Origin of the sequence: Rhodococcus gannanensis (genome assembly GCF_042681175.1) — a bacterium.
GTDB lineage: Bacteria > Actinomycetota > Actinomycetes > Mycobacteriales > Mycobacteriaceae > Rhodococcus_G > Rhodococcus_G gannanensis.
In genome coordinates, this window is sequence record NZ_JBHUFB010000022.1 from 230,807 (window position 1) to 287,167 (window position 56,361).

At 69.1% G+C, this 56,361-nt stretch carries 57 protein-coding genes, 1 pseudogene and 1 riboswitch (2 of these 59 only partly in view); of the genes and pseudogenes, 23 read left to right on the forward strand and 35 right to left on the reverse strand.

Features of this window, described 5'->3' with window-relative positions:
- On the reverse strand, positions 1–481 hold the beginning of the coding sequence (locus ACFSJG_RS26485) for an MFS transporter (protein WP_378488232.1). Its footprint begins 1,109 nt before the window's first position; 481 of the gene's 1,590 nt are visible here — the first part of the coding sequence; it begins with the start codon at positions 479–481; its stop codon lies off the left edge, out of view.
- A 59-nt stretch (positions 482–540) separates the two neighbouring features.
- On the opposite strand from ACFSJG_RS26485, the pseudogene ACFSJG_RS26490 reads away from it, so the two are divergent.
- Positions 541–2,183: pseudogene (locus tag ACFSJG_RS26490) on the forward strand (flavin-containing monooxygenase).
- Between the two features lie 132 nt (positions 2,184–2,315).
- On the opposite strand, the gene ACFSJG_RS26495 reads toward ACFSJG_RS26490, so the two are convergent.
- Positions 2,316–4,865 (reverse strand): ATP-dependent Clp protease ATP-binding subunit, encoded by a 2,550-nt coding sequence (locus ACFSJG_RS26495; RefSeq protein WP_007528478.1) that lies wholly within the window; start codon positions 4,863–4,865, stop codon positions 2,316–2,318.
- 305 nt (positions 4,866–5,170) lie between these two features.
- Between ACFSJG_RS26495 and ACFSJG_RS26500 the strand changes: the two genes are divergently transcribed.
- The 5 genes from ACFSJG_RS26500 to ACFSJG_RS26520 all read left to right on the forward strand — a co-directional run bounded on the left by ACFSJG_RS26500 (position 5,171) and on the right by ACFSJG_RS26520 (position 9,235).
- Positions 5,171–5,947, forward strand: a complete 777-nt coding sequence (locus tag ACFSJG_RS26500; RefSeq protein WP_378488233.1) for a DUF8017 domain-containing protein — start codon at positions 5,171–5,173, stop codon at positions 5,945–5,947.
- Between the two features lie 15 nt (positions 5,948–5,962).
- Positions 5,963–7,186 carry a hypothetical protein gene (locus tag ACFSJG_RS26505; protein ID WP_378488234.1) on the forward strand — a complete coding sequence of 408 codons (1,224 nt, stop codon included), beginning with the start codon at positions 5,963–5,965 and terminating at the stop codon, positions 7,184–7,186.
- A complete protein-coding gene (locus ACFSJG_RS26510) occupies positions 7,183–7,563 on the forward strand; it encodes a hypothetical protein (RefSeq protein ID WP_378488235.1) in 381 nt (126 codons plus the stop codon). The genes ACFSJG_RS26505 and ACFSJG_RS26510 overlap by 4 nt, the downstream gene beginning before the upstream one ends.
- Positions 7,564–7,585: 22 nt before the next feature.
- Complete coding sequence (locus tag ACFSJG_RS26515; protein WP_378488236.1) at positions 7,586–8,164, forward strand: DUF3558 family protein; 579 nt, start codon at positions 7,586–7,588, stop codon at positions 8,162–8,164.
- A gap of 96 nt (positions 8,165–8,260) precedes the next feature.
- Positions 8,261–9,235 carry an Acg family FMN-binding oxidoreductase gene (locus ACFSJG_RS26520; RefSeq protein ID WP_378488237.1) on the forward strand — a complete coding sequence of 325 codons (975 nt, stop codon included), beginning with the start codon at positions 8,261–8,263 and terminating at the stop codon, positions 9,233–9,235.
- A 3-nt stretch (positions 9,236–9,238) separates the two neighbouring features.
- On the opposite strand, the gene ACFSJG_RS26525 is transcribed toward ACFSJG_RS26520, so the two are convergent.
- The 17 genes from ACFSJG_RS26525 to ftsH form a co-directional block, all read right to left on the reverse strand.
- On the reverse strand, positions 9,239–10,177 hold the full coding sequence (locus ACFSJG_RS26525; RefSeq protein ID WP_378488238.1) for an esterase/lipase family protein: 939 nt from the start codon (positions 10,175–10,177) through the stop codon (positions 9,239–9,241).
- Between the two features lie 92 nt (positions 10,178–10,269).
- On the reverse strand, positions 10,270–10,614 hold the full coding sequence (locus ACFSJG_RS26530) for a histone-like nucleoid-structuring protein Lsr2 (RefSeq protein ID WP_378488239.1): 345 nt from the start codon (positions 10,612–10,614) through the stop codon (positions 10,270–10,272).
- Positions 10,615–10,738: 124 nt separating this feature from the next.
- Complete coding sequence (lysS, locus tag ACFSJG_RS26535; RefSeq protein WP_378488240.1) at positions 10,739–12,250, reverse strand: lysine--tRNA ligase; 1,512 nt, start codon at positions 12,248–12,250, stop codon at positions 10,739–10,741.
- Positions 12,251–12,330: 80 nt separating this feature from the next.
- The gene (locus ACFSJG_RS26540) at positions 12,331–13,560 is read right to left on the reverse strand and encodes an acid phosphatase (protein WP_378488241.1); all 1,230 of its coding nucleotides are present in this window, start codon (positions 13,558–13,560) and stop codon (positions 12,331–12,333) included.
- A 335-nt stretch (positions 13,561–13,895) separates the two neighbouring features.
- A complete protein-coding gene (locus ACFSJG_RS26545; RefSeq protein ID WP_007528497.1) occupies positions 13,896–14,318 on the reverse strand; it encodes a rhodanese-like domain-containing protein in 423 nt (140 codons plus the stop codon).
- On the reverse strand, positions 14,315–14,875 hold the full coding sequence (locus ACFSJG_RS26550; RefSeq protein WP_378488242.1) for a cysteine dioxygenase: 561 nt from the start codon (positions 14,873–14,875) through the stop codon (positions 14,315–14,317). The genes ACFSJG_RS26545 and ACFSJG_RS26550 overlap by 4 nt, the downstream gene beginning before the upstream one ends.
- 158 nt (positions 14,876–15,033) lie before the next feature.
- Positions 15,034–15,849 (reverse strand): type III pantothenate kinase, encoded by an 816-nt coding sequence (locus ACFSJG_RS26555; protein ID WP_378488243.1) that lies wholly within the window; start codon positions 15,847–15,849, stop codon positions 15,034–15,036.
- Between the two features lie 2 nt (positions 15,850–15,851).
- On the reverse strand, positions 15,852–16,292 hold the full coding sequence (gene panD / locus ACFSJG_RS26560) for an aspartate 1-decarboxylase (protein ID WP_378488244.1): 441 nt from the start codon (positions 16,290–16,292) through the stop codon (positions 15,852–15,854).
- An 18-nt stretch (positions 16,293–16,310) separates the two neighbouring features.
- Complete coding sequence (panC, locus tag ACFSJG_RS26565; RefSeq protein WP_378488245.1) at positions 16,311–17,237, reverse strand: pantoate--beta-alanine ligase; 927 nt, start codon at positions 17,235–17,237, stop codon at positions 16,311–16,313.
- Positions 17,234–18,175: a Rossmann-like and DUF2520 domain-containing protein gene (locus ACFSJG_RS26570; protein WP_378488246.1), complete on the reverse strand. Its 942-nt coding sequence runs from the start codon at positions 18,173–18,175 to the stop codon at positions 17,234–17,236. Before ACFSJG_RS26570 ends, panC begins: the two co-directional genes overlap by 4 nt.
- A gap of 110 nt (positions 18,176–18,285) precedes the next feature.
- Entirely contained in the window at positions 18,286–19,257 is a 972-nt protein-coding gene (locus tag ACFSJG_RS26575; RefSeq protein WP_378488247.1) for a DUF6779 domain-containing protein, read from the reverse strand.
- Between the two features lie 132 nt (positions 19,258–19,389).
- Positions 19,390–19,857, reverse strand: a complete 468-nt coding sequence (locus tag ACFSJG_RS26580) for a DUF3180 domain-containing protein (protein WP_378488248.1) — start codon at positions 19,855–19,857, stop codon at positions 19,390–19,392.
- On the reverse strand, positions 19,857–20,363 hold the full coding sequence (folK, locus tag ACFSJG_RS26585; protein ID WP_378488249.1) for a 2-amino-4-hydroxy-6-hydroxymethyldihydropteridine diphosphokinase: 507 nt from the start codon (positions 20,361–20,363) through the stop codon (positions 19,857–19,859). Before folK ends, ACFSJG_RS26580 begins: the two co-directional genes overlap by 1 nt.
- Positions 20,363–20,731, reverse strand: coding sequence for a dihydroneopterin aldolase (folB, locus tag ACFSJG_RS26590; protein ID WP_378488250.1), 369 nt, complete (start codon positions 20,729–20,731; stop codon positions 20,363–20,365). The genes folK and folB overlap by 1 nt, the downstream gene beginning before the upstream one ends.
- The gene (folP, locus tag ACFSJG_RS26595) at positions 20,724–21,539 is read right to left on the reverse strand and encodes a dihydropteroate synthase (RefSeq protein ID WP_378488355.1); all 816 of its coding nucleotides are present in this window, start codon (positions 21,537–21,539) and stop codon (positions 20,724–20,726) included. The genes folB and folP overlap by 8 nt, the downstream gene beginning before the upstream one ends.
- Positions 21,540–21,571: 32 nt before the next feature.
- Positions 21,572–22,213, reverse strand: a complete 642-nt coding sequence (gene folE / locus ACFSJG_RS26600; protein ID WP_378488251.1) for a GTP cyclohydrolase I FolE — start codon at positions 22,211–22,213, stop codon at positions 21,572–21,574.
- A gap of 76 nt (positions 22,214–22,289) precedes the next feature.
- Positions 22,290–24,629 (reverse strand): ATP-dependent zinc metalloprotease FtsH, encoded by a 2,340-nt coding sequence (gene ftsH, locus ACFSJG_RS26605; protein ID WP_378488252.1) that lies wholly within the window; start codon positions 24,627–24,629, stop codon positions 22,290–22,292.
- A gap of 285 nt (positions 24,630–24,914) precedes the next feature.
- Between ftsH and ACFSJG_RS26610 the strand changes: the two genes are divergently transcribed.
- The gene (locus ACFSJG_RS26610) at positions 24,915–25,547 is read left to right on the forward strand and encodes a maleylpyruvate isomerase N-terminal domain-containing protein (protein WP_378488253.1); all 633 of its coding nucleotides are present in this window, start codon (positions 24,915–24,917) and stop codon (positions 25,545–25,547) included.
- A gap of 81 nt (positions 25,548–25,628) precedes the next feature.
- Entirely contained in the window at positions 25,629–27,608 is a 1,980-nt protein-coding gene (locus ACFSJG_RS26615; RefSeq protein WP_378488254.1) for a serine/threonine-protein kinase, read from the forward strand.
- Here ACFSJG_RS26615 and ACFSJG_RS26620 read toward each other — a convergent pair.
- Entirely contained in the window at positions 27,593–28,162 is a 570-nt protein-coding gene (locus tag ACFSJG_RS26620; protein WP_378488255.1) for a dihydrofolate reductase family protein, read from the reverse strand. The two genes, ACFSJG_RS26615 and ACFSJG_RS26620, sit on opposite strands and share 16 nt — an antisense overlap.
- 76 nt (positions 28,163–28,238) lie before the next feature.
- Between ACFSJG_RS26620 and ACFSJG_RS26625 the strand changes: the two genes are divergently transcribed.
- Positions 28,239–28,817: a TetR/AcrR family transcriptional regulator gene (locus tag ACFSJG_RS26625; protein WP_378488256.1), complete on the forward strand. Its 579-nt coding sequence runs from the start codon at positions 28,239–28,241 to the stop codon at positions 28,815–28,817.
- Positions 28,818–28,824: 7 nt separating this feature from the next.
- Here the strand turns inward: ACFSJG_RS26625 and ACFSJG_RS26630 are convergent, their stop codons facing one another.
- The 5 genes from ACFSJG_RS26630 to dacB are packed head-to-tail and all read right to left on the reverse strand — an operon-like array spanning position 28,825 to position 34,212.
- Complete coding sequence (locus tag ACFSJG_RS26630) at positions 28,825–30,162, reverse strand: amidase (protein WP_378488257.1); 1,338 nt, start codon at positions 30,160–30,162, stop codon at positions 28,825–28,827.
- Between the two features lie 24 nt (positions 30,163–30,186).
- The gene (gene hpt, locus ACFSJG_RS26635; protein WP_378488258.1) at positions 30,187–30,741 is read right to left on the reverse strand and encodes a hypoxanthine phosphoribosyltransferase; all 555 of its coding nucleotides are present in this window, start codon (positions 30,739–30,741) and stop codon (positions 30,187–30,189) included.
- 17 nt (positions 30,742–30,758) lie between these two features.
- Positions 30,759–31,757 (reverse strand): tRNA lysidine(34) synthetase TilS, encoded by a 999-nt coding sequence (gene tilS / locus ACFSJG_RS26640; protein ID WP_378488259.1) that lies wholly within the window; start codon positions 31,755–31,757, stop codon positions 30,759–30,761.
- The gene (locus ACFSJG_RS26645; protein ID WP_378488260.1) at positions 31,754–32,806 is read right to left on the reverse strand and encodes a zinc-dependent metalloprotease; all 1,053 of its coding nucleotides are present in this window, start codon (positions 32,804–32,806) and stop codon (positions 31,754–31,756) included. Before ACFSJG_RS26645 ends, tilS begins: the two co-directional genes overlap by 4 nt.
- Entirely contained in the window at positions 32,803–34,212 is a 1,410-nt protein-coding gene (gene dacB / locus ACFSJG_RS26650) for a D-alanyl-D-alanine carboxypeptidase/D-alanyl-D-alanine endopeptidase (protein ID WP_378488261.1), read from the reverse strand. Before dacB ends, ACFSJG_RS26645 begins: the two co-directional genes overlap by 4 nt.
- A gap of 132 nt (positions 34,213–34,344) precedes the next feature.
- On the opposite strand from dacB, the gene ACFSJG_RS26655 reads away from it, so the two are divergent.
- The 4 genes from ACFSJG_RS26655 (at position 34,345) to ACFSJG_RS26670 (ending at position 37,601) form a co-directional block, all read left to right on the forward strand.
- Positions 34,345–34,836 carry an inorganic diphosphatase gene (locus ACFSJG_RS26655; protein ID WP_378488262.1) on the forward strand — a complete coding sequence of 164 codons (492 nt, stop codon included), beginning with the start codon at positions 34,345–34,347 and terminating at the stop codon, positions 34,834–34,836.
- A gap of 144 nt (positions 34,837–34,980) precedes the next feature.
- Positions 34,981–35,643, forward strand: coding sequence for a transcriptional repressor LexA (gene lexA / locus ACFSJG_RS26660; protein WP_378488263.1), 663 nt, complete (start codon positions 34,981–34,983; stop codon positions 35,641–35,643).
- Between the two features lie 93 nt (positions 35,644–35,736).
- Positions 35,737–36,429 carry a GntR family transcriptional regulator gene (locus tag ACFSJG_RS26665; protein ID WP_378488264.1) on the forward strand — a complete coding sequence of 231 codons (693 nt, stop codon included), beginning with the start codon at positions 35,737–35,739 and terminating at the stop codon, positions 36,427–36,429.
- A complete protein-coding gene (locus ACFSJG_RS26670) occupies positions 36,426–37,601 on the forward strand; it encodes an AbrB family transcriptional regulator (RefSeq protein WP_378488265.1) in 1,176 nt (391 codons plus the stop codon). The genes ACFSJG_RS26665 and ACFSJG_RS26670 overlap by 4 nt, the downstream gene beginning before the upstream one ends.
- Here ACFSJG_RS26670 and ACFSJG_RS26675 read toward each other — a convergent pair.
- Positions 37,553–38,059, reverse strand: coding sequence for a MarR family winged helix-turn-helix transcriptional regulator (locus ACFSJG_RS26675; protein ID WP_378488266.1), 507 nt, complete (start codon positions 38,057–38,059; stop codon positions 37,553–37,555). The two genes, ACFSJG_RS26670 and ACFSJG_RS26675, sit on opposite strands and share 49 nt — an antisense overlap.
- A 141-nt stretch (positions 38,060–38,200) precedes the next feature.
- The gene (locus ACFSJG_RS26680; protein ID WP_378488267.1) at positions 38,201–39,028 is read right to left on the reverse strand and encodes a crotonase/enoyl-CoA hydratase family protein; all 828 of its coding nucleotides are present in this window, start codon (positions 39,026–39,028) and stop codon (positions 38,201–38,203) included.
- Positions 39,029–39,144: 116 nt separating this feature from the next.
- Here ACFSJG_RS26680 and ACFSJG_RS26685 point away from each other — a divergent pair, with 116 nt between their 5' ends.
- Positions 39,145–39,669 carry a 2-oxo-4-hydroxy-4-carboxy-5-ureidoimidazoline decarboxylase gene (locus ACFSJG_RS26685; protein ID WP_378488268.1) on the forward strand — a complete coding sequence of 175 codons (525 nt, stop codon included), beginning with the start codon at positions 39,145–39,147 and terminating at the stop codon, positions 39,667–39,669.
- Positions 39,670–39,675: 6 nt separating this feature from the next.
- On the opposite strand, the gene ACFSJG_RS26690 is transcribed toward ACFSJG_RS26685, so the two are convergent.
- Positions 39,676–40,245, reverse strand: a complete 570-nt coding sequence (locus tag ACFSJG_RS26690; RefSeq protein WP_378488356.1) for a TetR/AcrR family transcriptional regulator — start codon at positions 40,243–40,245, stop codon at positions 39,676–39,678.
- Between the two features lie 188 nt (positions 40,246–40,433).
- On the opposite strand from ACFSJG_RS26690, the gene ACFSJG_RS26695 reads away from it, so the two are divergent.
- Genes ACFSJG_RS26695 through ACFSJG_RS26705 form a run of 3 tightly spaced genes read left to right on the forward strand, consistent with a single transcriptional unit; the run spans position 40,434 to position 43,818 of the window.
- The gene (locus ACFSJG_RS26695; protein WP_378488269.1) at positions 40,434–41,525 is read left to right on the forward strand and encodes a hypothetical protein; all 1,092 of its coding nucleotides are present in this window, start codon (positions 40,434–40,436) and stop codon (positions 41,523–41,525) included.
- A 47-nt stretch (positions 41,526–41,572) separates the two neighbouring features.
- Positions 41,573–42,046: a YbaK/EbsC family protein gene (locus ACFSJG_RS26700; protein WP_378488270.1), complete on the forward strand. Its 474-nt coding sequence runs from the start codon at positions 41,573–41,575 to the stop codon at positions 42,044–42,046.
- A 44-nt stretch (positions 42,047–42,090) separates the two neighbouring features.
- The gene (locus ACFSJG_RS26705) at positions 42,091–43,818 is read left to right on the forward strand and encodes an amidohydrolase (protein WP_378488271.1); all 1,728 of its coding nucleotides are present in this window, start codon (positions 42,091–42,093) and stop codon (positions 43,816–43,818) included.
- 64 nt (positions 43,819–43,882) lie between these two features.
- On the opposite strand, the gene ACFSJG_RS26710 is transcribed toward ACFSJG_RS26705, so the two are convergent.
- Both ACFSJG_RS26710 and ACFSJG_RS26715 read right to left on the reverse strand, forming a co-directional pair.
- A complete protein-coding gene (locus ACFSJG_RS26710) occupies positions 43,883–44,500 on the reverse strand; it encodes a hypothetical protein (protein WP_378488272.1) in 618 nt (205 codons plus the stop codon).
- A gap of 153 nt (positions 44,501–44,653) precedes the next feature.
- Positions 44,654–45,934, reverse strand: coding sequence for an aminotransferase class V-fold PLP-dependent enzyme (locus tag ACFSJG_RS26715; protein WP_378488273.1), 1,281 nt, complete (start codon positions 45,932–45,934; stop codon positions 44,654–44,656).
- A 51-nt stretch (positions 45,935–45,985) separates the two neighbouring features.
- Positions 45,986–46,102: riboswitch (SAM riboswitch) on the reverse strand.
- A 181-nt stretch (positions 46,103–46,283) separates the two neighbouring features.
- On the opposite strand from ACFSJG_RS26715, the gene ACFSJG_RS26720 reads away from it, so the two are divergent.
- Positions 46,284–47,507: a L,D-transpeptidase gene (locus ACFSJG_RS26720; RefSeq protein ID WP_378488274.1), complete on the forward strand. Its 1,224-nt coding sequence runs from the start codon at positions 46,284–46,286 to the stop codon at positions 47,505–47,507.
- A 129-nt stretch (positions 47,508–47,636) separates the two neighbouring features.
- Here the strand turns inward: ACFSJG_RS26720 and ACFSJG_RS26725 are convergent, their stop codons facing one another.
- Genes ACFSJG_RS26725 through ACFSJG_RS26745 form a run of 5 tightly spaced genes read right to left on the reverse strand, consistent with a single transcriptional unit; the run spans position 47,637 to position 51,462 of the window.
- Positions 47,637–48,500 carry a heme-dependent oxidative N-demethylase subunit alpha family protein gene (locus tag ACFSJG_RS26725; RefSeq protein ID WP_378488275.1) on the reverse strand — a complete coding sequence of 288 codons (864 nt, stop codon included), beginning with the start codon at positions 48,498–48,500 and terminating at the stop codon, positions 47,637–47,639.
- Positions 48,501–48,558: 58 nt separating this feature from the next.
- On the reverse strand, positions 48,559–49,554 hold the full coding sequence (locus tag ACFSJG_RS26730; RefSeq protein WP_378488276.1) for a heme-dependent oxidative N-demethylase family protein: 996 nt from the start codon (positions 49,552–49,554) through the stop codon (positions 48,559–48,561).
- Positions 49,551–50,540 (reverse strand): PDR/VanB family oxidoreductase, encoded by a 990-nt coding sequence (locus ACFSJG_RS26735; protein ID WP_378488277.1) that lies wholly within the window; start codon positions 50,538–50,540, stop codon positions 49,551–49,553. Before ACFSJG_RS26735 ends, ACFSJG_RS26730 begins: the two co-directional genes overlap by 4 nt.
- Positions 50,537–51,070 carry a dimethylamine monooxygenase subunit DmmA family protein gene (locus ACFSJG_RS26740; RefSeq protein ID WP_378488278.1) on the reverse strand — a complete coding sequence of 178 codons (534 nt, stop codon included), beginning with the start codon at positions 51,068–51,070 and terminating at the stop codon, positions 50,537–50,539. Before ACFSJG_RS26740 ends, ACFSJG_RS26735 begins: the two co-directional genes overlap by 4 nt.
- A gap of 11 nt (positions 51,071–51,081) precedes the next feature.
- Positions 51,082–51,462 carry an ethanolamine utilization protein gene (locus ACFSJG_RS26745; protein WP_378488279.1) on the reverse strand — a complete coding sequence of 127 codons (381 nt, stop codon included), beginning with the start codon at positions 51,460–51,462 and terminating at the stop codon, positions 51,082–51,084.
- 345 nt (positions 51,463–51,807) lie between these two features.
- On the opposite strand from ACFSJG_RS26745, the gene glnT reads away from it, so the two are divergent.
- The 5 genes from glnT to ACFSJG_RS26770 all read left to right on the forward strand — a co-directional run.
- Positions 51,808–53,172 carry a type III glutamate--ammonia ligase gene (gene glnT / locus ACFSJG_RS26750; RefSeq protein WP_378488280.1) on the forward strand — a complete coding sequence of 455 codons (1,365 nt, stop codon included), beginning with the start codon at positions 51,808–51,810 and terminating at the stop codon, positions 53,170–53,172.
- A 31-nt stretch (positions 53,173–53,203) separates the two neighbouring features.
- Positions 53,204–54,091: a class II glutamine amidotransferase domain-containing protein gene (locus ACFSJG_RS26755; RefSeq protein ID WP_378488281.1), complete on the forward strand. Its 888-nt coding sequence runs from the start codon at positions 53,204–53,206 to the stop codon at positions 54,089–54,091.
- Between the two features lie 64 nt (positions 54,092–54,155).
- Positions 54,156–54,854 (forward strand): GltB/FmdC/FwdC-like GXGXG domain-containing protein, encoded by a 699-nt coding sequence (locus ACFSJG_RS26760; protein ID WP_378488282.1) that lies wholly within the window; start codon positions 54,156–54,158, stop codon positions 54,852–54,854.
- A gap of 59 nt (positions 54,855–54,913) precedes the next feature.
- Complete coding sequence (locus ACFSJG_RS26765; protein WP_378488283.1) at positions 54,914–56,245, forward strand: FMN-binding glutamate synthase family protein; 1,332 nt, start codon at positions 54,914–54,916, stop codon at positions 56,243–56,245.
- Between the two features lies 1 nt (position 56,246).
- Positions 56,247–56,361, forward strand: the 5' portion of a protein-coding gene (locus ACFSJG_RS26770; protein WP_378488284.1) for an allantoate amidohydrolase. Its footprint extends 1,115 nt past the window's final position; only the first 115 of its 1,230 coding nucleotides appear in the window; it begins with the start codon at positions 56,247–56,249; its stop codon lies beyond the right edge, outside the window.

Genomic DNA, 56,361 nt, shown 5'->3' on the forward strand with positions numbered 1-56,361 from the left:
GGGCACCCGCGACGAGTGGACCCAGCGCGGAGAGTCCGCCGCCGATCGACGACCAGAGCGCGATCGCCCGGGTCCGGCCCGGGCCGGCCCACAGCGCGGTGATCAGCGCGAGCGTCGTCGGGTAGGCCATGCCTGCCGAGAGTCCGCCGATCACCCGGGCCAGGAACAGCACGTCCTCGTTCGGGGCGAAACCGGCGAGCAGCGAGGCGGGCACCGACAACGTCATGCCGAGGACGAGCATCGTCTTGCGGCCGTAGCGGTCGCCGACCGCACCGAGATACAGCACCGAGGCGGCGAGGCCGAGCGAGAACCCGACGGCGATGAGATTCAGCGAGGTCTGACTCGCGTCGAATGCCTTCCCGATGTCGGGGAGGGCGACGTTCGCCACCGCCAGGTTCAGGTTCGCGACAGCCGCGACCAGGATCAACGCCGCCAACACCCACCGCGCCCGGGTGGGGCGCTCCGACACCGGAGAGGTCACCGTACTAGTGGACACCACCCGAGGCCGGCTCGCCACCGGCCACTCCGAAGCGAGCACCGATGTGTCCGATTACGGGATCGTGTGCGTTCCTCCTGTACCCCACCAGGACTATCGTGACTTACATCGCGCAGTTCTCCGGGGGCGGTCAGGAGAGACCAGTGACCAGCGAGATCACCAGCCCGGACCCCCACTCGAACGGGGCCTCGGACGCGTCGGAGCCGACCGACTTCGACGTCCTCGTCGTGGGTGCCGGGATCTCGGGAATCGGCGCGGGTGCGCACCTGAAGAGCGCCCGACCGGACACCACCTTCGCGATCCTCGAGGGACGGGGCACGATCGGGGGGACCTGGAGTCTGTTCCGGTTCCTGGGCATCCGTTCCGATTCGGACATGCCCACGTTCGCCTTCGACTTCAAACCGTGGAAGTCGCGTTCGGTGCTCGCCGACGGCCACGACATCCTCGACTACCTCGAGGAGACCGTCGCCGAGTACGAGTTGGCCCCGACCACATCAAGTTCGGGTACCGCGTGACGAGCGCAGGATTCTCGTCGGCCGACGGACGGTGGACCGTGATCGCGCGGGATCACGACACGGGTTCACCTGCGCGGTTCACGTCCCGGTTCCTGTTCCTCGGTACCGGCTACTACGACTACGACTCCGGATTCACACCTGACTTCCCCGGCATCAGCGACTTCGCCGGCACCATCGTGCATCCGCAGCAGTGGCCGCGGGACCTCGACTACACAGGCAAACGTGTGGTGGTGATCGGCAGCGGCGCAACCGCCATCACGCTGATACCGGCGATGACCGACCGCGCCGAACACGTCACCATGCTGCAACGGTCGCCGAGCTACGTCCTCACCCTGCCGTCCGAGGACCCGATCGCGAACGCGCTCGGCAGGTTGCTCGGCCCCGACCGGGCATACCGGATCGTCAGGCGGAAGAACGTCGCGATGAATCGCGCGATCTTCAAGGCATCCATGCGTGCGCCGAAACTGACCGGCAGGCTACTGATCGCGAATGTCCGACGACAGTTGCCCAAACACTTCGACGTCGGCACGCACTTCACGCCGAACTACAACCCGTGGGAGCAGCGACTGTGCATCTCACCGGCCGGTGACATCTTCAAGGCCATCTCGGATGGTCGGGCATCCGTGGTGACCGACCGGATCGCCAGGTTCACCGAGACGGGAATCGCGCTGGAATCAGGAGGTGAACTGCCCGCGGACATCATCGTGACCGCGACCGGCCTGAATCTGTCGCCCCTCGGCAAGATCGAGTTCAGCGTCGACGGGGAACAGGTCGATCTCCCCAACGCGACCGTGTACAAGGCGATGATGTTGTCCGGTGTGCCCAACCTGGTGTTCGCGATGGGATACACCAACATCGCCTGGACGCTCCGCGTCGACCTGGTCTGCGAGCACTTCTGCCGGCTGCTCGACCACATGGACGCCTACGGCCTCGACACCGTCGTTCCCGTGCTCGACGGACCGAACGAGGATCCAGGTCCGCTGCTCGATCTCACCTCCGGGTACGTCAAACGCGGAATCGGGAAGTTTCCGAAGTCCGGGTCCAGCGACCCCTGGACTGTCACCCACGCCTACGAGAAGGACGTCGAGCGACTGCGGAACGGTCCGGTCTTCGACCCCGCGCTGAAGTTCACCTCATCGACCCGCGCGGTCGCCGCTCCGAGCCCACACTGACGGCAGAACCCCTGACGCACACACCTTTTCCTCCGCGCACACACCTGCCGAAAAGGTGTGTGCACCGACCGAACTTGGATACGACGACGCCCCGCATGCGATGCGCATGCGGGGCGTCGGTTCGTGCGGTGACTACTCGCCCGAGGCGACGTCGGAGTCGCCGGCACCCGCAAGTGCCTCGGCCGGGGAATCCGGGACGTTGACCGGCTTCGGGGTACCGGTGAAGACGAACTTCGCGTTCTCTCCGGAGCCCTCGCCGTCCCAGCCCTCGACGTCGACCAGGACGATCTGACCGGGGCCGAGCTCGTTGAAGAGGATCTTCTCCGACAGCTGGTCCTCGATCTCGCGCTGGATCGTGCGACGCAGCGGCCGCGCACCCAGCACCGGATCGAACCCGCGCTTCGCGAGCAGCGACTTCGCCTGCTCGGTCAGCTCGATGTCCATGTCCTTGTTCTTCAGCTGCTTCTCGACGCGACCGATCATCAGGTCGACCATCTCGATGATCTGTTCCTGCGTGAGCTGGTGGAACACGATGATGTCGTCGATACGGTTGAGGAACTCGGGCCGGAAGTGCTTCTTCAGCTCGTCGTGGACCTTGTTCTTCATCCGCTCGTAGTTCGACTCGCTGCCGGAACCGGACGAGAAGCCCAGGCCGACGGCCTTCGAGATGTCGGACGTACCGAGGTTCGAGGTGAAGATCAGGACGGTGTTCTTGAAGTCGACCGTACGACCCTGACCGTCGGTGAGACGGCCGTCCTCGAGCACCTGCAGGAGGGTGTTGTAGATCTCCTGGTGGGCCTTCTCGATCTCGTCGAACAGGACGACGGAGAACGGCTTGCGGCGCACCTTCTCGGTGAGCTGGCCGCCCTCTTCGTAGCCGACGTAGCCGGGAGGGGCACCGAACAGACGCGACGCGGTGAAGCGGTCGTGGAACTCGCCCATGTCGATCTGGATGAGCGCGTCGTCCTCGCCGAACAGGAAGTTCGCCAGCGCCTTGGACAGCTCGGTCTTACCGACACCGGACGGACCGGCGAAGATGAACGAGCCGGACGGACGCTTCGGATCCTTCAGGCCGGCGCGGGTACGGCGGATCGCCTTCGAGACAGCCTTGACGGCGTCCTCCTGGCCGATGATCCGCTTGTGCAGCTCCTCCTCCATGCGGAGCAGACGGGTGGTCTCCTCCTCGGTGAGTTTGAACACCGGGATGCCGGTCCAGTTGCCGAGGACCTCGGCGATCTGCTCGTCGTCGACCTCCGCGATGACATCCAGGTCACCGGAACGCCACTGCTTCTCCCGCTCGGCGCGCTGCGCGACCAGCTGCTTCTCCTTGTCACGGAGACTCGCGGCCTTCTCGAAGTCCTGCGCGTCGATCGCGGACTCCTTCTCACGGCGGGCGTCGGCGATCTTGTCGTCGAACTCGCGCAGGTCCGGCGGAGCGGTCATCCGGCGGATGCGCATCCGGGCACCGGCCTCGTCGATGAGGTCGATCGCCTTGTCCGGCAGGAAGCGGTCGTTGATGTAGCGGTCCGCGAGGGTGGCCGCGGCGACCAAGGCACCGTCGGTGATGGACACCCGGTGGTGCGCCTCGTAGCGGTCGCGCAGACCCTTGAGGATCTCGATGGTGTGCTCGACCGTCGGCTCGCCGACCTGCACCGGCTGGAACCGGCGCTCGAGGGCGGCGTCCTTCTCGATGTACTTGCGGTACTCGTCGAGGGTCGTCGCACCGATGGTCTGCAGCTCGCCACGGGCCAGCTTCGGCTTGAGGATCGAGGCCGCGTCGATGGCGCCCTCGGCCGCGCCGGCACCGACGAGGGTGTGCAGCTCGTCGATGAACAGGATGATGTCGCCGCGGGTGTTGATCTCCTTGAGGACCTTCTTCAGGCGTTCCTCGAAGTCACCGCGGTAGCGGCTGCCCGCGACCAGGGAACCCAGGTCGAGGGTGTACAGCTGCTTGTCCTTGAGTGTCTCGGGGACCTCACCGTTGACGATGGCCTGCGCGAGGCCCTCGACGACGGCGGTCTTGCCGACACCGGGCTCGCCGATGAGGACCGGGTTGTTCTTGGTGCGGCGGGAGAGCACCTGCATGACCCGCTCGATCTCCTTCGAGCGGCCGATGACCGGGTCGAGCTTGCCTTCGAGTGCGGCCTGCGTCAGGTTGCGGCCGAACTGGTCGAGGACGAGCGACGTCGACGGGGTGCCGGCTTCACCACGGCTGGTACCCGCACCCTCGGCGGGTTCCTTGCCCTGGTAGCCGGAGAGCAGCTGGATGACCTGCTGGCGGACCCGGTTGAGGTCGGCGCCGAGCTTGACCAGCACCTGGGCTGCGACGCCCTCGCCCTCACGGATCAGGCCGAGCAGGATGTGCTCCGTGCCGATGTAGTTGTGGCCGAGCTGCAGCGCCTCACGCAGGCTGAGCTCCAGGACCTTCTTCGCGCGCGGGGTGAACGGGATGTGACCGGACGGAGCCTGCTGCCCCTGTCCGATGATCTCTTCCACCTGGCTGCGCACGCCCTCGAGGGAGATGCCCAACGACTCCAGCGACTTCGCCGCCACACCCTCGCCCTCGTGGATGAGGCCGAGCAGGATGTGTTCCGTGCCGATGTAGTTGTGGTTGAGCATCCGGGCCTCTTCTTGGGCCAGGACAACAACGCGCCGTGCGCGGTCGGTGAACCTCTCGAACATCGCTCTCCCTCACGTTCTTTATGGGTAGATCCCCAGCGGGATTTACGAGCCGTACCTCCACTGTAATGGCCGGTGGTACGGGCTGCGCCGTGTCCATCCCCATTCACTGCGGCACAGTCTGCCTGCTCATGGGTACCAACGCAGCAGCCAGGGCTTTCGTTTCCCGATCTGCGCTACGCCAGCAGCGAACATGCCCGTAAGGACCGAATTGCCCGGTTGAGCCGACGGAATTCCAGACCGATCGTCCTGCTACTCTCTCGCCGGTCGCCTCAGGGGGAGGCGGCGGTCACACGGGGGGCGACGCAGTGCGTAACACACGATCCATCGGCACCCGACTGCTGATCGCTGCCGGCGCCCTCGTCGTCGCCTGGGGCGCGACCCAGGTCGCCACCCAGAAGAACGAGGCCGTCCCCGACGCGGACACCCTCGCCACCGCACTCGTCCCCAGCACCAGCGCCGCGGCGGTCCCGACGTCCACCCCGCCGCCGCTGCCACCGGGCTTCCCGTCGATGGACCGCCATCCGCCAAAGATCGAGGTTCCCGAGGGAGAGCCGCAACCGATCGCCACCAAGTTCGGCCTGACCTACGACATACCCGCCGATTGGGAGAACTTCGACGGCGGCGTTGCCGGTTGGTCCGGGAACTCCGAAATAATCACTTACGGCGCTCCCGGGTTCTACGGGGTGGATGCCTGCCCCGAGGCCGGCGATGCAAACTGGCGCGCAATGACGGGCGTGTCCGCCCGCCGCGGCATGGACCTTACGACCGCCGCCGCCGACGAAGCCGGAAAGATCGAACGCAGCCTCGCCGATGCCGAAGCGCCGGATATGCGATTCCAACACAGCGCCCCCGTCGAGACCGAGATCAACGGCCGACCCGCACTCCGCACCACCATCACGGTCACCGGCCTTCCCCAGGAAGCAGCCTGCGAGCCGCCGAAGGTCACCTACGACGTCGTCGCCACGCCAGCACTTGCGACGGCCAACGTCATGCTCCTCGTTATCCAAAATTCCCGCGACGTGCCCGACGCCGCCGACCAGGCAACCGTCGAGGAAATCATCAACACGCTCCGCCCATCGTGAAAGGTGAGGTGACAGATGAATGAATCCTTCCGAGCGAAGCCGGATGAGGTGGCTGGCCTCTCGGTGCTTGCCCACAGGATCGCCGACGATGCCTGGGAAACCACCAATTTCGCGCGCGCCCACACCATGCCCGAAGGCGACTTCGGCGAAGGCGCAATGATGAGTCTGCTCACGCCCCTGGCCAAGTACAGCGAGGCACTGGTCCGGCGCTACGACGCCAACCACGAGAACTGCCGCGGCATCGGGGTGAACCTGAATCGGACGGCGTGGATGTACCACGACCAGGAGGCACGCAACTATGCCGCGCTCAACGCGAACATGGTTGCCCTCGATCAACTGGACGCGAGCAGCTACAGCGACACGGTGCCCGCCCAGGGCCTTGCTGTCGACTACGAGAACCCGGCCCGATACGTAGCACCCGAGTCGATCAAGCTCGACGAGCCGGAAACCATGGCGGGGGACATCCGAAATCTCATCGCCGAGAGGGCGGGCTGGCTCGGCGATGTCGACGAAGCCATCAAGGCCGCCACAAACTGGTCAGCGCTCGAAGAGGTCATCAAGCCGGTCAGCGGAAACTGGAACGACCTCAAGCAAATCGGCGAAGCACACAAAACCGCCGGCGAAGCGATGGCAAACTGCGGCAAGAACCTCGAAGCCGGCGCCAAGCAGGTCACCGACCACTGGGCAGGCAAGGCCGAGGAGGCCTTTCAGGATTACGCCCGCCTCCAGGTCGAGGCGATGAAGTGGGAGGGTCCGGTCGGACGGCTGGCCAAGGAGGCCCTCTGCACCGCCGGAACCGCAATCCAGGACGCGGCATTCGAGATCGTGGAGCAACTGGCCGACCTCCTGAAGGAGCAGGTCGAACTCGACGGAGTCTGGGACACCGTCAAGTTCTTCGCGAAGAAGCTGGGACCGGTCGGTATGGGCATTCAGGGATGGGCAATCGTCGACATCGTCATGAGCGTCAAGGGCCGGGTGGAGGAATTGGTAGAAAGGATCCGGGGCATCGTCGATGCGATCCACGGTTTTCTCCAGCCCGTCATCGACATGAACAACAGTGCCAACGCCATCTCCGAAGAGACGTTGGGGCCGATCGCAGAATACGTCCGGGACACGAAAAGGCAGGCCGAGATCGGCCGCGACCTAGCAGCTGTCGCCGATTTCGGCGGACCGTTGAACAGGCCCACCGAGGACTACTCAGCCGGAACCGGCAACGAGCCATGGGAGGACGCAGCATGACGGACGACATTCCCCCGTTCCTGCGCTCCGCCTACGGCCGTCTGCGCGATGCGATCGACGACGCCGAATCCGCACGCATCCGCGCGGCCAAGTTCCGCCAAGGTGATTGGGACAAGCGGATCGATGTCACCGACGCGATCATGGAGCGGACCGCTGGGCTCGACGACGCTTCCCCCGCGATCCGCGCCTACGCCGCGCGCGTCGCGGCCGGTGAATGCCGTTGGTACGAAATCGAATCCCGATCCAACCCCGTCCCGCCCGAGGTCGACTTCTTCAAGAACTCCCCCATCTACCGCTGGTACCCGAACGCCACCCCACCACCGGCCCTCGAACCCGACTTCGACGAACCCGAGCCCTATCGCATCCCGTGGGAATGATCCCGCTCCCGACAGGAGAACAGTGAACCTCAATCGCTCCGCCGCTCTCGCCCTGTGCGCCCTCGCGATCGCCACGACGCCCGCCTGCAGCAGGTCTGACGCGGACACTGCAACGGAATCCACAACGTCATCCGCGGCATCGTCCGAGCCCTTGACCGCGGCGACACCCACGCCGATGCCCACCGATGCCCTCGCCGCCCAGGTCGGCGTCGACCCGTGCTCCCTCCTCACCGGCGCCGAGGCCGAAGAGGCACTCGGCACAGGGCCAGCATCGGCAACGTTCACCTTCGACTCTGACAAGGCGAGGGTCAATTGTGACTGGATCCCTCCAGCCGACGCGCCCAAATCGGTGGTGGGCATCCTAGTCGGCGAGGCCCCCACGTTCGACGGAACCGACATGCGAATCGCAGGATACGACGTCAGCTTCGCGGGCAATCCGGACTTCTGTATGGCGACGGCAAAGTCCGATAGTGACCGGGGAGTCGCGTTCCGAATCTATCCGGTCCCGGACAAGGTCGACTCGGTCGACCCTGTCGACACCTGGTGCAAGAACTCCGTCACCACGATGGAGGCGGTCCTCACCCGACTCGCTCAGTCGTAGTGCTGAACCGACACCGAAGTCGGGACCATCGGCCCTAGTGGCCGGATTCGGGCAGGTCGACACTGGTTCTCAAGGACGCACAGTGAGGACCACGCCATGGACGCGCTCATTCCCGACACCGATGTCGTACGCACCGCGGTGGACCTGGCCTGCCGGGCACCGTCCGTCCACAACAGTCAGCCGTGGCGCTGGCGCTACTACGCCGGCCGCCTGGACCTGTTCGCCGACTCCGACCGACTGCTGGCGTCGGCGGACCCACGCGGGCGGCAGCTGTTCATCAGTTGTGGCGCAGCGCTGGACCATCTGACGGTCGCGATGACGTCGCTGCGCTGGCGCACCAGGATCGAACTGCTCCCCGATCCCGGGGCGCCCCGGCTGGTCGCGTCGATCGGTTTCAGCCACGACGCCCGTCCGCAGTCCCACGACTTCGACCTGCTCGCGGCGATCCGCCGCCGCCGCACCGACCGCACGGCCTTCCGGCCGCTGTCCAGCAACCCCCTGCTGCCGGAGCTGCTACGGACCGCCGGGGCCGCGGATGCGACCGTGACGGTGCTGGGCGAGGACGCCCGGCCCGCGCTGGCCGCGGCCACCGAGGCGAGCTCGGCCGTGCGCCGCTACGACGCCTCCTACCAGGCCGAACTGCACTGGTGGGCGGGCCACCAGTTCGAATCCGAGGGCATCCCCGAAACCGCGCTCGCATCCCGCAGCGAACGTGACCGGGTGCCTGTGGGCCGGGCGTTCCCGACTCCCCACACGACCACTCCCACGGACGCCGGGCCGGTGGACGAATCGACGGTGCTGCTGCTCAGCAGCCCGGGCGACTCCCCCACGGACTGGATTCGCTGCGGCCAGGCGTTGTCGCGCGTGTCCCTCGAAGCGACGGTGCAGCGGCTCGCGACCTGCCCGCTCACCCACCTGACGGACATCGAGGCCAGCCGCGACAGGATCCGTGCCCTGGCACCGGGAACCGGCGTGCCTCAGCTTCTGCTGCGGGTCGGGACCGCGACGCACCCGGCGCCGTTGAACAGCACGCCCCGTCGGCCCGTCGCGCAGGTCCTGACCTTCGGGTGATCGTCAGCCGACGACGGGCGGCACGAACACGCACGGCACCGGCCGCGGATGCCCCGGATCGAGTGCATTGAGCACGAATCCGGCCGCGACCGGTTCACCGGCGATCGAGAGGTGGTCGCCGAAGTCGCTGGCGCAGTGGTCCTGCACGACGATGTTCGCGACGTTCGGACCCTCTTCGTAGCCGCTGCTGTACGGGATCACGATCTCGTCGTACCGGGTCATGATGTTCGTGTAGGTGATGCCCGGTTCATAGACGCCGCCTGCCCGCAGGTCGGCGAGGGTTCGAGAGCCGGCCACCATCTGACCGCAGGCACCGCACAGGGGGGCCATCGCCGGACCGGCCACGTCGAGACCGGCGGTCCGGAACGCCGACAGGTTCGCGTCGAGTTCGATCGCGCCCGTTCCGTGCCACAGCGGGGCCAGGGAGACGTACTTGTCGACCTTGTCCGCTCCGCCGAGGAACTTCACCCAGTAGGTAGGCATGAGGGTGCCCTGGGAATGGCCGACGACATCGACCTTCTGCGCGCCGGTCGCGGCGAGCACCCGGTCGACGAAGACGCCGAGCTGCGCCGCGCTCTCCTCGATCGGCTTCATTCCGCCGATCGCGCTGATCGGCCAGGGCAGCTCGTCGTGCGCCCCGTAGGTGAGGGAGAAGACGCAGTAGCCCTCGTTCGCCAGCAGCGGGCCGTACGTCGCCCAGTTCGTCTGACGATTTCCCGCGGTGCCGTGCACGAGGACGACCGGATTCGGATGTTCGGATGTCGGCGTGCAGTTCCAGTCGTTGGTACCGGGAATCGAGCCGCCGGGATTGGTCAGTTCCGGGACGACTCCGGCGAGAAACCGATAAGGAACGGGAAGCGGGTCCGCACCGGCACTCCCCGATCCGGCGAATAGCGCCGCCACCCCCAGCAATGCCGCAGCCACATTTCGAACGCGCACCACGCCCCCCCCTTTTTCGGATCGTTGCCGCCTGTTCGCGCAGGCTAACAGCGCAGTCCTACGCGAACAGGCGAAACGAACGAAAATCGGGCAGATCAGTTTGCTTTGTTGTAGAGTTCCGCAATTTCTGCCGAGATACGACCGCGAGCCGACACCGGATGGCCATTGCGACGCGCCCACTCGCGGATCGCGGCGCTCTGCTCCCGATCGACCGCAGCCCTGCCCTTACCGGCTGCCGGAGCAGCTTTCCCGCGACGCCGGCCGGTGCCGCGGCGAGCGTGGGCCACCCACACCGCGAGCTGGTCGCGCAGCTTTTCGGCATTCTCGGAGGACAGGTCGATCTCGTAGGTCACGCCGTCCAGCGCGAATTCGACGGTTTCGTCGGCCGGCGACTCCTGATCCACGTCGTCGATCAGGGTGACCGTGACCTTCTTCGCCATGAGTCGAGTTCCCTTCGAATTGAACACACCATTTCTTCGAAACCGGGAGTACCGGTTTCGGCGAGTCTACCCCCGGCGGAACAATCCCGAATGGCGAGAATTCTGAGAAATTCGACTTATTCGATCAGCGAGTGGAAGGACGCACAATCGGGAACAGGATGGTTTCGCGGATACCCAATCCGGTCAGCGCCATCAGCAGGCGGTCGATACCCATGCCTGTGCCGGTCGTCGGAGGCATGCCGTGCTCCATCGCCGCGAGGAACTCCTCGTCGAGGACCATCGCCTCGTCGTCTCCGGCGGCCGCGAGACGCGCCTGGTCGACGAACCGGTCCCGCTGGATCACCGGGTCGACGAGCTCCGAGTAGCCGGTGGCCAGCTCGAAGCCGCGGACGTAGAGGTCCCACTTCTCGGTGACGCCGGGCAGCGAACGATGCTGCCTGGTCAGCGGGGAGGTCTCGACGGGGAAGTTCCGGACGAACACCGGCTCGTGCAGCTGGTCGCCGCACTGGTGCTCCCACAGCTCCTCGACGAGCTTGCCGTGCCCGTAGCCCTTGTCCTTCGGGACCTCGAGGCCCACCCGGTTCGCCAGCGCGAGCAGCTCGTCGACGGTGGTCTCCGGCGTCACCTCCACCCCGATGGCCGCAGACAGCGACGGGTACATCTCCATCGTCTTCCACTCGCCCGAGAGGTCGTACTCGGTGCCGTCGGCCAGCGTGACGACCTGCGTTCCGAGCGCGTTCTGCGCGACCTCCTGGATCAGTTCCCGGATCATCGTCGCGGAATCGTCGTACGTGCCGTACGCCTCGTAGGTTTCGAGCATCGCGAACTCCGGCGAGTGCGTCGAGTCGATGCCCTCGTTGCGGAAGTTGCGGTTGATCTCGAAGACCTTGTCGATGCCGCCGACGACACAGCGCTTGAGGAACAGCTCGGGTGCGATGCGCAGGTAGAGGTCGATGTCGAGGGCGTTCGAGTGCGTGACGAACGGACGGGCCGCGGCGCCACCCGCGACGGTCTGCAGCATCGGGGTCTCGACCTCGAGGAAGCCACGGCGCTCGAGCGCGTTGCGCAGCTCCCGGACCACGGCGACCCGCTTGCGGGCCATCTCACGGGCCTCGGGGCGCACGATCAGGTCGACGTACCGCTGCCGGACCCGCGACTCCTCGTTCATCTCCTTGTGCGCGACGGGCAGCGGACGCAGCGACTTCGCTGCCAGCTGCCAGGAGTCGGCCATCACGGACAGCTCGCCGCGGCGGGAACTGATCACCTCGCCGTGCACGAACACGAAGTCGCCGAGATCGACGTCGGACTTCCACGCGGCCAGCGCGTCCTCGCCGACGTTCGCGAGGGACAGCATGGCCTGCAGCTGGGTGCCGTCACCCTCCTGCAGCGTCGCGAAGCACAACTTGCCGGTGTTGCGGACGAACATGACGCGTCCGGCGACGCCGACCTGCTGCCCGGTCGCGGTGTCGGGTTCGAGGTCGGGGTGCGCGGCACGGACCTCGGCGAGCGAGTGAGTCCGGGGCACCGACACGGGGTACGCCTCGAGCCCCTCGGCCAGGATCCGCTCACGCTTCTCCCGGCGGATGCGCAACTGCTCGGGGGTGTCGTCTACTGGCTGGGCGGGTGCATCACTCACGGGCTACAAGACTATAGGGCTGCCCCCGCCGTGCAGCTGGTGGGCCGCGCGGCGGGTTTGACCGCAGGACCGGGGTGGCCTCACGACACGGCGACCGAGCCGTCGGCCCGGACGGTCACCTCGGCCGCCGACGCGGCGGCCAGGTCGATGCGCTGCCAGCCGCCCTGCGGTCCCGTCTTGTCCAGCGGGTACCCGGAATCCAGCGCGGTCTGCTCGAGCACCTGCAGACGCTGTGCGTCGGTCAGGTCGGGGAAGACGCCACGCAGCAGGGCCGCGGCCTCCGCAGGCACCTCGATCGGCACGCCCGACGCACCGACGCGGTCGAAGCCGTAGGTCATCCGCTCCCGGTAGACGCGGGTGGCCTCGCCGGTCGTGAGGTAGGCGGTGTCGTCGGCGATCACGTCGGCCAGCGGCCGGCCGGTCTCGCGTTCGAGGACGGTGCGCAGTTCGTCTCCGGCCTCGTCGACCAGGCGCACGAACTCCGGGTCGGCGAGCCGGTCCGCGGCGGCGGCGGTGCCGAGCATGCGGCCGCTGATCACGTCGAGCGGGTAGTGCACGCCGAGCACGATCCGGCTGTTGCCGACCTCGGATGCGCGGGTCAGGATCTGCGGCGCCAGCTCGGGAACCATGGTCGCGAGCAGAGAAGCCGTCAGGTACGCACCCGACGTGTGCCCCGACGGGTAGGAGCCGCTCGACTCGACAGAGGAGTAGACGGTGCCGCGCTCGTCGTCGTGCCGGACGATGCGGGCCGGGTCGACGACGAACGGACGCGGGTTGTCGAAGACCTCCTTCTCGATCAGCGACGAGTTGACCAGACCGCCCGATCGCGAGAGGTAGCCGCCGATCAGCGCCTTCACCTTCGGAAGGCGGCCGCCCTCGTACGCGTCCAGAAAGGCTGCGCCCAGGTTGCTGCCGAGCGAGTCCGCGAGCGAGATCTCCCGGTTCTCGTAGTTGTCGAAGATCGCCCGCGAGGTGGTGTGCGCGTCGGCCGAGTTGTTGATGTCGACGACGGTCTGCAGATTCTTCGCGATCACGTCGGGCCGTTCGGCACGCAGCTGGTTGAAGCCGTCCATCATGGCGATGTACGTGCCGCGGGCAGGCGTGTCCGACGGGTAGATCCGGGCAAGCTGGTCGAGCCCGAATCCGTCGGCCGGCATGCCGATCGCCGACTCGATCACGCTCAGCGGGTCGGCCGGGGCCTGTGCGGAGGCGATGCCCGTGGGTGCGAGTAGACCTCCCACCACGGTCAGCGCCGCGACTGCGACGAGGGCGGGACGGTGGCTCCGGCGAACACGTCCGGTCAGACGCATGGATCGGTCTCCTGCAATGGTCGGCGGAGCACGCGCCGGGCAGGACACGTCAGCGCAGCACCGCGGGGGTGGTACGCGAGACCTTAACCGGACGAACTGACCGTTCTCCCGTACACGTGGTGAACGGAATCTGAACCGAGGGCGTGTCTCCCACTCCTTCTCGGATGCCCCTGCCGAATCATCGTCGTCCGGCAAGCCCAAGGAGTCGCTCCGCGGGCTCCGCTCCTGCGCGGAGGAGAAGCCGATACCGGGGTTGTATCGGCGCCGACGACAACGCAGCCGGTCGGGGATTGAGCGGCAGGGGCGCCGACAAGAGGAGTGGGAGACATGCCCCTTCAGTGCGCGGAAACGGTCGCCAGTTCCCGGGTGCAGTGCTGCTGCCCGATCAGGGCGCCGAGCAGTCCGGCCGCCCGCAGTGCCTGGTATCCGCCGACCAGATCGGTCGCGCGGTGCAGGCCGAGCTGACGCAGGGACGCCGCCGCGAGGCTCGACGTGTAGCCCTCGGAGCAGACGATCACCCACTCCACGTCGTGGTCGACGGCGAGCGCGAGGTGCGCGCTGCTGGTCGGATCCACGCGCCATTCGAGGACGTTCCGTTCGATGGCCAGCGCACCGGGCAGCGTGCCCTCGCGTTCGCGCTGCGCCTGCGGCCGGATGTCGACGAAGACGGCGCCGCGGCGGACGGCGTCCGCGACCTCGAAGACGTACATGCGGTCGATGCGGGAACGGGCGTCGTCGAGCATTTCGTCGATGGTCATGCCGAGAGCCCTTCGGGAAGATCGGTCAAGGTGGTGCGGGTGCGGCGCAGGCTGCCCTGGTCGGTGACCTCGTAGTACGACATCGCGGTGAGTGGCGGCGAGTAGGCGTGCACGCTGAGCGTCGGCTCCCCGGGACCCGCGGTCGTGTCCGGAGCCTGCACGACGTCGTGCACCCAGCCGAGCGGGAACGACGCCTGGTCGCCCGCCGTCAGCGTCCGGAACTTCAGTTCGCTTCCACCCCAGCGGTATTCGGCGAGGGTTCCACTGAGGACGGTGAGCGCGCCGAGGGAACCCGCGTGGTCGTGCAGTTCGGTGGACTCGCCGGGCACCCAGCTGATCAGCCAGACGTCGACGTCGTCGTCGGCGTGCAGCCGCGAGGACCAGCGCTCGGCGGTCGGCCAGTCACCGAACCCCGGGACGAGGTGGTCGAATCGGCCGTCGAGGACGTCCTGTGCGCCCTGATCGGTGATGCGCAGCAGGTCGGCGGGCCGCAGGCGGGTCGGGGACACCGTGGGGCGGGCGGGACGGGACCCGGAAATGACAGGTGTGGAAAGCATGGAAACGGCTCCAGGAGATGGGTTCGAGGGCAATGAGAGCGCCTCGAACTGGTCGAGGCTGAGTCAGCCTCGACAACACTCCTTAGCAACCATGCGTGCAATCACGCCGACCAGTGTGACACAGAATCGTCGATCGGCAAAGGGTCCGGCGGACGGGCTCACACCACGGGGGGGCGTTTGGCGGCCCGTCGGGCCTGGTTGCGCTCGTACACGATGCGCAACCCCTCCAGCGCCAGGTGACTCTCGATGTGCGCGATGGTCTCGGACTCCGGCATCACCAGCGGGGCACTGTCACCCGTGGCGAGAACCGTGACGTCCGTGCCGGCGAACGCGGGCAGTTCGGCCCGCACCCGGCGGACCAATCCGTCGACGAGACCGGCGAATCCGAAGACCGCCCCGGACTGCATGCACTCGACACTGTTCTTGCCGACGACGGCACGCGGCCGCACCAATTCGAACTGGCGCAGCGCGGCCGAGTGGGACGCGAGCGCATCGGTGGACGTCTCCAGACCGGGCGCGATGGCACCCCCGAGGAACTCACCCTTCGCCGACACGACATCGACGCACGTCGCCACCCCGAAATCGACGACGATGCAGGGGCCGCCGTACAGATGGTGCGCGGCAAGGCTGTTCACGATCCGGTCGGCGCCGACCTCCTTGGGGTTGTCGACCAGCAGCGGAACCCCGGTGCGCACCCCGGGCTCGACGACCACGTGCGGGACGTGCCCCCAGTACCGGCCCAGCATGACGCGGAGCTCACGCAGTACGGACGGCACCGTCGACAGCGCCGACACCCCGGTGATCGTGTCGACGCGCGATCCGAGCAGCCCGCGCAGCAGCAGAGCCAGCTCGTCGGCAGTCATCCGCGGATCGGTGCGCATGCGCCAATCCTGTTCCAGCCGAGCGTTGTCCCCTGTTCCGGTGAACACCCCGAGCGAGATGGTGGTGTTGCGGACGTCGACCGCAAGCAGCACTGTTACACCAGCGCCGAGGTGTTCTCGAGGGTGCTCAGCATCCGGGGGGTGATCAGCCCGGAGCCCTCCGGCGCGTGCGCCGGATCGGAGCCGAGCTCGACCTGCTTGTTCTCCGCGTCGACGAACACCACGCGCGGGTTGTAGTCGCGGCATTCCTGCTCGTTCATCACGCCGTAGGCGATGAGGATGACGAGGTCACCGGGATTGACGAGATGCGCTGCGGCACCGTTGATCCCGATCACACCGGTGCCCCGCTCCCCTGCGATGACATAGGTCTCGAGACGGGCGCCGTTGTCGATGTCCACGATGCACACCTGCTCGCCCTCGAGGAGGTCGGCGGCGTCCATCAGGTCCTGGTCGACGGTGACCGAACCGACGTAGTGCAGGTCGGCGTGGGTCACGGTGGCGCGGTGGATCTTGGACTTCATCATCGTGCGAAACATTTACTGCCCCTTACGGTTCTAGCGGACGATCTGATCGTCGGAGACGGAGGTGGAGGAAACGGGATCCTCGTCCCGCTCGAGGAATCCGGTGCCGACGGCGACACCGACGTTGTCGATGAGCCGGGTGGATCCCACCCGGACCGCGACCAGCAGGCGCCCGTCACCCCGTTCCGGGGCCGGACCGAGATCGACGCCGCGGACCTCGAGGTAGTCGACGACGATCTCAGGAGTGGTGGCGAGCACCTCGCGGGCGGTCGCGAGAATCGCCTCGGGCCCACCAGCCGCGGCATGGGCCCCCGCGACGAGAGCCGCGGAAATCGTTGCGGCCGCGGTCCGCTGAGCCTCGTCGAGATAGCGGTTACGGGAGGACAACGCGAGACCGTCCTGCTCTCGGACGGTCGGAACGCCCCGGATCTCGACATCGAAGTTCAGGTCGCGGACCATCTGCCGGATCAGTGTCAGCTGCTGGTAGTCCTTCTCACCGAAGTACGCGGTGTTCGGCGCGACGATCTGCAGCAGCTTCGCGACCACCGTGAGCATCCCGGCGAAATGGGTCGGGCGACTGCCGCCCTCGAGCTCCGCCCCGAGCGGTCCGGGCTGCACCGTGGTGCGCGGACCGTTCGGGTACATCGCCGATGCGGAGGGAGCGAACACGAGTTCCACGCCCTCGCCGCGCAGCAGCTCGATGTCGGCGTCCAGCGTCCGCGGGTACGCGTCGAGATCCTCACCCGCCGCGAACTGGAGCGGATTGACGAAGACGGAGACAACGACGACCGCTCCGCGCAGCTTCGCCTGGCGCACCAGTTCGATGTGCCCGGCGTGCAGCGCGCCCATCGTGGGGACCAGCGCCACCTGCCGCCCGACGCCGCGCAGGGCCCGCGTGACCCGGGTCAACTCCGCGGGTTCGTGGTGCACAGTCAGCCCACCGCGCGTGTAGCCGTTCACGATTGGTCCTCCAGGATCTCGATCAGCGCCGGGTCTGCTCCGGCGATCTGCGCCGACCGCAGCGACAGCGCGCGGTAGCCGGCGGCAAGTTGTGGGTCGACCTCGCCGAGAACCCGCAGATGGGTGGCGACGGCGGCGCGGTCGCCGCGAGCGACGGGTCCGGTCAGCGCGGCGGGGCCGCGGCGCAACGCGTTGTCCAGTGCGGCGGACAGCAGCGGCGCCAGCACCCGCTCGGCCACCCCGCCGGGTGCGGCGTCCACGGCCTGCTGGCCGAACAGTTCGTCGCCGGACAGTGCGACCCGCAACGCGGCGACGGCGTCCGTCACGAGGGTGACGAGGTGATTGCTGCCGTGGGCGAGCGCCGCGTGGTACAGCGGACGCACCTCCTCGCGCACCCGGACGGGTTCGCCACCGATCTCGAGCACCAGCGACTGCGCGATCGCGTAGCCGACCTCGTCGTCCGCGGTGACGCCGAAGCAGCTGGACGCGAGCCTGCTGACGTCCTCATCGTGCCCGGTGAACGTCATCGCGGGGTGGATGGCCAGCGGAACGGCGCCGAGCGCGGTCAGCGGTTCCAGGACGGCGATGCCGTTCGCACCGGATGTGTGGACGACGATGGTTCCGGGGCGGAACGCGGCGGTCGCGGCGAGTCCGCGGACCAGGTCCGCGAGCTCGGAATCGGGTACCGCAAGGATCAGGAGCTCACACCGTGACGCGACGTCGACGGCGGGCAGGATCTGCGTGTCGGGAAGGCGCTGCTCGGCACGTCGTACCGATGCCTCGGAAACGGCGGAGCACGCCACGACGAGGTGGCCGACTCGTTCGAGTGCCGCACCGAGCGCGGTGCCGACGCGTCCCGCCGAGACGATTCCCACCGTCAGCCGTGCGGGCGCCGGGTCCGAAAAGGACCCACCTCGAGTGATCTCGGATGAGGTCACCGTTGTTCCTCTCAGTTCGTTCCAGTCCCGCATCGCGGGTACCGGACGTTCACAGCGAGGATAGTCGGCCGCTCCAGCGCGCCGCCATGGTCGAAACAGTGATCTACGGCTCACTCACGGCGACGGCGACCCTGTCGCGGGCCGTCCCCGTCGCCTTCCTCGGCCTTCATGTTCGCCAGGATCTCGGCGACCGTGAGCCCGGTGGCGTGTGCGCCGTCCTCGTCGTCGGCCTCGGCGGCGCGTCGTCGCGCGCGCCGGGAGGTCGACGCCGACTCCTCCTGCAGCGCCGACTCCCCCTCCGCGGGTTCCTCGGGGGCCGGCTCGTCGGGGACCGCGGTCTCGTCGGCACCGACAACCCACTGCGCCTGCGACGGCACGCCGAAACCGGAGGTCGGCCCTGGCACCTCCGGCGCATCCGCCCTGGTCGCGGCCGGTGCATCGGGGCCACGCCAGGTCGCGGCGCCGGAGGCTCCGACGGGCACGGGCCCGGTGTCGTCGGGCTCGGAAGTGGGGGCCTCACCCTCGCCGTCCTCGGGCACGACGTACACCTCGGCCGTCACCGGTTCGTCGTCCGGTGAGGCGAACGTCGGTCCGGATCGGGGGTCCGCGTACGCGGGATTCGGGGCGAACGACGCGGTGCCGGGCGAACCTCCGGGGCGGGCGGAGCGGCCTGGTCCCAGTTCACCGCGGCGCGCAGCATCGGATTCGAGGGCGACGCGGTCCTCCGGGAGCCTGCCCTCGAACAGCACTTCGAGGCTTCCCCGCAACGCCGCGAGCTCGGCCCGCAACGCCGAAATCTCCCCGGCCTCGAGGCTCACCTCGCTGCGCACCCTCGCCTCGACCCCGGCCTCGTACTCACGGCGGGCGGTGACCTCACGTTCGAGCTGCAGCTCGTACACCGTCTGCAGGTCCCGGATCTTCGCCTTGTCCGCAGCGGACTCGCGCCGGTACTTCGTCATCGCGATGGCGCCGACGACAGCAGCCCAGAGAGCCGCGACCAGACCGATCCGCAGGATCTGCACGCTGTCGCCGAAGATCAGGAACAAGCTGGCGACGACCGCCAACACGATGAGGCCAGCCACGATGACCTGGCTCGCGCTGCGCCTGTTCCTCCGAATCGAACCCGCGCGACCAGAAAACGTCATGAAGCCCAGGATAGCCGCCACCGGCCGGGACTCCGGGAGGCCGCAGCGGCGGTGTCCGGCCGGGTCCGGCTACACGGCGGGCTCGTCCGGCGGCTCGTCGGGAGTCTTGCAGCAATGCTCCAGCCACATCGCGGCAGCGACCAGGAGGATGCCGCCGATCAATCCGACGAGCGTTCCCGCGGTGTCCTGTGCGGCCGCGTCCACCGAGGACCGCTCGGGCAGGAGGTACACGAGCAGGCCGAACCAAACACCCGCGCTCGCCGCACCCACCAGCGACGACGCCTTCGCCAACGCCACGGCTCGCGCAGCCGTGATGGGGTGCAACTGGTGCCGGTCGGTGCCGATGCGATGCTCGTCGACGCGGGCACGGACCACGAATGCGAGGATCACCTCGATCACGGCCACCGGGTACAGCGACGCACCGGCGAACACGGACACCGGAGGCAGTGACCCGTAGAACGAGCGGACCAGGATCCAGGTGACGACGGCCGCGAATGCGGCGAGCGCCACCAGGTCACGACCCCGCGTCGGCTTCATCACGGCACCACCAGCGCCAGGTCGGTGCGGCGCACTCCCGCCACCTCGGACCGATCGAGCGATCGGAGGAGATCGGCAGCAACGGCCTCGGTCCCGTCGACGGTGAGCGTCGCGTCCGGGTCGATCTCCAGCCACGGCACCAACACGAACGCCCGCTCGTGTGCCCGCGGGTGCGGGAGGGTCAGCTCCGGGTCCGCGCTGACGACGCCGTCACAGTCGACGACGTCGACGTCGAGACTCCGCGGTCCCCATCGCACGTCCCGCACGCGGTCGGCGCGCCGTTCGAGCTCCTGCCCGAGACGCAGCCAGCCGCGGCAGTCCAGGTCGTCGTCCTGCGCGATCAGCGTCGCGTTGAGGAAGTCCTGCTGTTCGACACCACCCCAGGGCGCCGTCGCGTACACGCTCGACACCGCCACCAGCCGTCCACCGAGCCCGTCGAGGACGGACTGCAGATTCGCCAGAGGGTCACCGAGATTCGATCCGATCGACAGGACGACCCGGCTCATCAGGACCCCGTCCTGGACCGATGCGCCACGACCGCGACGTCGCCGAACGTCAGCGGGATCGGAGCCGAGGGCTTGTGGACGGTGACCTCGACCTCGCGAACGCGAACGTCGGCGAGAACGGCGTCCGCGATCTCGGCGGCCACCGTTTCGATCAGGTCCCGCGGCGGGCCGGCGACGATGTCGGCCGCGGTCTGCGCGAGCGCGCCGTAGTCCAGGGTGTCGGCGAGGTCGTCGGACGACGCCGCGGCGGCGAGGTCCAGCCACACGGTGACGTCGATCAAGAAGTCCTGCCCGTCCCGTTTCTCGTGGTCGAAGACACCGTGATGACCGCGCACCCGCAGTCCGCGCAGCTCGATCCGGTCAGACACCGCGGCCCTCCTCTGCCAGACGCCATGCCTGTTCGACGGCGATCGCGTCCCGTGAACCTCGGACGTCGTGAACGCGCACACCCCACGCCCCTCCGCGGGCGGCGAACCCGGACACCACAGCGGTCGCGATCTCGCGGCCGTCGGGCGCGCGGTCACCGTCGTCGTCACGGAGCAGGGTGCCAAGGAACCTCTTGCGGGACGCGCCGATCAACACGGGGAAGCCGAGCGCACGGACGTCGGGCAGCGCACCGAGCAACGCCCAGTTGTGCTCCGCGGTCTTCGCGAAACCCAGCCCGGGATCGAGGATCAGCTGCGACGGGTCGACCCCCGACGCGACCGCGGCGTCGACCGACTGCGTCAGCTCGGCGCAGACGTCGGCGACCACGTCTCCGTAGTGCAGCACGCCGCCCGCATGGACGTACTCACCGGCCGAACGCCAGTGCATCAGGATCCACGGCAGGCCGGAATCCGCGACGACCGACGCCATCGCCGGGTCCGCTCGGCCGCCGGACACGTCGTTGACGACGTCCACCCCGGCCTCGATCGCGGCCTCCGCCACCGACGCCCGCATGGTGTCGACACTGACCGGGATTCCCTCGGCCACGAGGTCGGCGATGACCGGCGCGACGCGCTGCGCCTCGACGGCGGGGTCCACCCGCTGCGCGCCGGGACGGGTCGACTCGCCGCCGACGTCGATGATGTCGACGCCGAGCCGGCGGAGCTCCAGGCCGTGGGCGATGGCCGCGTCCCGGTCGAGATAGCGGCCGCCGTCGGAGAAGGAATCACTGGTGACGTTGAGGACACCCATCACCACACATCGGCCGGGTGTCGGGAGCACGGTCACCTGCGAACGATGAGATCCAGGGCCTCGGCTCGCGAGGCGGCGCTCGTCTGGAACAGTCCTCGGACCGCGGAGGTCGTCGTGCTTGCGCCGGGCTTGCGGATGCCCCGCATGGCCATGCACAGGTGCTCGGCCTCGACCACGACGATGACGCCGCGCGGATCGAGCTTGCGGACCAGTGCGTCGGCGATCTGGCTGGTGAGCCGTTCCTGCACCTGCGGACGCTTCGCATAGAGGTCGACGACGCGCGCAAGCTTCGACAGGCCGGTGACCCGGCCGGTCGGGCCGGGGATGTAGCCGACGTGCGCGACACCGTGGAACGACACGAGGTGATGCTCGCAGGTCGAGTACATGGGGATGTCCCGAACCAGGACGAGCTCCTGATGGCCCTCGTCGAAGGTGGTGTCGAGGACGCTGTCGGGATCCGTGTACAGGCCGGCGAACACCTCGCGGTAGGCACGGGCCACCCGGGCGGGGGTGTCGAGGAGGCCGGGTCGGTCCGGGTCCTCGCCGACAGCGATCAGCAGCTCGCGAACAGCGGCCTCCGCGCGCGGTTGGTCGAAGGCCCGGCCCGATTCGAGCGACTGCAGCACCTCGTCCGCCTCACCTGTTCCAGCGCCACCGAGTTGATGAACCGACACCTGTACCGCACCTCCCACATTCTCGAACCGTCGGCGAACCCGCCCGTGGCGAGTCTCGTCAAACACTAGCGGGGCCTTACTGCTGCCCGTTCGGCCCGTCCCAACGCTGCGTCTGCCCGTCCTTGTCCTCGGTCGGAGGGTGCGACGGCTGCGGCGGCGGGTTCCACTGCGGGTATCCGGCGTACGGATTCTCCTGCTCCGGGTACGGACTCGTCGCGGGACGTGCGTGCTGGGCGTCGCCACGCGGAGGCCAACCCGGTGCCGACCATCCGGCCGGGGCGCCGTAGTCGGGGACCGACCCCTGCGGCTGCTGTTGCTGCGGCGGATACGTCGGGTACCCGGCGGGCGGGACCTGGTAACCGTTCTGCGGCTGCGGAGGAGCGGGCTGCTGCGGGACGGGCTGCGGCGCAGCCGGCTGCTGGACCGGCTGGGGGCCGGTGGCGCGGCTCGCGTACGTCGGGATCCGGGAGGGCTCCTCCGGCAACGGCTCCCCGCGCTCGATCGCGAGTTCCTTCGGCGTCTTGATCGGCGGCTTCTCCGACGGGGTGCGACCGCCGAAGTCGTTGAACGCGGTGATCCGCGGCCGCTTCTCGACGCTCGTGAAGATCTTCTCCAGGTCCTTGCGGGTCAGCGTCTCGTGCTCGAGCAACTCCCCTGCCAGGACGTCGAGGACGTCGCGGTACTCGTTGAGGATCGACCAGGCCTCGGTGTGCGCGGCCTCGATGAGGTTGCGAACCTCTTCGTCGATCTCCCGGGCGACCTCGTGCGAGTAGTCGGACTGCTGGCCCATCGACCGGCCGAGGAACGGGTCTCCGCCCTCCTGCCCGTATCTGACGGCGCCGAGCTTCGCGCTCATGCCGTATTCGGTGACCATCGCGCGGGCGATCTTCGTCGCCTGGTCGATGTCCGATGACGCGCCGGTGGTCGGCTCGTGGAACACCAGTTCCTCGGCGGCGCGGCCGCCCATCGCCATGACCAGGCGGGCGATCATCTCCGAGCGGGTCATCAGGCCCTTGTCGTCCTCCGGCACCGTCATGGCGTGGCCGCCGGTGCGACCGCGGGCCAGGATGGTGACCTTGTAGATCGGCTCGATGTCCGGCATCGCCCACGCGGCGAGGGTGTGCCCACCCTCGTGGTACGCGGTGATCTTCTTCTCGTGCTCGCTGATGATGCGGCTCTTGCGCCGGGGGCCGCCGATTACGCGGTCCACGGACTCCTCGAGCGCGGCCTCGGTGATGACGGCACCGTTCTCGCGGGCGGTGAGCAGGGCGGCTTCGTTGATGACGTTTGCCAGGTCCGCGCCGGACATGCCGACGGTCCGCTTGGCGAGGCCCTCGAGGTCCGCGTGCTGGTCGAGCGGCTTGCCCTGCGAGTGCACCCGCAGGATGGCGCGGCGACCGGCGAGGTCCGGGTTGGTGACCGGGATCTGGCGGTCGAAGCGGCCCGGACGGAGCAGCGCCGGGTCGAGGATGTCAGGGCGGTTCGTCGCGGCGATCAGGATGATGCCCTGGCGGTCGCCGAAGCCGTCCATCTCGACGAGCAGCTGGTTGAGGGTCTGCTCGCGTTCGTCGTGGCCGCCGCCCAGTCCGGCGCCACGCTGGCGGCCGACCGCGTCGATCTCGTCGACGAAGATGATGCACGGGCTGTTCTGCTTGGCCTGCTCGAACAGGTCTCGAACGCGGGAGGCGCCGACACCGACGAACATCTCCACGAAGTCGGAACCGGAAATCGTGAAGAACGGAACCCCGGCCTCGCCGGCGACCGCGCGGGCGAGCAGGGTCTTGCCGGTGCCGGGCGGGCCGTACAGCAGCACACCCTTCGGGATCTTCGCGCCCAGCGCCTGGTAGCGCGACGGGTTCTGCAGGAAGTCCTTGATCTCGTAGAGCTCTTCGACGGCCTCGTCGGCGCCTGCGACGTCAGCGAATGTCGTCTTCGGCATGTCCTTCGAGAGCTGCTTGGCCTTCGACTTGCCGAAGCCCATGACCCCGCCACGCCCTCCGCCCTGCATGCGGCCCATCACGAAGACGAACAGACCGAGGAGGATGACCATCGGCAGCACGAACAGCAGGATCTGGGTGAGCCAGCTCTGGGTGCTCACCTTGGTGTTGTACTTCTCGAGTCCGGCTTCCTGGACCTCGGTGAAGATCTGCTCGGACGCCGCACTCGGGTACTTCGCGAGGATCTGCGTCGCGTTCTCGGTCGCGTCATTGCCCTGCTTGAGGGTCAACCGGATCTGCTGCTCGCGGTCGTCGATCTGCGCATCGGTCACGTTCTTCGCGTCGAGCTGCGCGATAGCGACCGAGGTGTCGACCGTCGTGTATCCGCGGGTGTCGTTGGCGAAGTAGCTGAACGCGTAGATGATCAGCAGGATGCCGGCGACAATCGCCAGGTTGCGAAACACTGTCTTGCGATTCATACAGGTTCAGCCGCTACGGGCCAGTCCTTTCCAGTTCCGGTCGAGCCGTTCCAGCTCGGGTCGAGCTCGGGTGCGCCGGCGTTCCGGCTGCTCACCGGATGATCACAAGATTACCGCGAACCCCACCCGGGTCATCCGATTGCACTCGCCGTGCGGACGCGCGTGACGCACACGTGCCTCCATCGCGACAACGTACGGGCGGGCGGCACGGTTCCGGCGGACGTTCGGGCGACACGTGACGTCCGTCGCACCCGGTGTCCGGGGCCGCGCCTACGCTCTGCTGTCATGACGCTCCCCTATCCGCAGGTCGTCGACCAGGTCGCTCGCGCGCAGTCCCGCCTCGAGGCAACGCTGTCCACCCTCACCGAGGAGCAGGCACGCGGCGCGTCGGGGCTCCCCGGCTGGACTCGCGGGCACGTGGCCACGCACCTGGCCCGCAACGCGGACGGTCTTCGGAGGTTCGTCCTCGGCGTCCAGTCGGGCGAGCCACAGGAGATGTACCCCGGCGGCCCGCCCGCCCGGGCCGCCGCGATCGAGGAAGGCGCGGACCGGCCCGTCGAGCTGCTCGTCGCGGACGTCCGGTTCGCGGGGCGCAGGCTCGTGGACGATCTCGCGACACTCGAACCGGGGCAGTGGGACGTCGAAGTGAAGTGGCGGCAACCCGTCACCGCAGGGCAGATCCCGACGCTGCGCTGGCGGGAACTCGAGATCCACCACCTCGACCTGGACCTCGGCCACACGTGCACGGACTGGCCGGAGGAGTTCGTCGAGTCAACGCTCGATTCGCAGCTTCCGCAACTCGCCGCCGTCGCACCGGACCTGACGGTCCCCGACCTTCCGCGGGCGGAGCTGCTCGCATGGCTGATCGGCAGGCCCACCACGCCGGACCTGCCCGTTCCACCGCCCTGGCCTTTCTGATCGGCGCGGTCGGTGACCGCGGGCGCCGACCGCGGCGGCGTCGATCGGCTTATCCTGAAGTCCCGTCACCATCCACTGCCCATGTCGAATCCCCCGGTACCCGACACCGCAGCCGACGCGACACAGCGCGCCGACGAGGTGACGCGCGCCGACGGAACCGAACTCGACGGAACCCGCACCGCCGCTGCGCCCGCCACCGCACCGACCGCGACAGCACCCGCGAGCGGCGACCCGACCGCTCCGGCCGGGGACCGGTTCACCCTCGACGACCTCGACGTCGGCGACCGGATCGACGACTTCGATCTCCTGGTGGCACTCGGCCGCGGCGCGTTCGCCCGGGTGTTCCTGGCCCGGCAGCGGTCGCTGCAACGGCTCGTCGCGGTGAAGATCTCCCGCGACCACGGGACCGAGCCGCAGACCCTCGCCCAGCTCGACCACGACTACATCGTCCGCGTCTTCGACCAGCGCCTCGTCCCCGAACTGGAGATGAAGGTGCTGTACATGCAGTACGTGCCGGGCGGCACGCTGCTGTCGGTGCTGCGGCGCGTCCGGCAGGTCCCGCCCGCGCAACGGTCCGGCGATCTGCTGCTCGACGCGGTGGACGCCACCCTTGCCGCGAAGGGCGAGATCGTGCCTGCCGAGTCCAGCGTCCGCGCCGAGATCGCCGCGCTGACCTGGCCGGAGACGGTCGCCTGGCTCGGCAGGCGACTGGCCGACGCCCTCGACTACGCCGGCCGCCGCGGGGTGCTGCACCGCGACGTGAAGCCGGCGAACGTGTTGTTGACGGCGGAGGGCGTACCGAAGCTGGCCGATTTCAACATCAGCTTCGACCAGTCGGTCGTGGGAACGAACCCGACCTCCTACTTCGGCGGGTCGTTGTCGTACATGTCCCCCGAGCAGCTCAGTGCCTGCCATCCGGGGCGATCCGGAGTGGCCGACGACCTCGACACGCGGAGCGACGTGTACTCGCTCGGTGTCGTGCTGTGGGAACTGCTCACCGGGCAGCGCCCGTTCCCCGACGTCCCGGGCGCCGAGCCGCTCGACGGAATGCTGACACTGCGTGAGGCAGGCGTCGGCGACGAGGCTGTCTCAGCGCTGCCCCCGGACTGCCCGGCGACGCTCGCGAGGGTCCTGCGTACGTGCCTCGACCCCGATCCGGAGGGGCGGTGGCCGAGTGGCGCGGAGTTGTCACGACAGTTCGAACTCTGCCTCGACCCCCATGCACGTGACCTGGTGGACCCGCCGCCGAGTCGGCGACGCAAGCTGCTGCAACGCTGGACGGTGCCGATCCTGGTCGCGGCGGTCGCCGTCCCCAACGCGCTGGCCGGGGCGTACAACTACCACCACAACAAGACGCTGATCATCGACAACCTCGCCCCGCTCGTCCAGCGGAACTTCGACCAGATCCAGTACGTCATCAACGCGATCGCGTTTCCGCTCGGCGCCGTCATCCTGCTCTACATGTGCCGATATCCCCTGACCGTGCCCCGCGGGCTGCGGAAGGGCAGGCGCTACGACGCCCGGACGCTCGCCCGGGCACGCACCGACACACTGCTCCTCGGCGACCGGGTCGTCGCGGTCGTGTTCACCCTGTGGGCGATCGCGGGACTCGTATATCCGGTGACGCTGCAGATCATCGCCGGCGGCATTCCCGGGCGGGCGTACGTGCACTTTCTCGGGTCACTCCTGGTGTGCGGCGCGATCGCGGTCGCGTACCCGTTCTTCTTCGTCACCTTCTACGCCGTCCGATACCTGTACCCGGTGCTGCTCCCGCTCGGCATCACCAGCAGCGACGACGACCGGCAGCTCCGTGGCCTGGACCGGCGCAGCACCCGCTACCTCGCCGTCGCCGCGTCCGTGCCGCTCGTCGCGGTCGCGGGGGTGACGTTCCTGACTCCCGACCAGATCGGGCAGGTCATCGGTGCGGTGCGGGTGCTGGCGGTGGGCGCGATCTTCGCCTTCGTCGGCGCCTACTGGTTGTTCCGACAGCTCGAAACCGACTTGCGGGCCCTGGAAAGGGTGGTCTCCCACGAGTCGGCGACTCGTCAGGTGCGGTCGTAGTTCAGCACCGTCGTGCCGTTGTCGAAGGTGCGGGAGCCGGTCAGGGTGAACGACGTCGGCCGGAAGTCACCGGCGAACATCCGAACGCCGTCGCCCGCGACCACCGGGTACAGCTTGACGATCATCTCGTCGATCTCCGCGAGCAGCGCGGCAGCGAGCGTGCCGCCACCCGCAAGGTAGATGTCCTTGCCGTCCTCGTGTTTGAGGCGACGGACCAGGTCGACCGGGTCGCCGGAGTGCACCTCGACGTCCGGGTGGTCCACGGCGTCGACGGTGGTGGACACGACGTACTGGCGCAGCGGGGAGTAGGGGCTCGCGATTCCAGCGGCCATCGCCGGCTCGTAGGTGCCCCGGCCCATGACCACGGCGTCGTAGCGAACCGGGGCGGCCTCGAGTCCGATGGCCTCACGAACGTGAGCGGGCACCACCTCGGGGAACCGGGTGTTCATGTATTCGGACAGGTCGCTCCCGACCGGGTAGAAGTCCCACTCCCCGCCGGGACCTGCGATGTAACCGTCGAGTGACGTTCCGACGTAGTACACGAGTTTGCGCATGCTCCACCCCAGTTCTCGAGCCAAACCACTATGCTTACAGTGATCCGAACGTAGTACTACAAATGGAGTGGCGTCAATGGTGAGACGAAACCCGGAGCGACGAGCCGCACTCGTCGACGCCGCCATCGAGGTCCTGGCACGTGACGGGGCCCGCGGCCTGACATTCCGAGCCGTCGACGCCCAGGCCGCGGTACCCGCAGGCACCGCGTCGAACTACTTCACCAACCGCGACGACCTGTTCACCCAGGCCGGAAGCCGCATCTACGAGCGACTGCAACCCGACGCACCCACAGTCGCCAACAGCCTCGCCGGCCCCCGCGACCGCGCCCACGTGGTCGAGTTGATGCACGAACTTGTCGATCGGATCAGCGCGTTCCGCACCGGCTATCTCGCACTGCTCGAACTACGACTGGAGGCGACCCGACGGCCGGAACTACGCGCCGTCCTCACCGCCCGGATCCGCGACGACGTCGAGGCGAACGTCGCCTACCACCTCGACTCCGGGCTCCCCGGCGACACGACCACGGTCCTCACGCTCTACCTCGCCATGAACTGGCTGATCGTCGAACACCTCACGCTGCCGGACGTCTTCCCCCCGGACCGGATGCGCGACCTGGTCACCTCGGTCGTGGAGCGCGTGCTTCCCCCCGAGTAGCAGCGGATCACACCGGCGCGACCCGCTGCCAGGGCAGCACCGACTCCAGTTGCGCCGCCACCGACAGGATTCGGCCCTCGCCGCCGGGCGGGGCCGCGATCTGCACCCCGACCGGCGTGCCCGTACCCGGATGGATGCCGAGCGGCACACTCGCCGCGGGCCACCCGGCGAGGTTCCACAGCGACGGGAAGGGTGCGTACCGAATGTTCGCGACGAGGTTCGACGGCCACGACCTGTCGCTCCATCGGTGCGCGGTGATGGGCGGGGACGCGAGTGTCGGGGTGATGACGACGTCGTGATCGGCGAAGAAGCCGCGCAGCAGCTGCTCGACGTGGTCGACCTGTCCGGGAGTCACCCAGCGGCGCAGCGCTTTTCCGGCCGCGACATGCCCGCGGGTGCGGCGTTGCAGCAACGTGTGGTTCAGCTCTGCGGCGTCCGCGGCCGTCCCCGCCGTCCACCGGGCCAACAGCGGAAGCGGATTCGACGGGTACGGAATCGCCGCGGTGGCGACGTGATGACCGAGACCGCCGAGCACGACACCGGCACGTTCGGCAGCCGCCCGCCAGTGCGGGTCGACCCGGACCGTCGGCAACGGCGACCGCACCGACACCGCGATCCGCAGGGTGCCGGGGTCCGCAGTCACGGCGAGTTCCGGCCGGTCCGCCATCACCGACAGCATCAACGCCGCATCGGCGACGGTCGTCGCCATCGGCCCGTTCTCCGACATCCCGAACCAGGAATCGACGCCCAGTTCCGCGGGCACCACTCCCCTGCCCGGCTTGATCCCGAACACTCCGCACGCCGCCGACGGGATGCGGATCGAGCCCATGCCGTCGGCGCCGTGGGCAACCGGAACCATCCCGGACGCGACTGCGACCGCCGAGCCGCCCGACGAGCCGCCCGACGTCACGCCCGGATTCCACGGATTGCGCGTCACCGCGTCGGCGGTGTCCGTCGCGCCCCACACGCACAACTCCGGGACTGCGGTCAGCCCGACGACAACGGCGCCCGCCGCCCGCAGGCGCGCCACGACCGGGTGATCCGCGGTCGCGGGTTCGACGGGCGACGCCTTCGAACCGTTGCCGAGTCGGTGACCGGCAACGGGAACGTTGTCCTTGACGGCGATCGGGACCCCGGCCAGGGGCAGCGTCGCCAGGTCGCGACGGTCGGCCACCGCGGCGGCCTCCTCGCGCGCCTGCTCGGCGCGGACGGCCACGAACGCTCCGAGGCGCGGGTCGTTCGCGGCGATCCTGGCGAGCGCGTCGTCGACGGCGTCCAGGGGTGCGAGATCCCCCGAGCGCACCCGTGCGGCGATGGAGGCGGCGGTGAAATCCGGGTCCATCACCCGATTATGCGCGGAGCGGCTGGGTCAGCCGCCGTACACACCGGGTTCGAGGGTGCCGATGTACGGCAGGTCGCGGTAGCGCTCCGCGTAGTCCAGTCCGTAGCCGACGACGAACTCGTCGGGGATGTCGAAGCCGACCCAGTCGACGTCGACGTCGATCTTGGTGGCCTCCGGCTTGCGCAGCAGGGTCACCACGGTCAACGACGCGGGGTTGCGCGTCTTGAGATTCCGGATCAACCAGGACAGGGTCAGGCCCGAGTCGATGATGTCCTCGACGATCAGCACGTCGCGGCCGGCGATGTCCTTGTCGAGGTCCTTGAGGATGCGCACGACACCGGACGACGACGTGGACGAACCGTAGGAGCTGACGGCCATGAATTCCATCTGGGTGGGGATCGGCAGCGCACGCGCGAGGTCGGTCATGAAGAAGATCGCGCCCTTGAGCACACCGACGAGCAGCAGATCGCCCTCGGGCGCACCGGTGGGGTATCTCTCGGCGATCGCGGCGGCCAGCTCGGCCGTCTTCTCGCGAATCTCCTCTTCGGAGATCAGAACCGATGCGATGTCGCCTTCGTACACGGCGTGTGCCCCTTTGTTCATCGACCTGCGGGTTCGCTCGTGACGTACCCGACCGACAGCCTGCCATGCCGCCGCGTGAGCACCAACCTGACGCCGTCGCGCCCACCGCCGAGCGCGACGCCACCCTGACCGCGCCACCGTCCGACCAGGTCGTCGGCGGCGCGCAACTGCACATCGGTGAGCCCGCCGACCCCCGTGACCTGCAGCCATTCTCGCACCGCCCGCCTGCGGACCGCTGGATGCGCCGCGCCGAGAACGTCGGTGTCGAGTTCGTCACCCACGGTCGCGGCACGCCTCAGGTCGGTCGCGGCGGCGTCGAGGAATTCCCCGTCCTCCTGCAGGTGGGTCGCGGTCCGGGCCAGCGCCCGCGCGACCCCGCCACCGAGGATCTGCTCCAGCAGCGGCAGCGCCTCGGTCCGCAACCGGACGCGCGTGAAAACCGGGTCCGCGTTGTGCGGATCGATCCACGGCTGCATCCCCAACTCGCCACAGGCCTGTTCGGTGACGCCCCGCCGGACCGCCAGGAGCGGTCGCGCCCACGGGTCGTCCCAGTCGCGCATCCCGGCGATGGACCTCGGTCCCGACCCGCGGGACAGTCCGAGGAGCACCGTCTCGGCCTGGTCGTCGAGGGTGTGACCCAGCAGGACGGGACGGTCCGCACGGGCCCCGCGCAGCGCGCCGTAGCGGGCGGCACGCGCAGCCGCCTCCACACCACCCGGCCCGGTCACCTCGACCTCGAGCACACGGGCCGACGCACATCCCAGCGTGCGGGCACGATTGGCGGCCCGCTCCGCGACGTCACCGGAACCGTCCTGCAGGCGATGGTCGACGACGAGGGCGTGCACCTCGCCCACCTCGGCGACGGCCGCGGCGGTCAACGCCAGCGAGTCCGCGCCACCCGACAGTGCCACCGCCACCGCGTCCGCTGGTCCGTGCGCGGCGAGCCAGCGTCGGACGCCGTGCCGAACCTCCAGGAGCGCGGGCCCTTCGGGGAGGCGGCCGCGCTGCCCGGTCATGCCAGGACCCGGTCGATCCACGCCTGCGGGTTCCCGATCTCCTCGGTCCGCGGAAGCGTCTCCGGTCCGGTCCAGATCGCGTTGAACTCGTCCATCCCGACCTGCTCGACGACGGCGTCGACGAACGCCTTTCCGCGTACGTACTGCGCCATCTTCGCGTCGACGCCGAGCAGGGCCCGCAGCAGCCGCTGCACCGGATTGCTCTGCGTCGCACGGCGCTGGTCGAAGGCCCGGCGGATCCGGGCAACCGACGGGACGACGTCCGGCCCGACCGCGTCCATCACGTGATCGGCGTGCCCCTCGAGGAGGGTGCCCAGCATCAGCAGCCGGTCGAGGGCCTCGCGCTGGGGTTGTGCCTGCGTGGCCCTGAGCAGGCCGACGATGCCGCGTTCCTCGGGTGGCTGATCCTTCCCCTGACGCAGCGACTGCACCGCTCCGGTGAGCCTGCTCGCGAGGTCGACGATCGAGTCGTCGCCGATCTCGCCGAGCGTCGCGACCGTCTCCCGCATGTAGTCGGCGATCCACGGCGCCGACGAGAACTGGACCCGGTGCGTCACCTCGTGCAGGCACACCCACAACCTGAAGTCCGACGGCGACACCTTCAGGGCCTTCTCGACTGCGACGACGTTCGGCGCCACCAGCAGCAGCGTGCCGTGTGTGCCGGTGAACGGGTCGTACTGGCCGAGGATGGCGGAGGACAGGAACGCGAGCATGGCCCCCGCCTGCATACCGGCCGGGCGGCCCCCGAACAGTCCGGTCCTGGTGTCGGCGTCGTCGCCGGTCAGGTTGGCCATCGACGCGGAGGCGGCCCTGATCCAGCCGCTCCGGTCGACGATCCGGGCCTGTGGCACCGGGAGCCCGTCGGCGAGACCGGTGACCTCACGGACGGGGCCTTCGGCGCGGACCGACGCGTCGGCCAGCTCCGCGACAACCTGTTCGGCCTCCTCGCGGGTGCTCCGTGGCCCGGACCGGACCAGCCGGACACCGGTGCGCGCGGCGACCTCCCAGTCCACCGCCCCACCGAGTCCACCGGTCCGGTCATCGGTCATGCGCACCCACAGGACCGCAATGTCGAGGCGATGGCATCGAGGGCGGGCCGGCTGACGTCCGGCGAACGGTCGTTGGACATCAGAGCGAACGCGAGAACCCGGTCGCCAACGTCGGTGACGTACCCGACGAGCGCACTGGCCTGCGACAACGTCCCGGTCTTCGCGCGCACCCAACCCGCGCCCGCGCCGGTCCCGTACCGGGCAGACAGGGTGCCCGTCGCCCCCGCGACCGGCAGGTCGTCGAGCATCGGCCGCAGCTCGGGCATATCGTCGCCGGTGGCCGCTGTGAGGATCTCGTCGAGCAGCCGAGCCGGGATGCGGTCGTCGACGGACAGTCCACTCGCGTCGTGGAGCGCGACGCCCCCGACGTCGAATCCGGCGTCGGAAAGGACCTTCACGATCGCGGAGGTCGCACCGGCGAACGAGGGTTCGGCACCGACCTCGGCGGCGATCTCCCGGCCGATCGTCTCCGCGAGCACGTTGTCGGAGTGCTCCATCATCTGTCCGAGACGGTTCCGCAGCGGCGCCGACTCGACGGAGGCGAGCGGAGCGGCACCGGACGGAGCGACGCCGGCCGTGACCCGGTCGTCGGGGACACCGAACGCGGCGGCGAGCGCACGCCCGGCATCGAGCGCGGGTGTGGCGCTGCGGGACGACTCGTCGACGAGTGCCTCGCGGCGGGCGCCGTCGAGCATCACGGGTTCGATCGGTGCGATGTAGCCGGCGGCGATGTCGGTGGGCATCCAGCCGCGGGCCATCGCTTGCTCGCTGTAGGCGCTGGAGTCGACGACGACCGACTCCACGACCGCTCCCGAGCGGCGGATCTGCTCGACGAGGTCGTCGAGCCGGGGTCCACCCGGGTAGTAGCCGGGTTGTCCGGCCGGCTGCGCCGTGAGCGTGGGATCACCGCCGCCGACGAGCACGATCTGTCCCGGCTCGGAACCCTGTACGACTCGGGTCGCGACGCGATGTTCCGGGGGCAACGCCAGAAGCGCCGCCGCGGCGGTGAGCACCTTGGCGGTCGACGCCGGGATCATCGGGGTGTCGGGGCCCTGACTCCAGAGGACCTTCCCGCTGACCGCGTCCGACACCACGCCGGTGAAGGCACCGAGGTCGGGGTTGGCGAGCACCGGCGCCAGCGCCGCGGCCAGCGCCTCGGGCGTGGGGGTCGGGGCGCTGTCCGGAACCGGCGTGACCTGCGGGTTCGCGGTCACGGGCGGCGGCGCCGCCACCGTCGCCTGCGCTTCGGACGCCGACCCGAAGCCGGGCTGCTGTATGACGAGGAATGCGCCGACGGCGGCAGCGACGCCGACGGCGACCACCCCCAGCAGGAGCCGAACCCGTGTGCGCCGTCGCGCGGCCAGGGACCCGATCTTGCGGTCCTTCGCCCCTGCCTTGCCCAACATCCCTCCGAACGATCGCTGGTGGTGCCGGATGCATCCACCCGGCTGCTGCACAGTCGTACTTCGTCCACCATTATCCCTGACCGGGTAGCCTGTCCGTCGCACCATTCACCTGAGGCAAAGCGAGGAAGACGCGTGTCGTTCGACGTCACCATCGAGATCCCCAAGGGTCAGCGCAACAAGTACGAGGTCGACCACGTGACCGGCCGCGTCAAGCTCGACCGCTACCTGTACACCTCGTTCGGCTACCCCGCCGACTACGGCTACATCGAGGACACCCTCGGTGAGGACGGCGATCCGCTGGACGCGATGGTGCTGCTGCCCGAGTCGGTGTTCCCCGGCGTGATCGTCGAGGCCCGCCCGGTCGGCATGTTCAAGATGGTCGACGAGGCCGGCGGCGACGACAAGGTTCTGTGCGTGCCCGCGGGCGACCCGCGCTGGGACCACGTCCAGGACATCTCCGACGTGTCTCAGTTCGAGCTGGACGCGATCAAGCACTTCTTCGTCCACTACAAGGACCTCGAGCCGAACAAGCACGTCACCGGCGCCGACTGGGTCGGCCGCGAGGAGGCCGAGAAGGTAATCGCGGAGGCGTTCGAGCGCCTGAAGGCCAACGGCGGCCACTGAGCCCACCCCGCACTCTCGGCTGAAGGTGCCGTTCGTTCGGTTGAACCGAATGACCGGCACCTTCAGCCGTTTTCGGGGGCCGCTGCCGTCCGGCCGGCGGACGGATTGCGGGCGGTGTCGGCGGCTCCCTCTACGATCACGCCCGTGACCGGATACGACGACCTCGACCCCTTCGGCGGACTCGACGCCTCGACACTGCCCGAACGCCAGCAGCGCATCCTCGTGGCGATCCGGGACTGGGTTGTCGCGCACGGATATTCGCCGAGCACCCGGCAGATCGCCGACGAGGTCGGCCTGCAGTCGACGTCGACGGTATCCAGGCACCTGAAGTCCTTGGAGGACAAGGGCTTCCTGAGTCGGAGCGCGGCTGTGTCCCGACCGGTCGACGTGCGACCGTTCCTGCACGGCACCACCGCTCGCAGCGGGTCGGACGGAGCGGTGGAGGTGCCCGTCGTGGGCGACATCGCCGCGGGCACACCGATCCTCGCCGAGCAGCATGCCGACGACGTACTGTCCCTGCCTCGCGATCTGGTCGGTTCCGGCACCGTGTTCGGACTGCGGGTGCGCGGCGACTCGATGGTCGACGCCGCGATCTGCGACGGCGACATCGTCGTGGTCCGTCAGCAGCAGGAGGCACATTCGGGGCAGATCGTCGCAGCGATGATCGACGACGAGGCGACCGTGAAGGTGTACCGCCGCCGGGGCGGCCACGTGTATCTCGAGCCGCGCAACGACGCCTATCCCGTGCTCGACGGCGACGAGGCCGTAGTGCTCGGCCGGGTCGTGTCGGTGATGCGCCGGATCTGATCGGGTAGGCGAAGCAGCAGGTCGGAAGCCTGTTCTTTGCTCGCGCGGAAGGTATACCAAGATGTACGCAACCCGGTGAACTATGGTGTATTCATGACCGGGAAGAGCGATCAGGTGTACGAGGGACTGCGGCAGGACATCCTCACCGGGGCACTGCGCCCCGGCGAATCCCTGAGCGCGGTCGCCGTCTGCTCCCGATTCGACGCGTCCCGCACCCCGGTTCGGCAGGCCTTCCTCCGGCTCGAATCCGAGGGGCTCGTCAGCCTGCTCGACCGGCAGGGTGCACGGGTCGCACCGATCTCGATTCAGAACGTGCGCGATCTCTTCGAACTGCGCATCCTGCTCGAGGGCGCCGCCCACCGCAGCGTCGCCGAGGACTGCGCGCACGACCGCCCCGCACACGACGAGTTCGCCGGTCTCGTCACCGGATTCGAGGCCGTCGCCGCCGAGGAACCCTCGGAGTCCCGACGAACTCGTTTCTACGAACTCACCGAAGCCTTCGACCAGGCGGTCGTACGGCACCTGCACAACAGGCATCTGGCACGCACCATCGCGGACCTGCGTCCGCACAGCGACCGGCTGCGCAACATCGCACACTCCGTACCCGAACGCCTCGACCTGTCCCTCGCCGAGCACCTCGCCATGGTCCGGGCCGTCGTCGCGCACGACGGCACCGCCGCCGAGACGGCGTGCACAGAACACCTCGCCCGAACGCGAACCGCCGTCCTCGACGCCGTCCTCGATCCGCGCGGGAGAGGCGACCGGATCGACGTCGTGACCGCATGACCGCGACGGCGCCCGAACGCACCGCACCCGACACTCGCCGTCGGGGCGCCGTCGCCGTCGCGCGCTGGTGCGGGCTGCTGACGCTGTCCCTTGCGGGTTGGTGGCTGTTCGACCGCATCGGTCTCGCCGCCCCGGAACTGTTCGCCGCCCTCCTCGCCGCGATCGCGCTGGCCCTCACCGGCGTCGGGCCGGCTCGACCGTCCCGACCGGTGGGCATGGCGGCGCAGGGCACGCTCGCCGTGTCCATCGGGATGTCGGTCCGGCCCGACATGGTGTCGCAGCTCGGAGCCCAGTGGCTGCCGATCGTGACCGTCGCGGCGGCCACACTTCTGCTCTCGGTCGGTGCCGGCGCGCTGCTCGCGTGCCATCGGCTCGTCGACCCGGTGACCGGTGTGCTGTCGATGCTGGCCGGCGGCGCGACCGGACTGGTGGCCGTCGCCGACGAACTGGGCGGCGACGAGAAGGTGGTGGTGATCAGCCAGTACCTACGCGTCGCCCTGGTCGTCCTCACCATGCCGCTCGCGGTGACGTACCTGTTCGCAGCCGATGTCACCGCCCGCGTGGCGCCGACCGACCCGGATGCGGCGCCCTGGTGGATCGGTGCGTTGTTCGCGGCCGCGGCGATCACGGCAGGCACCGGCGCCGCGTCGCTGTTGCGGATCCCGATTCCCGCGACACTGGGACCGCTGGCGCTGACCGCGGCGGTCGAGTTGGCAGGCTGGGTCCCGCACGTCGCGATGCCCGCGGCGATGCTGCCCGCGGCATTCCTGATCATCGGCTGGCAGGCCGGCCTGTCGTTCACCCGTGCCGGACTGCTGGCGCTGGGCCGGATCGCGCTGTGGGCGGTGTCGCTGATCGCGCTGTTGTGCGCGGTGTGCGCCGGACTTGGCGTGGTGCTGTCCGCCTGGACCGGCGCGAGCCTGATGGAGGGCTATCTCGCGACGACGCCCGGCGGCCTCGCGGCGGTCCTCGCGGTCGCGAGCTCCACCGACTCCGACGTCACGCTCGTCGCGACGAGCCAGGTGCTACGCCTGCTGATGATGCTGGCCAGCGCCCCGGTGGTGGTGTGGCTGGCGGCGCGCTGGGCGAGCAGCCGCCGGTACCTCGATCGACGGCACCGCCGTCAGCGGGCGTCGGCCGCTCGCCCGAAGATCGGCCGCATCCGCTCGTAGTCCTCGACGAACCGGTCGAGAAGTCGGGTGAACTCGTTCAGGTCGTCGACCGACCAGTCCGCGACGACGTGGCGCAGCTTCTCGTTGCGGAGTGCGCGGATGCGGGTGGCCGCCTCCCGGCCGCTGTCGGTGACGGCGAGGACGCTGGCGCGACCGTCGGTCGGATCGGGCTGGCGCTCGACGTGACCGCGCTCGACAAGCTGGGTGACCTGCCTGCTGACGGTCGACGGGTCGGAGTACATGACCTCGGCCAGTGCACCCGACCGCATCGGGCCCTCGTTGATCAGCCGGAACAGGCAGGCATAGGCCGCGGGGTCGATACCGTCCGTGGCCTTCGCGTGGGCGATGGTCCGGTCCCTCACCCGCTGCAGCCGGACGAGGTGGTTGCCGATGCGATCAGCGAGGTCCTCGACGTCGCCCTGTGTGGGCACCGTCGCGTGATCGGGCGGGGTTGTCACTGTCGCTCCTCGGGCCTCACTCGACTGCGTGTGTGCCGCAAGTATGTGGCGTGCCCCACCGCTCGGGCAACCGGCCTCCCACTGTCACCAGCGAGTTCCCGGCCGGTTGCCCAGCGTTCGGGTTCGATGTCGCGGCCTGTTCTAGCGACCCTTGAACTCGGGAGCGCGCTTCTGGAACACTGCGGCGATGGCCTCGCCGAGATCCTCGGACGGCAGGAACGCCGAGTTCCACGCGGCGACGTAGCGGAGGCTGTCGTCGACGGCCGGCTTGCGGGTGTGGTCGAGGACCTGCTTGACGCCCTGCACCACGAGGGGCGGGTTGGCGGCGATCGCCGCGGCGGTCTCGTGGGCGGCGGCGAGGGCGGCCTCGGCGTCGGCGAACACGTCGTTGACCAGGCCGATCTTCTCGGCGCGGGCGGCGTCGATGTCCTTGCCGGTCAGGGCGAGTTCGCGGAGGTGTCCGTCGCCGATGATCCGCGGCAGGCGGGCGAGGGTGCCGACGTCGGCGACCATCGCGACCTTCACCTCACGGACGCTGAACTTGGCGTCGGCGCTGGCGTAGCGGATGTCGGCGGCGGAGATGAGGTCGACGGCACCGCCGATGCACCAGCCCTGGACGGCCGCGACGGTGGGCTTGCGACAGTCGGCGACGGCGGTGATGGCGTTCTGCATCTTGCGGATGACACCGTGGAAGTCGGTGCGCGGCGCGGCCTGGGCCTTGTCCGCGAGCACCGGCGCCATGGCGGGTGCCATCGCCTGGAGGTCGAGGCCGAAGGAGAAGTGCTTGCCCTCGCCGGCGAGGACGACGGCGCGGACCTCGGGGTCGGCGTCGAGCTCACCGAACAGCGGTGCCAGTTCGTCCCAGAAGTCGGGGCCCATGGCGTTGCCCTTGCCGGGGCCGGTCAGCGTCACCTGCGCGACGTGGTCCTTGATCTCGACGGTGAAGGCCTTCCAGGCATGTTGAGTCATTACTCAAGAGTAACCTCCCATGCGAGCGCCCGTTAACCTTGTGAAAACTTCATCCACTTGCGCTGGATCGACCCCGGATCACCGCCGACGATGAAGGTGACCATCGGGAGGCCACCATGCTCATGCACCAGGGAATCGGGCTCGACGGGTTCAACGCCCTCGCCGAACGTCGAGCCACCCACGCCCTGTACGAGTGCTGTTCCTCCGTGACCTGGGCGGGCAAGGTGGCATCGGGGCGCCCGTACGACAGCCACGACGAACTGCTGACCAGAGCCGATTCCGAGCTGTTCGAGCTGTCCACCGAAGCCGTCGACATCGCCCTGCAGTCCCATCGCGGGATCGCCCATCGCGTGCGGACCACGACCTCCTCGCTCGAGCAGTGCGCAGTCTGGGCGCCCGACGAGGAGACAATGCTCGCGGTCGTCGTCGCCTGCGACCGCTACCTGAAGCAGTTCGGGTACCCGTACCTGTGGTGCGCGGCGGGACGGGACGCGCGCGATCTGCTCGGCGACCTCGACCTGCGCATGTCCCACTCCCCCGACATCGAACGCAAGACGATGCTCGGAGAACTGGCGAAGGTCAACCGCACCAGGATCGGGCGCATGCTCGGTCCCGAGGGCGGGTACGACAACTACTGCTGACGGCACCTACTGTCGCGGAAACGCGCCGGCGAAGACACCCGCGACCGCGGACTGCACGGCCTGCTGATCCACCTGCTCAGGGTCGACAGCGTGTTCGAGCATGAGCCCCGACACCAGTGCCATCACCGTGATCGCGAGGGTCCGCGCGTCGACGCGGTCGGCGATGCCCCATACCTCGGCTCGCCCGGCGATGAGGTCCTGGAGCTGGCCGCGGAGCGCTCGCCGTTCCCGCAGGTACGCCTCGGCGATGGCGGGTTCACGCGCCGCCTGAACGCCGAACTCCAGGACGAGGAGCGCCCACCCGGGTTCGCCGACCAGCCAGGTGCTGATGGTTTCGCCGCCGCGCCCGGCGGCCGAGGCCACGTCGAGGTCCGCGATCTCCGCGAGCACCCGGCCCGCGAGTTCAAGTGAGCGTTCGGCGAACAGTTCCGCGAACAGGTCCTGCTTCGATTCGAAGTTCGAGTAGACGGCGCCCTTGGTGAATCCGGCGCGGCGGGCGATCTCGGCGAGCTTGGCGGCGGCGAACCCGCGTTCGGCGAATTCGTCGGCGGCGGCGGCGAGCAGTCGGCGCCGCACCTCGTTGCGCGTCGGGCGGGCGAGCGGCTCACCGTGTGGCGTGGCTCGCGGCAGTTGGCGCGCTGTCGCGCTCGACTCAGTTTCCACGATGTCCATTTTCCGGCTTGACGACTCGAAATTTCGATACCTACGGTATTCAATACCTCGGGTATCGACAAGGCTCGGGTACCGACAACGCAGAGGTGGACATGACCACGACGCTCGACACCGGCAGCAGGACCCCGACTCCGGACCCCGACACGAGAACGGAAGGCCGCGGCGCACACCGGTCCACCAGCCCGACCGACCGCTACAGCACGCGGCAGATCCTGGTCGCCGTCGCCATCGGCGTCCTGCTCCTGCAGATCGGTTTCATCACCAGCTACGTCGCCGCGTTCCACCAGCCCACACCCCGCGACATCCCGATCGCCGTGGTCGCGGACCCCGCGCTGCCCGCAGGCACTGCCCAGCAGACGGTCGACCGCCTCAACGGGATCGACGGACATCCGGTCCAGGCGCGGGTCGCCGCGAACACCTACGAGACCCGCACGCTGATCGACGCGCGCGAGGTCATGGGTGGATACGTCATCGCCGCCTCCGGTCCCGACACCCTCGTCGTAGCGAGCGCCGCGGGCAGTTCCGCCGCGACCGCTCTCGAAGGCGTGTTCACGACGGCGACCGCGGACCTGGGCCGGGAGTTCGTCGTCCGCGACGAGGCACCGGTCGGGGTGCACGACAACCGCGGGCTGTCGGGTTTCTACCTGTCGATCGGATGGGTGGTCGGCGGCTACCTGCTCGCCGCCGCGATCGGCCTGCTCATCGGGGCCCCGAGGACGCTGCGCGAAGCCGGCCTGCACACCGCGCTGATGGCGGGCTACGCGATGGTGTCCGGTTTCCTCGGCGCCCTGATCACCGCCAACCTCCTCGGCACCTTCACAGGGCACCTGCTGCCGCTGTCGCTGCTGGGCGCGGGTGTGGTGTTCGCGACCGGCATCTTCACCATGGGACTGCGCGCCGCGATCGGGATCATGGCCGTCCCGCTGGCGATCCTGATCTTCGTGGTGCTCGGAAACCCCAGCGCGGGAGGTGCATTCGGATCGAACGTGCTGCCGTCCTTCTACGCCGCCATCGGCCGGTGGATCACACCGGGCGCCGGAACGGAAGGTGTGCGGAGCATCGTGTACTTCCACTGCACCGGACTCGGACAGCCCGTCGTCACCCTCTGCGTCTACGCCCTCGCAGGGCTCGCGGCGGTGTTCGGCTTCACCGCCGCCAGGTCCCGTGGGACACGTTCCGCCTGACCCGTCCTTGCCGAGCGAACGCGGTCCGGATCGTCCTATGGTGGGGCATGGCGAGGACACTGCATCCGAACGCGGCGAACGTCGCGAGGACGCTGATCTCGCGGGGTCACCACGGGGTGGTGGTCACGCAGGACCAGCCGACCCACACCGCCGAGGAAGCGGCCGCGGTGCTCGGCGTCGACGTCGGCGCGATCACCAAGTCCCTGGTCTTCCTCCTCGACGACGAACCCGTCCTGCTGCTCGTCTCCGGGGCGCACCAGGTGGACACCGAACGAACCGGTAAACGCCTGGAGGGGACGCTGACGCGGGCGCCGGCGTCCCTGGTGCGGGAGGTCACCGGCCAGCCACTCGGCGGGGTGGCGCCCGTCGGGCATCCGACGAACCTGTCCACCTACGTTGACGCCTCACTGGAGGCGTACCCGGAACTGTGGGCGGCCGCAGGTCATCCCAACGCGGTGTTCCGGACGACGTTCCGGGAGCTGGTGCGGATCACCGCGGGGCTGCCCGTCGACGTGAACTGAATCCGGATCGGTTGGTCCCCGCTGTCATAGAGGAGGCGGCGTCCATGAACTTTGCTCCGCACGGGCCGGCGCTGGACAGTCACTGCGGCTGCCACACCGGTGAACTACTGGGCGCCCTGGCACCGGAGGTCGGTGCCGGGTTCGCGGCGTCGGGTCCGGCCGACCGCCCCGGCCCGGCGGGAGAACTCGTGGTGCGGGGCCGGGTCTGCACCATGAACCCGGCACAGCCCTCCGCCGAGGCGATCGCGGTGGCCGACGGCAGGATCACCGCAATCGGCTCGTACGACGAGATCCGTGGCTACACCGGAGCCGATGCCACGCTGCTGGACGTCGGTGACCGTGTCGTCTACCCGGGATTCATCGAGCCACACATGCACTACTGGAGTTCCGCACTCACCTTCGACTGGATCGACTGCGCGACGCGCGGTGGCGTCGGCTTCGAGGAGATCGCGGCCCGGCTCCGCCAGGCGGAGCCGGTCGTGGGCGAGTGGGTGCTCGGACAACTGTTCGATCCGTCCCTCGTCGAGGGCGAGCGGCCCCTGTCCCGCGACGTGCTGGACGAGATCCAGCCGGACCGCCCGTGCGCGGTCATCGATGCGTCCCAGCACTTCGTCTACTGCAACTCCCGTGCGCTGGAACTGGCCGGAATCACCGAGGACACCCTGGACCCGGAAGGCGGCTTCCTCGGCCGCGACGAGAACGGGCGGCTGAACGGCGCGCTCGGCGAGATCCCGGCGATGATCCGGATCATCGGCGCGCTGCCGACCACCAGCCCGGAACGCCTCGTCGAGAATCTGCTCAGGGTCAACGCGTACGCGGCGAGCCGCGGCTACACCCGCACCCACGATGCCGCGACCGGCGTCCTCCGGGGTCCGGAGGAGGTGGAGATCTTCCGACGATTGGCTCCTCGCTTCGACGTACGGGTCAGCTTCGCGGTCCACGACTACGCCATGGACGCGGTTCTCGCAGCAGGCACGGCTGCGTTCGAGGGCGACGACATGTGCCGGGCGACGTCGTGGAAGTTCGTCTCCGACGGTTCCAACCAGGGACGCAGCGGGTATCAACGCGAACCGTATCTCGGCCGGAACGCGCGCGGCGAGGTCAACTACGACCGCGCCACCCTGGCCGGACGGCTCCGACGGGCCCATGAACTGGGCTGGCAGGTGATGGTGCACGCCAACGGGGACGCCGCGATCGACCTCGCACTCGACGCGTTCGAGGAGGCACTGGGCGGCACGTCCGGGCTCGGTCGCAGGCACCGGATCGAGCACTGCTCGTTCGCCCATCCCGAGCAGCTCGATCGGATGGCGCGGCTGGGGATCTCGCCGAGTTTCCTGATCAACCACGTGTACTTCTGGGGCCAGGCGTTCGAGGACCGGATCGTCGGTCCGGAGAAGGCCCGGCTCCTCGACCCCGTCGGCGGGGCGCGGCGGCGCGGAATGCGGGTCTCGGTGCACAGCGACTACACGGTGACCGACCTGGATCCGCTGCGTGAGATCCAGGTCCAGGTCACCCGCGAGAGGTTCGGCGGGACGCCCCTCAATCCGGACGAGGCGGTCGGGGTGGAGGACGCGGTCCGCGCGAAGACCGTCGACGCTGCCTGGCAGACGCACTGCGACGACGTGGCCGGCTCGATCGAGGTCGGCAAGTACGCCGATCTCGTGGTGCTCGACGCCGACCCGTGCGAGGTCGATCCCGAGCGGATCGCGGAGATCGAGGTGCTGCGCACCATCGTCGGCGGACGAACGGTGTACGACGCCTCGTCGATCTGACACGCTCCGAAAGCGGACACCCCGCCCGCGGATCAGCCGAGGATCGGCGGACGGGGTGTCCGCGTCAGGACGCGAGTGCGCGCGGCGTGAGACCGAATCGGCCCAGGACCTCGCCGAGAACCGCGGACGGCCGCGTCACCCCCGCCGCGTGCAGCGGCGGAAGCACGTCGTCGACGACACGGTCGAGCACCTGCGGCAGGACGAGCGGCAACAGGGTGACGCCGTCGGCCACACCGGCGGTGCGGATGTCGGAGAGCAGCCCGACCAGCCCGGTCGCCGTCCCTGCGTACCAGATGGATTCCGGCACCCGGCGGTCCGGCAGACCCGCATCGAGCCGGGCGAGTTCGCGGTACGCGGTGCGGTGGTCGTCGGCGAGGAGCACCTCGACGTCGAGGAGGACGGCGACGGTGTCGGGATCGCGACCGTCGCGTTCGGCGCGGGTGCGCACGACCTCCCGCTTACGGCGCGCCTCCCCCAGGTCGTGGGCGCGAACCCGGACGACGGAGCCGGGATCGCCCGCGAGGTCGAGGGTCGACGAGGTCAGTTCGACCCAGTAGTCGCTGAGGCCGGGCGGGATTCGGAAGTCGGTGTGGGCGGCGGCCGCGGGATGGCGGCCTGCCCCGGAGAGTTCGACGGCCACGTGCAGCGGCCGGGGCGATGTGTTCGAGAAGGATGCAGACATGACTGGTCCTCGGATGGTGCGGAAGGGTCGGGGGTCGGTCGAGGCAGTGCTCAGACCGGACAGCTGCCCGACGCGGTGCGGCAGAGGTCGACGTGCCGACGGCACCACTGGCCGTCGATCGTCTCCGCCGCGTCCGAGGTCATGCCGCCGATACTAGCGGCCGGCGGCGGACGACGTCGCGCGCCCGCGCACGAAATCCGCGACGGCGCCGATCAGGCGGTCGACGTCGGCGCTGCTGCTGCCGAGCCCGAGGCTGGCGCGGACCGCGCCCTCGCCGTGCCCGAGGCGGGCGAGGAGCGGGTGCGCGCAGAAGCGGCCGTCACGGACACCGATGCCGTAGTTGTCGGACAGGAACGTCGCCACCTCGCGCGGCTCGGCGCCCGCGACGGTGAACGTGACGATGCCGACCGCGTCCGCGGAATCGGGCCAGACACGCAGGATCTCGATGCCGTCGATGTCGGAGAGGCCGGCGACCAGCCGGTCGCACAGGATCCGCTCGTGCAGTTCGGCCTCGTCGGCGTCGAAGCCGGCGAGCGCCTCGCAGGCCGCGGCGATCGCGACGGCGCCGAGGACGTTCGGGGTGCCGGCTTCGTGCCGCTGCGGCGCGGCGGCCCACTGCACGTCGTCGAGGTCGACGTTCTTGGTGGCTCCGCCGCCGGCGAGGTACGGGTCGGCCGCGTCGAGCCAGTCGGCGCGGCCGACGAGGGCACCGGCACCGAACGGTGCGTACAGCTTGTGTCCGGAGAACACCAGGTAGTCGACGCCGAGGTCGGAGATGTCGACGCGGCGGTGCGGCAGCAGCTGGGCGGCGTCGACGACGATGCGGGCGCCGCACTCGTGTGCGATCCGCGCGAGGCGGTCGATCGGCAGCACCTCACCGGTGACGTTGGAGGCGCCGGTGACCGCGAGCAGCGCGGCGGGGCGGGTGCAGAGCTCGGCGACGATCCGCTGGATCGTCTCCTCGACGGTGCCGGCGGAACGCACGACGCGAGCGCCGTTTCGGTTCCAGGGCAACAGGTTTGCGTGGTGCTCGATGTCCAGGACGACGGTCTCGCCGGGCACGCAGGAGGCGAGGAGGTTGAGCGCGTCGGTGGTGTTGCGGGTGAACACGACGACGTCGTCCTCACGGGCTCCGACGAAGTCGGCGACGACGCCACGAGCACCCTCGTAGCGCTCGGTGCAGACCTGCGACGCGAAGCCGGCGCCGCGGTGCACGCTGGCGTAGAAGGGCAGCAGGTCCTGGACCCGAGCGGCGACGGAGGACAGTGCGGGGGCACTGGCCGCGTAGTCGAAGTTCGCGTAGGTGACGGCGCTGCCGTCGGCGAGCGGAGCAACCAGATCCGACCCACACACGGACGCGAAAGGTGCGGTGTCACAAGAGGTTTCATTGACCGAGAGGTCGGCACAGGTGGTGGATTCCAGAACAGCGGTCATGGCGTCATCCCTTGGAGCTCAGGGACCCGTGCGTGAGGTGGTTGTGCATCGAGTCCGCGCTTGCCGTGCCCGGAATTGGATGCACGGCCTGGTCGTCACCCGGGGCACCCCACCGCGGAGGAGGGTTGCCGGCCAGCAAGCCGGGGCTGAACGCTGGCACTCATGACCTGAAGCGAGAATGGCAGCCGCGCCGAGCGCCTGTCAACCCGAACACCCAACGCGGCATCGTGACCTGCATCACCTTCCCGTCGTCGGCGTGCGGCGGCTTCCGTGGCCGACCGCCCATGGAAACCCGTGCTCACGTCGCTCGATACGCTGGTGGGACGGGTTCCGATCTGGGAGGCATGTCGTGCCGCGTCTTCGCCGAATTTTTCTCGTTCTCGCCGCGCTCGTCGCGACGATCGCGCTCGTCGCCGGATGCTCGGGCGACTCCGGTTCGCCGGATGGCGGCGCGCCCGGCTCGCAGGAGTCCGAGGCGACGATCACCTTCACGCCCACCGATCTCAGCGCACCTGTCGATCCGCTGCGCCCGATCACGGTCGACGTCACGAACGGCACGCTGACCTCGGTGACCCTGACCAATCCGGAGGGCAAGGTGATCGACGGCATCACCACACCGGACCAGGCGTCGTGGAAGCCGGCCGAGCCGCTGGGCTACGGCAAGACGTACGCGCTGGCGGCGCAGGCCGTCGACAGCCGGGGCGTCGAGACCTCACGCGACGCGTCGTTCACCACCGTCACCCCGAACAACCAAACGGCCCTGTACCTGACCACCACGGGCGGACAACCCCTCGCCGACGGCGGAACCTACGGCGTCGGACTGGTCGTCGTCGCCCACTTCGACGAGCCGATCGGGGACCGCGCCGCGGCCGAGCGGGCGATGACCGTGACCACCACTCCCCCGGTCCAGGGCTCGTGGTTCTGGGTCGACGACCAGAACGCCCACTGGCGACCGCAGCAGTACTACACGCCGGGAACGACGGTGTCGGTGGACGCGAAGATCTACGGCGTCGACCTCGGCAACGGGCTCTACGGACAGCAGGACGAGTCGGTGTCGTTCCGCATCGGCGACTCGCACGTCTCCATCGCCGACGACAACACCAAGACGGTGGCGGTCTACGAGAACGGTCAGCTGATCCGGGAGATGCCGACGTCGATGGGCATGGGCGGCACCGAGACCGTCGGGGACACGACGCTGTCGTTCTGGACGCAGCCGGGTGTCTACACGGTGATGGACAAGGCGAATCCGGTGATCATGGACTCCTCGACGTACGGGCTGCCGATCAACTCGCGCCTCGGCTACAAGGAGTCGATCAACTGGGCGACGCGGATCAGCACCGACGGCATCTACCTCCACGAACTCGCCTCGACCATCTGGGCCCAGGGCAACACCAACGTCTCGCACGGCTGCCTGAACCTCAGCCCCGAGAACGCGCAGTGGTTCTTCGAGTTCTCGGGACCGGGCGACGTCGTCGAGGTCCGCAACACCGGCGGCGCCCCGCTCGAGGTGTGGCAGAACGGCGACTGGGGCCTGCCCTGGGACCAGTGGCTGGCGGGTAGCGCGCTGAACTAGATGTCCAGCAACCATCGTCGTAGCCCGGCTGGGTGAATCGGCCGCAAAATCGGGCGAATCGGGAACCGTCACCACAGGTCACAGCACCTTGGGGACGAGGATTCCACGCTGTGCGTTCGGCGAGATCCCCTACGCCGCCGAATCGCCCTGCGCGACCGTCTCTTCCGTGGCTGCGGCCCATGCCCGAAGCCACGCGACCACGGGCGCCCCGACTACGTCGACGCCCCTGGACGCGGCCACCTCGGCAGGAAGGCACTCGACGGCGTCGGCGAGTTGTTCGGCCCACTCGGCGACGGTGGCGATGTCCGCGAGGGAGGCCGTGTACGAGCGGGTGGTGACCATCAGCGCACCGGTCACGGGGAGCCTGGTCAGGTGTTCGACCTCGATCCGCATCCGGATGCGTCCCCATTCTGCGTCGACCATCGCGTCGGCACCTGAATCGCTCTGCGCGAACGTCCAATTCATCTGCCGATACACCTGGTCGACAGTCAGCGGGCGCAGGAACCATTCGGTGGCGGCGAGCTCGGGCTTGCCTGCCGCGGCCGGCACGGCGTCGAGGCGCAGTGCGCCGTCACGCTCGGTGAGCAGCAGGATATCCTCGGGTACCTGACGCCCGATGAACGTCAGGGGATGTTCGGGCAGGGTCCCCGAGTTTCCTTGCAGGAAGTCCTGATCTATGCCGAGAAGCCTGTTCACCCAGCGGTATTCGGTGCCGTCTCGGTGCAGTTCCATCGAGTCCGGGTAGTCCGCCGCGAGCCTGCCCATCAGGTACAGCATCGCGTCCCAGCACGCGGGCGCCGTGTCCGAAGACAGGCGGAGGAGGCCCGGATCGGCGGCGAACGCCGCAGCCCGTGACGCCATCACCTCCACATAGTCCGATCCGAGATCGCCGACGGCGCCGTCCTCCCCGGACACCGGGGTGAACGCGTCCTCGGGATCGGGAAACGGCCAGGGCAGACGGGCAAGATCGCTGATGTGTACAGGCAAGGTCACGCGCGCTCCTCCGAGAATCCTGAATGTGGATGGATGGTCGTGCTGTCGAGCCCTCTGTTCAGTTGTGTGTCCCCGCGTATTCCCGGAGCCAGTCGATGCCCGGTCCACGGGTACGGGTGATTCCCTTGTAGTCGGCGATGTCGTCGGGCAGTTCGACGAGGATGTCGTGCAGTCGCTGCGCCCACTCGGGCACGAGGGCGACGTCCTCGAGGGGCAGCATGTGAGTGCGGATGAGGAACAGGATGGCGTTCGAGGCGCCGAGCCGGATCAGGTGCTGCACCTCCACCCGCAAGTGCAGGCGCCGTCCGACGTCGGCGAGCGGCCCCTCCGCGAGCAGCCTCCGGTCCCGACCCCAGTCGGGGTAGGTCTCGGTGGCGGTGTCGAGTCGCCGGTCCACGGTCAGCGTCCAGTTCGTGCGTCGATAGCGCTGTCCCGCTTGCAGTCCCATGAGGAACTGCTGGGCACGCGGGATGACGCCCTCCTCGTGGACGCGGGGCACCGGTCCGTGGATCTGCAGGAAGCTCATCCCGACGTCGAAACGCAGCGACCAGTCGGCGGCGAAGGTGACCAGGCCCGCGTCACCCCACAGGGCGCCCTGGCGCTGGTCGAGCAGGACGATGTCCTCCTGGACCTGCCGGCCGATGTACCGCAGGGGCGGCTCCGGCAGGGTGTCGGGGTCACCCGGCACGAAGCTCTGCTCCCAGCCGAGTTCACCATTGCGCCAGTGCCATTCGGATCCGATTCGGGTCAGGGAGAACCGGTCGGGGTGGGCGTCGGCGAGCATCCGCATGAGGGTCGTCATCGTCTCCCACTGCGCGACGTCCATGTGAGGCAGCGCCTGGAAGCGGGACGGATCGGCGGCCAGGACACGGTCCCGTTCGACGAGTTCGTCGCGGTAGTACTCGTCGACGTCGACGGGGTGCTCACCCCACCCGCCCGCCGCGGTGACGGCGCGAGTGCCCGCCGGTTCCACGTTGGTGCTGTAGCGGTACGTCTCGTGTGGGAAGGGGAACGGGAAGCCGACGACGCGCGCCGGCAGGGCCACCGCAGTCACAGATCCACCTCGATTCGGTTGCCGTCGGCGCGGGAGACACACGGCATGAAGTGGCCGCCGCTCTCCTTCTCCGACTCGGTCAGGTACAGGTCTCGGTGTACGGGGCTGCCGCCGACGACGGCGGTGCGGCACTCCCCGCAGACACCCTGTCGGCAGAGGTTCGGGACCGCGACGCCGCTGCGCTCGAGCGCGTCGAGTGCGCTGACCCCGGACGGGACCTCGACGTCGATTCCGCTGCGCCGCAGACCGAGGGTGAACGGCTCACCTGCGTCGAGTTCACCGACACCGAAGTGCTCGTAGTGGATTCGGGTGTCCGGCCAGCCCGCCGCGCCGGCTCGGGCCACGAGGTCGTCGATGAGCACGCCGGGACCGCAGGCGTACAGGTGCGTTCCGAGCGGGCTGTCGAGCAGTGTGGGCGCGAGCGCAGCCCAGAACTCGTCGGGCGTGTGGTGGCAGTGCAGCTGGTCCCCGCACAGCTCCCGGAGCTCGTCCAGGTGGGGTCCATCGCCGGGACGGAAGGTGTAGTGCACCTCGAACGACCGACCCCAGGCTGCGGCCGCCCGCACGTGCGAGAGGATCGGCGTCACCCCGATGCCGCCCGCGACGAGCAGATGGTGCCGCGCGGTGAGGACGGGTGCGAATGCGCTTCGGGGACGGCTGATCTCGACAGCGTCCCCTGCTGCGAGATCGTGAATCCACCGCGATCCCCCGCGCCCGGCGGGGTCGAGGCGGACGGAGATCTCGTAGGCGTCGGGCTCGAACTCGGGCCCGGTCAGCGAGTACGAGTTGGTGCGGGGCCGACCGTCCGGGTCGGTTCCGCAGGACACCACGACATGGCTGCCCGGTGTGAACGACGGCAACGGCGTTCCGGCGGGATCGACGAACCGTACGTGGCGGACACCGTCGACGAGGGTGTCGACGGTGTCCACGACGAGCGTCCTGGTGGGAGCGTCGCCGCGCACCGGCAGGTCGGAAGTGACGGTCACGGGCGGTCCTCCGCATCGTTCATGTAGCCCAGGTAGGCACCGGTGCGGCGCGACAGGTGGTGATAGACGACGAGGTCGGCGGCGCATTCCGGGCATCGCGTGAGCCCACCGACCGGGACCGGGGCGAGGTGGACGGTGGCGCAGTGCGCGCAGTGGACGCTGCGGACGTCGGACTCGACTCCGCCCACGTCGACGACCTCGGCGAGGATCTCGTCGTCGAGGACGCCCGCTTCGAGCGCCCGGGCCTGCGCCGCGAGTACCGGCGCCTCGGCGCCGACGAGGACGAGGCGCCACCCCACGCGCGCGGCGACGAGCCTGCGGTCCAGGACGTCGGCCGCGAGCTGCGTCCACTCCGGCGGCAACCGCAGCCAGTCGACACGGGTTCCGGCGTAGGCGCCGACAAGTTCCTGCGCCCGTCGTCCGGCGACGCCACCGAACGAGAGGACGGTGACCGCGCGGCCGCCGCCGGCGACGGCGGCCCGCTCGCTGTGCCACCGTCCGACGGTGGTGGTCTCCATACAGACGGCCATGGGATCACTCCTCACGGTGCGAAGCTGCGCTGGCCGACGTAGAACGCGAGCGCTCCCGCCGGGGTGGTGAACCGGATCCGCGAGCCCTTCGGGAAGAAGATCGCGTCGCGGGGACCCGCGGTCTCGATCTGCCCGGTGTCGAGGTTCTCGAGCCGGAACTCGCCGTCGAGCACGACCTTCATCTCGTCGTACTCGTAGGTGTAGTCGAGGGGGGCGTCGGTGGGATCGAGCTTGAAGTAGCCGGCAGCCATCTCCGACCCCTCGGGGTTCGGATAGACGTCGTCGATGTAGCCCTCGGTGCCGGGGAACTCCTCCAGAGACATCTGCGGGAGCGACTTCCAGAAGCCGGAGGTGACACGGAACGCGGGAACGGTGGAGGTGACGTCGGCCATGGGAGCTCCTGGTGGCGGGGGCCGGGCGGTGCCGGCGGAGGTACGGGGTCACGCCGAATCGCTGGCGTGAAACGCACGCTACTGAGAGGAAACCCACCGGGCAATTGCCGGACGGTTAACTTGTGTAACCGAATCCTCTCTCCCTCAACGGGATTCGATCTCCGCCGGGTACGAGAACTCGTCACAGCAACCTGACGCGGCCGTAACACGCCCGTCATGCGTGCTATGTTTCCTGATATTCGACAGCGATTCACCCAGTGAAACACCGCTAGGAGCCCAGCAGGAACCGGCACCTACCGCCGACACCACGCGAACGACTCGCAGCCGAGATGACCAGGAGCCCTGATGACGCTCGACACCACCGACCTCACCGTGATGCGCCTACCCTCGTCGCCCGACGGTGACCCCACCGACCTCGCCGGCCTGGCCCACGCCACCGGCACCCGCTTCATCCTCGCGATCTTCGTCAACCTGGCCGGAAAGCCCTGCGCGAAGCTGGTCCCGGTCGAGGCCGTCGACGAGCTGGCGACCGACGGTGTCGGGTTCGCCGGCTACGCCGCGGGTGCGATGGGTCAGGAACCGAAGGACCCCGACCTCGTCGCCATTCCCGATCCGTCCTCGTTCACCCCGATCCCCTTCGTGCGCCCGGGTCTCGCGCTCGTGCACTGCGACCCGTACGTCGAGGGCAAGCCCTGGCCCTTCGCCCCCCGCGTCATCCTCAAGAACGTGCTCGCGCAGGCTGCCGAGCAGGGCCTCGACGTCAACGTCGGCGCCGAGATCGAGTACTTCCTCGTCAACAAGGACGAGACCGGCGGCCTGCGCACCGCCGACGCCCTCGACACCTCCCGTCAGCCCTGCTACGACGCCCGCGACGTGACCCGCATGTACGAGCACCTGACCTCGATCTCCGCGGCCATGAACTCGCTGGGCTGGGGCAACTACGCCAACGACCACGAGGACGGCAACGGCCAGTTCGAACAGAACTTCAACTATGCGGACGCGCTGACCACCGCCGACCGTGTCGTGACGCTGCGCTACCTGATCTCCGTGCTCGCGGAGGAACGCGGCATGACCGCCACGTTCATGCCGAAGCCGTTCGCCGACCGCACCGGCAGTGGGCTCCATATGCACCTGTCGCTGTGGCGGGACGGCGAGTCCGTGTTCCCCGACGCAGCCGACCCTCGCGGCCTGGGACTGTCGAAGACGGCCTACGCGTTCATCGCGGGCATCCTCGAACACGCCTGCGCTCTCCAGGGTGTGATCGCACCGACGGTCAACTCCTACAAGCGAACCGGGGCGACCGCGACCAGCAGCGGCGCCACCTGGTCACCGCGCCACGCCACCTACGGCGGCAACGACCGCACCCACTACCTGCGCGTCCCCGACCACAACCGCGTCGAACTGCGCGGCGGTGACGGTTCCGCCAACCCGTATCTCGCCGCGGCGGCCGCGATCGGCGCCGGACTCGACGGCATCGCACGCGACCTCGATCCCGGTGAGCCCGGGGCCGGCTCCGGCCCGGACACCCTGCCGATGACGTTGCTGCACGCGATGGACGCGCTCGCAGCCGACCCCGTCGTCTGCGGGACGCTCGACGCCGCGGGCACCGGAGTCGCCGACTACTTCACCGCGCTCAAGCGCGAGGAATTCTTCAGCTGGCACAACTCGGTCACCCCCTGGGAGGTCGAGACCTACCTGACCGCCTTCTGACCTTCCCACCCCTACCCCAGGAGACTGCAACATGTGCGGAATCGTCGGGCTCCACCTCCGCGAGCCCTCCCTCCACCCCCGACTGGGTGAACTGTTGACCGGAATGCTCGGTGAAATGGTCGACCGCGGACCGGATTCCGCGGGCATGGCCATCTACGGCGATCCCACCTTCTCCCCCGCCGGACACGCTTCGGTGTCCGTGCTCGGAGCCGAGCCAGGCATCGCGGCCGCCGCGAGCGCGGCACTGGGCGTCGACGTGACCGCGATCGACCTGCCGCCGACCACCGTGCTGCACGCCCCCGTCCCCGCGCACGAACTGACGACGGCGATCCGCTCGGTCGATCCCGGCGCGACCGTCATCGGGCTCGGCGACGAGGTCACCGTCCTCAAGGGCATGGGCGATCCGCTCGACCTGGCCCGCGAATTCGGCCTGCCCGCGGCATCCGGCTGGCAGGGCGTCGGACACACCCGGATGGCCACCGAATCCGCGGTCACCGCAGCCGGTTCGCACCCCTTCGCGGTCGGGCCCGACCAGTGCCTCGTCCACAACGGCTCGTTCTCCAACCACCTGTCGGTCAAGCGTGAGCTCGAGGCCGAGGGCGTCGTCTTCGACAGCGAGAACGACACCGAGGTCGGCGCCCGCTTCGTGGCCAAGCACCTCGCCGAGGGCGCGGACCTGGAGAAGGCCCTGCGTCTCCTCGGCGAACGCTTCGACGGCTTCTACACCTTGTTGGTCTCCACGGCCGATTCCTTTGCCGTCGTGCGCGACCCCATCGCCTGCAAGCCCGCGATCGTCGCCGAGACCGACGCCTACGTCGCGATGGCGTCGGAGTTCCGCGCACTCGCCCACCTCCCGGGCATCGCCGACGCGCACCTGTTCGAACCCGAACCGGATCGCGTCTACGTCTGGAACCGCTGACGCTCTACGTCCTCGGTGCGCTGACGCCATCACCGACCACCCCCGACCACCTTCGGAGCCGACCGTGACCCTCACCGACACCCCCACCGTCACCACCTACGACCTCGCCGAGATCTCGACGCGTGAGCTCAACGCCGCGCTGCACGCTACCGAGTCCCCCGCCACCGTGCGGGTCGTCAATCCGCAGGGTGCCCACGCCCTCGCCTGCGGTCTGGACCGCCCCCTCGACGTCACGATCGAGGGCCACACCGGCTACTACACCGCCGGCATGAACAAGCATGCGTCTGTCACGATCGCGGGCAACGCCGGCGTGGGTGTCGGGGAGAACATGATGTCGGGCACCGTCCGCGTCACCGGCGACGCCTCGCAGTCCGCGGGTGCCACCGCGCACGGCGGCCTGCTGGTGATCGAGGGCAACGCCGCAGCCCGCTGCGGCATCTCGATGAAGGGCGTCGACATCGTCGTCGGCGGCGACATCGGGCACATGAGCGCATTCATGGGCCAGGCCGGGCGGCTCGTCGTCCTCGGCGATGCCGGTGAGGCGCTGGGTGATTCGCTGTACGAGGTCCGGATCTACGTGCGTGGCACCGTCGCCTCGCTCGGCGCGGACTGCGTCAAGAAGGAGATGCGAGCCGAGCATCTCGTGGAGCTGCGCGAACTGCTGGACGCCGCCGGCCTCGACGCCGACCCGGCCGATTTCACCCGGTACGGCTCGGCGCGCAGTCTCTACCACTTCCACGTCGACAACGCGTCCGCGTACTGACCCACTCCGCAGAATCCCTGCCTTTCAGCACCCTGCCTTTCAGCAATCAGGAGCACACCATGACGACCTACCAGCCCGGACTGCGCGAGTCGGCCACCTTCGATCGCGGCGTCATCCACGACATCCAGCGTGCCGCCGAGACCGGCATCTACGACATCCGCGGCTGGGGCGCCAAGCGCAAGCTCCCGCACTTCGACGACCTGCTGTTCCTCGGTGCGTCGATGTCCCGCTACCCGCTCGAGGGCTACCGCGAGAAGTGCGACACCGACGTCGTCCTCGGTGACAGGCACGCGAAGTTCCCTCTGCACCTCGACATCCCGGTGACCATCGCGGGGATGAGCTTCGGCGCGTTGTCGGGCCGGGCAAAGGAGGCGCTGGGGCGTGGAGCCAGCGAGGTCGGCACGTCGACCACCACCGGCGACGGCGGCATGACCCCGGAGGAGCGCGGTCAGTCCAAGCACCTGGTCTACCAGTACCTGCCGTCCCGCTACGGCATGAACCCCGACGACCTACGCAAGGCCGACGCGATCGAGATCGTCCTCGGGCAGGGCGCCAAGCCGGGTGGCGGCGGAATGCTGTTGGGCCAGAAGATCACCGAGCGTGTCGCCGGAATGCGTACCCTGCCGGTCGGGATCGACCAGCGCAGTGCGTGCCGGCACCCGGACTGGACCGGTCCGGACGATCTCGCCATCAAGATCATCGAGCTGCGCGAGATCACCGGCTGGGAGAAGCCGATCTATGTGAAGGTCGGCGCCACCCGCACCTACTACGACGTCAAGCTCGCGGTGAAGGCCGGCGCCGACGTCGTCGTGGTCGACGGCATGCAGGGCGGCACCGCCGCGACGCAGGACGTGTTCATCGAGCACGTCGGCATCCCGACGCTGGCCGCGATCCCACAGGCCGTGCAGGCCCTGCAGGAGATGGGCATGCACCGCACCCCCGGCGGCGTGCAGCTGATCGTCTCGGGTGGCATCCGCTCCGGCGCCGACGTCGCCAAGGCGATGGCGCTCGGCGCCGACGCGGTCGCGATCGGCACCGCCGCGCTGATCGCACTGGGCGACAACGATCCCAAGTACCAGCCCGAGTACGAGAAGCTCGGCTCGGGCGCCGGCTTCTACGACGACTTCCAGGACGGGAGGGACCCGGCAGGCATCACCACGCAGGATCCGGAGCTGCAGGCCCGCTTCGATCCGATCGAGGGCGGCCGCCGGCTCGCGAACTACCTGCGCGTGCTCACGATGGAGGCACAGACCATCGCCCGCGCCTGCGGCAAGTCGCACCTGCGGAACCTGGAGCCGCAGGATCTCGTGGCGCTCACCGTCGAGTCGTCCGCGATGGCCCGTGTGCCGCTCGCCGGGACCAACTGGATCCCCGGGCAGGGGCAGTACTGAGATGACCGCATTCGATTCACTGTGGGCGTCGATCATCGACGTCGGCAAGCACGCGACCACCGGCGGCTACCGCCGGTTCGCCTGGAGCGATGCCGATCTCACCCTGCGCGAGTGGT

Excerpts from the sequence above, each read along its gene's own strand:
- glnT (WP_378488280.1), top strand. The coding sequence starts at position 51,808 with ATGACGCTCGACACCACCGACCTCACCGTGATGCGCCTACCCTCGTCG.
- ACFSJG_RS26540 (WP_378488241.1), bottom strand. The coding sequence starts at position 13,560 with ATGCGTCTGACCGGACGTGTTCGCCGGAGCCACCGTCCCGCCCTCGTC.
- ACFSJG_RS26670 (WP_378488265.1), top strand. The coding sequence starts at position 36,426 with ATGACCGCGACGGCGCCCGAACGCACCGCACCCGACACTCGCCGTCGG.
- ACFSJG_RS26580 (WP_378488248.1), bottom strand. The coding sequence starts at position 19,857 with ATGAAGCCGACGCGGGGTCGTGACCTGGTGGCGCTCGCCGCATTCGCG.
- ACFSJG_RS26745 (WP_378488279.1), bottom strand. The coding sequence starts at position 51,462 with ATGGCCGACGTCACCTCCACCGTTCCCGCGTTCCGTGTCACCTCCGGC.
- ACFSJG_RS26645 (WP_378488260.1), bottom strand. The coding sequence starts at position 32,806 with ATGACCGATGACCGGACCGGTGGACTCGGTGGGGCGGTGGACTGGGAG.
- ACFSJG_RS26700 (WP_378488270.1), top strand. The coding sequence starts at position 41,573 with ATGGCGAGGACACTGCATCCGAACGCGGCGAACGTCGCGAGGACGCTG.
- ACFSJG_RS26625 (WP_378488256.1), top strand. The coding sequence starts at position 28,239 with ATGGTGAGACGAAACCCGGAGCGACGAGCCGCACTCGTCGACGCCGCC.
- ACFSJG_RS26505 (WP_378488234.1), top strand. The coding sequence starts at position 5,963 with ATGAATGAATCCTTCCGAGCGAAGCCGGATGAGGTGGCTGGCCTCTCG.
- dacB (WP_378488261.1), bottom strand. The coding sequence starts at position 34,212 with ATGTTGGGCAAGGCAGGGGCGAAGGACCGCAAGATCGGGTCCCTGGCC.
- ACFSJG_RS26495 (WP_007528478.1), bottom strand. The coding sequence starts at position 4,865 with ATGTTCGAGAGGTTCACCGACCGCGCACGGCGCGTTGTTGTCCTGGCC.
- ACFSJG_RS26715 (WP_378488273.1), bottom strand. The coding sequence starts at position 45,934 with ATGACCGCTGTTCTGGAATCCACCACCTGTGCCGACCTCTCGGTCAAT.
- folK (WP_378488249.1), bottom strand. The coding sequence starts at position 20,363 with ATGAGCCGGGTCGTCCTGTCGATCGGATCGAATCTCGGTGACCCTCTG.
- ACFSJG_RS26695 (WP_378488269.1), top strand. The coding sequence starts at position 40,434 with ATGACCACGACGCTCGACACCGGCAGCAGGACCCCGACTCCGGACCCC.
- ACFSJG_RS26765 (WP_378488283.1), top strand. The coding sequence starts at position 54,914 with ATGACGACCTACCAGCCCGGACTGCGCGAGTCGGCCACCTTCGATCGC.
- ftsH (WP_378488252.1), bottom strand. The coding sequence starts at position 24,629 with ATGAATCGCAAGACAGTGTTTCGCAACCTGGCGATTGTCGCCGGCATC.
- ACFSJG_RS26665 (WP_378488264.1), top strand. The coding sequence starts at position 35,737 with ATGACCGGGAAGAGCGATCAGGTGTACGAGGGACTGCGGCAGGACATC.
- ACFSJG_RS26550 (WP_378488242.1), bottom strand. The coding sequence starts at position 14,875 with ATGCTTTCCACACCTGTCATTTCCGGGTCCCGTCCCGCCCGCCCCACG.
- ACFSJG_RS26705 (WP_378488271.1), top strand. The coding sequence starts at position 42,091 with ATGAACTTTGCTCCGCACGGGCCGGCGCTGGACAGTCACTGCGGCTGC.
- ACFSJG_RS26545 (WP_007528497.1), bottom strand. The coding sequence starts at position 14,318 with ATGACCATCGACGAAATGCTCGACGACGCCCGTTCCCGCATCGACCGC.
- ACFSJG_RS26610 (WP_378488253.1), top strand. The coding sequence starts at position 24,915 with ATGACGCTCCCCTATCCGCAGGTCGTCGACCAGGTCGCTCGCGCGCAG.
- ACFSJG_RS26620 (WP_378488255.1), bottom strand. The coding sequence starts at position 28,162 with ATGCGCAAACTCGTGTACTACGTCGGAACGTCACTCGACGGTTACATC.
- ACFSJG_RS26680 (WP_378488267.1), bottom strand. The coding sequence starts at position 39,028 with ATGACTCAACATGCCTGGAAGGCCTTCACCGTCGAGATCAAGGACCAC.
- ACFSJG_RS26510 (WP_378488235.1), top strand. The coding sequence starts at position 7,183 with ATGACGGACGACATTCCCCCGTTCCTGCGCTCCGCCTACGGCCGTCTG.
- folP (WP_378488355.1), bottom strand. The coding sequence starts at position 21,539 with ATGGGTGTCCTCAACGTCACCAGTGATTCCTTCTCCGACGGCGGCCGC.
- ACFSJG_RS26685 (WP_378488268.1), top strand. The coding sequence starts at position 39,145 with ATGCTCATGCACCAGGGAATCGGGCTCGACGGGTTCAACGCCCTCGCC.
- ACFSJG_RS26520 (WP_378488237.1), top strand. The coding sequence starts at position 8,261 with ATGGACGCGCTCATTCCCGACACCGATGTCGTACGCACCGCGGTGGAC.
- ACFSJG_RS26740 (WP_378488278.1), bottom strand. The coding sequence starts at position 51,070 with ATGGCCGTCTGTATGGAGACCACCACCGTCGGACGGTGGCACAGCGAG.
- panD (WP_378488244.1), bottom strand. The coding sequence starts at position 16,292 with ATGTTTCGCACGATGATGAAGTCCAAGATCCACCGCGCCACCGTGACC.
- ACFSJG_RS26530 (WP_378488239.1), bottom strand. The coding sequence starts at position 10,614 with ATGGCGAAGAAGGTCACGGTCACCCTGATCGACGACGTGGATCAGGAG.
- tilS (WP_378488259.1), bottom strand. The coding sequence starts at position 31,757 with ATGACCGGGCAGCGCGGCCGCCTCCCCGAAGGGCCCGCGCTCCTGGAG.
- ACFSJG_RS26710 (WP_378488272.1), bottom strand. The coding sequence starts at position 44,500 with ATGTCTGCATCCTTCTCGAACACATCGCCCCGGCCGCTGCACGTGGCC.
- ACFSJG_RS26755 (WP_378488281.1), top strand. The coding sequence starts at position 53,204 with ATGTGCGGAATCGTCGGGCTCCACCTCCGCGAGCCCTCCCTCCACCCC.
- ACFSJG_RS26615 (WP_378488254.1), top strand. The coding sequence starts at position 25,629 with ATGTCGAATCCCCCGGTACCCGACACCGCAGCCGACGCGACACAGCGC.